Source organism: Pseudomonas sp. Leaf15 (assembly GCF_001421425.1).
Taxonomy (GTDB): domain Bacteria; phylum Pseudomonadota; class Gammaproteobacteria; order Pseudomonadales; family Pseudomonadaceae; genus Aquipseudomonas; species Aquipseudomonas salomonii.
This window is the reverse complement of sequence record NZ_LMKI01000036.1, coordinates 164236-215306: the sequence shown is the minus strand read 5'-3', so window position 1 is coordinate 215306 and position 51071 is coordinate 164236. Positions and strand designations below refer to the sequence as shown.

Annotated in this window: 43 protein-coding genes (1 of these 43 running past the window's edge); 20 read left to right on the top strand and 23 right to left on the bottom strand. The window is 61.9% G+C overall.

The window, feature by feature from the left end:
- Window positions 1–184: 184 nt before the first annotated feature.
- The 3 genes from ASE80_RS28665 to ASE80_RS28655 all read right to left on the bottom strand — a co-directional run bounded on the left by ASE80_RS28665 (window position 185) and on the right by ASE80_RS28655 (window position 2671).
- Window positions 185–1309: an alkene reductase gene (locus ASE80_RS28665; RefSeq protein ID WP_056861882.1), complete on the bottom strand. Its 1125-nt coding sequence runs from the start codon at window positions 1307–1309 to the stop codon at window positions 185–187.
- 79 nt (window positions 1310–1388) lie between these two features.
- On the bottom strand, window positions 1389–2066 hold the full coding sequence (locus ASE80_RS28660; protein ID WP_056861881.1) for a type 1 glutamine amidotransferase domain-containing protein: 678 nt from the start codon (window positions 2064–2066) through the stop codon (window positions 1389–1391).
- Window positions 2063–2671: a TetR/AcrR family transcriptional regulator gene (locus ASE80_RS28655; RefSeq protein ID WP_056861880.1), complete on the bottom strand. Its 609-nt coding sequence runs from the start codon at window positions 2669–2671 to the stop codon at window positions 2063–2065. The genes ASE80_RS28660 and ASE80_RS28655 overlap by 4 nt, the downstream gene beginning before the upstream one ends.
- 186 nt (window positions 2672–2857) lie before the next feature.
- Between ASE80_RS28655 and ASE80_RS28650 the strand changes: the two genes are divergently transcribed.
- The gene (locus ASE80_RS28650; RefSeq protein WP_056861879.1) at window positions 2858–3802 is read left to right on the top strand and encodes a GlxA family transcriptional regulator; all 945 of its coding nucleotides are present in this window, start codon (window positions 2858–2860) and stop codon (window positions 3800–3802) included.
- Here ASE80_RS28650 and ASE80_RS28645 read toward each other — a convergent pair.
- Window positions 3780–4286, bottom strand: a complete 507-nt coding sequence (locus tag ASE80_RS28645) for a GNAT family N-acetyltransferase (RefSeq protein WP_026013489.1) — start codon at window positions 4284–4286, stop codon at window positions 3780–3782. The genes ASE80_RS28650 and ASE80_RS28645 overlap by 23 nt on opposite strands.
- Window positions 4287–4465: 179 nt before the next feature.
- On the opposite strand from ASE80_RS28645, the gene ASE80_RS28640 reads away from it, so the two are divergent.
- Window positions 4466–5338 (top strand): undecaprenyl-diphosphate phosphatase, encoded by an 873-nt coding sequence (locus ASE80_RS28640; protein ID WP_056861878.1) that lies wholly within the window; start codon window positions 4466–4468, stop codon window positions 5336–5338.
- Here ASE80_RS28640 and ASE80_RS28635 read toward each other — a convergent pair.
- The 5 genes from ASE80_RS28635 to ASE80_RS28615 are packed head-to-tail and all read right to left on the bottom strand — an operon-like array spanning window position 5335 to window position 9815.
- Window positions 5335–6297 carry a Dyp-type peroxidase gene (locus ASE80_RS28635; protein WP_056861877.1) on the bottom strand — a complete coding sequence of 321 codons (963 nt, stop codon included), beginning with the start codon at window positions 6295–6297 and terminating at the stop codon, window positions 5335–5337. The two genes, ASE80_RS28640 and ASE80_RS28635, sit on opposite strands and share 4 nt — an antisense overlap.
- A 53-nt stretch (window positions 6298–6350) precedes the next feature.
- Window positions 6351–7166 carry a sugar phosphate isomerase/epimerase family protein gene (locus tag ASE80_RS28630; protein WP_056861876.1) on the bottom strand — a complete coding sequence of 272 codons (816 nt, stop codon included), beginning with the start codon at window positions 7164–7166 and terminating at the stop codon, window positions 6351–6353.
- Window position 7167: 1 nt separating this feature from the next.
- A complete protein-coding gene (locus tag ASE80_RS28625; protein WP_056861875.1) occupies window positions 7168–8367 on the bottom strand; it encodes an NAD(P)/FAD-dependent oxidoreductase in 1200 nt (399 codons plus the stop codon).
- A gap of 2 nt (window positions 8368–8369) precedes the next feature.
- A complete protein-coding gene (locus tag ASE80_RS28620; protein WP_017134582.1) occupies window positions 8370–8690 on the bottom strand; it encodes a MocE family 2Fe-2S type ferredoxin in 321 nt (106 codons plus the stop codon).
- Window positions 8691–8720: 30 nt separating this feature from the next.
- Entirely contained in the window at window positions 8721–9815 is a 1095-nt protein-coding gene (locus ASE80_RS28615; RefSeq protein WP_056861874.1) for a fatty acid desaturase family protein, read from the bottom strand.
- Between the two features lie 161 nt (window positions 9816–9976).
- Here ASE80_RS28615 and ASE80_RS28610 point away from each other — a divergent pair, with 161 nt between their 5' ends.
- Window positions 9977–11026 (top strand): LacI family DNA-binding transcriptional regulator, encoded by a 1050-nt coding sequence (locus ASE80_RS28610; RefSeq protein ID WP_056861873.1) that lies wholly within the window; start codon window positions 9977–9979, stop codon window positions 11024–11026.
- 30 nt (window positions 11027–11056) lie between these two features.
- On the opposite strand, the gene ASE80_RS28605 is transcribed toward ASE80_RS28610, so the two are convergent.
- Window positions 11057–13039 (bottom strand): sigma-54 interaction domain-containing protein, encoded by a 1983-nt coding sequence (locus ASE80_RS28605; RefSeq protein ID WP_056861872.1) that lies wholly within the window; start codon window positions 13037–13039, stop codon window positions 11057–11059.
- A gap of 184 nt (window positions 13040–13223) precedes the next feature.
- Here ASE80_RS28605 and ASE80_RS28600 point away from each other — a divergent pair, with 184 nt between their 5' ends.
- Genes ASE80_RS28600 through ASE80_RS28590 form a run of 3 tightly spaced genes read left to right on the top strand, consistent with a single transcriptional unit; the run spans window position 13224 to window position 15965 of the window.
- The gene (locus ASE80_RS28600) at window positions 13224–14243 is read left to right on the top strand and encodes a Gfo/Idh/MocA family oxidoreductase (RefSeq protein ID WP_056861871.1); all 1020 of its coding nucleotides are present in this window, start codon (window positions 13224–13226) and stop codon (window positions 14241–14243) included.
- Window positions 14240–15019, top strand: a complete 780-nt coding sequence (locus ASE80_RS28595) for a TIM barrel protein (protein WP_056861870.1) — start codon at window positions 14240–14242, stop codon at window positions 15017–15019. The genes ASE80_RS28600 and ASE80_RS28595 overlap by 4 nt, the downstream gene beginning before the upstream one ends.
- 19 nt (window positions 15020–15038) lie before the next feature.
- The gene (locus tag ASE80_RS28590) at window positions 15039–15965 is read left to right on the top strand and encodes a sugar ABC transporter substrate-binding protein (RefSeq protein ID WP_056861869.1); all 927 of its coding nucleotides are present in this window, start codon (window positions 15039–15041) and stop codon (window positions 15963–15965) included.
- Window positions 15966–16898: 933 nt separating this feature from the next.
- Here the strand turns inward: ASE80_RS28590 and yghU are convergent.
- Genes yghU through ASE80_RS28570 form a run of 4 tightly spaced genes read right to left on the bottom strand, consistent with a single transcriptional unit; the run spans window position 16899 to window position 23526 of the window.
- Entirely contained in the window at window positions 16899–17735 is an 837-nt protein-coding gene (gene yghU, locus ASE80_RS28585; protein ID WP_056861868.1) for a glutathione-dependent disulfide-bond oxidoreductase, read from the bottom strand.
- Window positions 17736–17737: 2 nt separating this feature from the next.
- Entirely contained in the window at window positions 17738–19183 is a 1446-nt protein-coding gene (locus ASE80_RS28580; RefSeq protein WP_056861867.1) for an efflux transporter outer membrane subunit, read from the bottom strand.
- Window positions 19176–20345, bottom strand: a complete 1170-nt coding sequence (locus tag ASE80_RS28575) for an efflux RND transporter periplasmic adaptor subunit (protein ID WP_056861866.1) — start codon at window positions 20343–20345, stop codon at window positions 19176–19178. The genes ASE80_RS28580 and ASE80_RS28575 overlap by 8 nt, the downstream gene beginning before the upstream one ends.
- 1 nt (window position 20346) lies before the next feature.
- Complete coding sequence (locus ASE80_RS28570) at window positions 20347–23526, bottom strand: efflux RND transporter permease subunit (protein WP_056861865.1); 3180 nt, start codon at window positions 23524–23526, stop codon at window positions 20347–20349.
- A 275-nt stretch (window positions 23527–23801) separates the two neighbouring features.
- Between ASE80_RS28570 and ASE80_RS28565 the strand changes: the two genes are divergently transcribed.
- The 3 genes from ASE80_RS28565 (at window position 23802) to ASE80_RS28555 (ending at window position 25535) form a co-directional block, all read left to right on the top strand.
- Window positions 23802–24272 (top strand): MarR family winged helix-turn-helix transcriptional regulator, encoded by a 471-nt coding sequence (locus ASE80_RS28565; RefSeq protein WP_235593120.1) that lies wholly within the window; start codon window positions 23802–23804, stop codon window positions 24270–24272.
- Between the two features lie 83 nt (window positions 24273–24355).
- Window positions 24356–24889, top strand: coding sequence for a G/U mismatch-specific DNA glycosylase (mug, locus tag ASE80_RS28560; RefSeq protein ID WP_056861864.1), 534 nt, complete (start codon window positions 24356–24358; stop codon window positions 24887–24889).
- 43 nt (window positions 24890–24932) lie between these two features.
- Window positions 24933–25535, top strand: coding sequence for a glutathione S-transferase family protein (locus ASE80_RS28555; protein ID WP_056861863.1), 603 nt, complete (start codon window positions 24933–24935; stop codon window positions 25533–25535).
- A gap of 5 nt (window positions 25536–25540) precedes the next feature.
- On the opposite strand, the gene ASE80_RS28550 is transcribed toward ASE80_RS28555, so the two are convergent.
- Window positions 25541–26308 carry an SDR family NAD(P)-dependent oxidoreductase gene (locus tag ASE80_RS28550; protein WP_056861862.1) on the bottom strand — a complete coding sequence of 256 codons (768 nt, stop codon included), beginning with the start codon at window positions 26306–26308 and terminating at the stop codon, window positions 25541–25543.
- A 138-nt stretch (window positions 26309–26446) separates the two neighbouring features.
- On the opposite strand from ASE80_RS28550, the gene ASE80_RS28545 reads away from it, so the two are divergent.
- Entirely contained in the window at window positions 26447–27595 is a 1149-nt protein-coding gene (locus ASE80_RS28545) for an aldose epimerase family protein (RefSeq protein WP_056861861.1), read from the top strand.
- Window positions 27596–27878: 283 nt separating this feature from the next.
- Here the strand turns inward: ASE80_RS28545 and ASE80_RS28540 are convergent, their stop codons facing one another.
- The 5 genes from ASE80_RS28540 to ASE80_RS28520 are packed head-to-tail and all read right to left on the bottom strand — an operon-like array spanning window position 27879 to window position 33717.
- Complete coding sequence (locus ASE80_RS28540) at window positions 27879–28883, bottom strand: substrate-binding domain-containing protein (RefSeq protein WP_017136516.1); 1005 nt, start codon at window positions 28881–28883, stop codon at window positions 27879–27881.
- Window positions 28884–28920: 37 nt separating this feature from the next.
- Entirely contained in the window at window positions 28921–29784 is an 864-nt protein-coding gene (locus ASE80_RS28535; RefSeq protein WP_056861860.1) for an SMP-30/gluconolactonase/LRE family protein, read from the bottom strand.
- A gap of 14 nt (window positions 29785–29798) precedes the next feature.
- Complete coding sequence (locus ASE80_RS28530; protein WP_056861859.1) at window positions 29799–31379, bottom strand: aldehyde dehydrogenase (NADP(+)); 1581 nt, start codon at window positions 31377–31379, stop codon at window positions 29799–29801.
- A 10-nt stretch (window positions 31380–31389) separates the two neighbouring features.
- Window positions 31390–32379 carry an AraD1 family protein gene (gene araD1, locus ASE80_RS28525; protein WP_056861858.1) on the bottom strand — a complete coding sequence of 330 codons (990 nt, stop codon included), beginning with the start codon at window positions 32377–32379 and terminating at the stop codon, window positions 31390–31392.
- Window positions 32380–32394: 15 nt separating this feature from the next.
- Window positions 32395–33717 carry an MFS transporter gene (locus tag ASE80_RS28520; RefSeq protein WP_056861857.1) on the bottom strand — a complete coding sequence of 441 codons (1323 nt, stop codon included), beginning with the start codon at window positions 33715–33717 and terminating at the stop codon, window positions 32395–32397.
- Window positions 33718–33909: 192 nt separating this feature from the next.
- Between ASE80_RS28520 and ASE80_RS28515 the strand changes: the two genes are divergently transcribed.
- The 3 genes from ASE80_RS28515 to ASE80_RS28505 are packed head-to-tail and all read left to right on the top strand — an operon-like array spanning window position 33910 to window position 37137.
- The gene (locus ASE80_RS28515; protein WP_056861856.1) at window positions 33910–35646 is read left to right on the top strand and encodes an IlvD/Edd family dehydratase; all 1737 of its coding nucleotides are present in this window, start codon (window positions 33910–33912) and stop codon (window positions 35644–35646) included.
- Between the two features lie 48 nt (window positions 35647–35694).
- Window positions 35695–36417, top strand: coding sequence for a FadR/GntR family transcriptional regulator (locus ASE80_RS28510; RefSeq protein ID WP_056861855.1), 723 nt, complete (start codon window positions 35695–35697; stop codon window positions 36415–36417).
- Window positions 36418–36459: 42 nt separating this feature from the next.
- Window positions 36460–37137 carry an SOS response-associated peptidase family protein gene (locus ASE80_RS28505; RefSeq protein ID WP_056861854.1) on the top strand — a complete coding sequence of 226 codons (678 nt, stop codon included), beginning with the start codon at window positions 36460–36462 and terminating at the stop codon, window positions 37135–37137.
- A 4-nt stretch (window positions 37138–37141) separates the two neighbouring features.
- On the opposite strand, the gene ASE80_RS28500 is transcribed toward ASE80_RS28505, so the two are convergent.
- The gene (locus tag ASE80_RS28500) at window positions 37142–38182 is read right to left on the bottom strand and encodes a GGDEF domain-containing protein (protein WP_056861853.1); all 1041 of its coding nucleotides are present in this window, start codon (window positions 38180–38182) and stop codon (window positions 37142–37144) included.
- Window positions 38172–39062 (bottom strand): hypothetical protein, encoded by an 891-nt coding sequence (locus ASE80_RS28495; RefSeq protein WP_056861852.1) that lies wholly within the window; start codon window positions 39060–39062, stop codon window positions 38172–38174. The genes ASE80_RS28500 and ASE80_RS28495 overlap by 11 nt, the downstream gene beginning before the upstream one ends.
- A 323-nt stretch (window positions 39063–39385) precedes the next feature.
- On the opposite strand from ASE80_RS28495, the gene ASE80_RS28490 reads away from it, so the two are divergent.
- From ASE80_RS28490 to ASE80_RS28475, 4 genes are all read left to right on the top strand, one after another.
- Entirely contained in the window at window positions 39386–40261 is an 876-nt protein-coding gene (locus ASE80_RS28490) for a bestrophin family protein (RefSeq protein WP_017136525.1), read from the top strand.
- A gap of 101 nt (window positions 40262–40362) precedes the next feature.
- Window positions 40363–41253, top strand: coding sequence for a proline iminopeptidase-family hydrolase (locus ASE80_RS28485; RefSeq protein WP_056861851.1), 891 nt, complete (start codon window positions 40363–40365; stop codon window positions 41251–41253).
- Window positions 41254–41803: 550 nt separating this feature from the next.
- Window positions 41804–44212, top strand: coding sequence for a glucose/quinate/shikimate family membrane-bound PQQ-dependent dehydrogenase (locus ASE80_RS28480; protein ID WP_056861850.1), 2409 nt, complete (start codon window positions 41804–41806; stop codon window positions 44210–44212).
- A 71-nt stretch (window positions 44213–44283) separates the two neighbouring features.
- A complete protein-coding gene (locus ASE80_RS28475; protein ID WP_056861849.1) occupies window positions 44284–45549 on the top strand; it encodes a carbohydrate porin in 1266 nt (421 codons plus the stop codon).
- A 145-nt stretch (window positions 45550–45694) separates the two neighbouring features.
- On the opposite strand, the gene ASE80_RS28470 is transcribed toward ASE80_RS28475, so the two are convergent.
- Window positions 45695–46876 carry a XylR family transcriptional regulator gene (locus tag ASE80_RS28470; protein WP_056861848.1) on the bottom strand — a complete coding sequence of 394 codons (1182 nt, stop codon included), beginning with the start codon at window positions 46874–46876 and terminating at the stop codon, window positions 45695–45697.
- A gap of 139 nt (window positions 46877–47015) precedes the next feature.
- Here ASE80_RS28470 and xylA point away from each other — a divergent pair, with 139 nt between their 5' ends.
- The 3 genes from xylA to xylG form a co-directional block, all read left to right on the top strand.
- Window positions 47016–48332: a xylose isomerase gene (gene xylA, locus ASE80_RS28465; RefSeq protein ID WP_056861847.1), complete on the top strand. Its 1317-nt coding sequence runs from the start codon at window positions 47016–47018 to the stop codon at window positions 48330–48332.
- 242 nt (window positions 48333–48574) lie between these two features.
- Window positions 48575–49576, top strand: coding sequence for a D-xylose ABC transporter substrate-binding protein (xylF, locus tag ASE80_RS28460; protein ID WP_056861846.1), 1002 nt, complete (start codon window positions 48575–48577; stop codon window positions 49574–49576).
- A 5-nt stretch (window positions 49577–49581) separates the two neighbouring features.
- Window positions 49582–51071, top strand: partial view of a D-xylose ABC transporter ATP-binding protein gene (xylG, locus tag ASE80_RS28455; protein ID WP_177336543.1) — the 5' portion only. It continues 55 nt past the right edge of the window; the window shows 1490 of its 1545 coding nt (coding positions 1–1490); it begins with the start codon at window positions 49582–49584; its stop codon lies off the right edge, out of view.

Here is a 51071-nt window from a genome sequence, read left to right as displayed (position 1 = left end):
CCTGGAACGCAAGGCGCGAAAGTTGGGGTTGCAGCTGATTGAAGCGGCTTGATTTTTAATAGCAAAAACAATGAGTTATTTTTTGTTTGATAAGAGCTGTCGAGCCCTGGCGAGGCTGCGAAGGCGACGGCACAGGCGAAAAATTAACCACCTGAACCACCGCCATCGCAGCGGCTTGGCGTGATTACCCGGCATACACCGGGTAGTCGGTATAGCCCTGCGCCGAGCCGCCGTACATCCCTTCTGCCCGCAGCGGGTTCAATGGCCAGCCGTTGAACAGTCGCTGTGGCAGGTCCGGGTTGGCAATGAACGGGCGACCGAAGGCGATCAAGTCCGCCAGCCCCGACTCCAGCAGCTTTGCACCGCGCTCAGCGGTGTAACGCCCGGCGTAGATGATGCGCCCGCTGAAGGTGCTGCGCACCGCCTGGCGGAAGGTTTCAGGCAGGTCTGGCGCGTTGTCCCAGTCGGCTTCGGCGATGGACACATAGGCAATGCCGGACGCCTCCAGCACCTTGATCGCCTCGATATAGGTGTGATGCGGGTCTTCCTCCACCAGGCCGATATACACGCGGTCCTGATCAGTGCCGCTGAACAACGGCGAAAAACGCACGCCAAGGCGCTCCGGCCCGACCACCGCCGTCACCGCTTCAACGATCTCGCGCAGAAAGCGCAAGCGATTGTGCAACGAGCCGCCGTATTCGTCGTCGCGCTGGTTGGCATGCGCCGAGATGAACTGGTTGACCAGGTAACCATTGGCAGCATGGATTTCCACGCCATCGAACCCGGCGTCCAAGGCATTGCGTGCCGCCTGGGCGTAGTGCCCCACCAGTTCCTCAATCTCCAGCACGCTCAATGCACGCGGCACCGGCGGCTGTTTCAATTCACCCACGCCGGGGCCGGTTTCGATAAAGGCTTTCGCCTGCTCCGCCCGCAACGCAGAAGGCGCGACCGGGGCCAACCCTTCTGGCTGCAACGCGTTATGGGACACACGGCCGACATGCCACAGCTGGGCGAAAATCACCCCGCCTTCGGCATGCACCGCCTCGGTGACTTGGCGCCAGCCGTCGATCTGCGCCGGGGTATAAATGCCCGGCGTCCACGCATAGCCCTGGCCACGCGGTTCGATCTGCGTGCCTTCACTGACCATGAACCCGGCGGTGGCGCGCTGGCGGTAATACTCGGCCATCAGTTCGGTGGCGATATCACCCGGTTGCGCACTGCGCTGACGGGTCAAGGGCGGCAGCAAAACCCGGTTATTCAGGGTGTGATGCCCCAGTTTTACCGGGGTATTTAAAACACGCATAGTCATGAGTCACTGTCCAAATTCAGGGCGAACAAAGGCATTGGCGGCTCTTGAGAGCCGCCAATGCCTGCAACGGTTAGTTAATTCAAGCGGTAAGTTTCAGCAGGGCCTTGGCCACGTCGCTGGAGCTGGCGGGGTTCTGGCCCGTCACCAGCAAGCCATCTTCAAGCACGAAGGACTGCCAGTCGGCGCCCTTCTCATACAGGCCACCGAGTGCCTTGAAATCATCTTCAATCAAAAACGGCACCACATCGGTCAGGCCCACGGCGGCTTCTTCGGAATTGGAAAAGCCCGTCACACGGCGGCCCTTCACCAACGCTTCACCGTTGACCGCCTTGACGTGACGCAGCGCACCCGGCGCATGGCAGACAAAACCAATCGGCTTGCCGGCGCGCTCAAAGGCTTCGATCAACGCGATCGACGCTTGCGATTCGGCCAGGTCCCACAATGGCCCGTGACCGCCTGGGTAAAACACCGTGTCGAAATCGGCGGCATTCACCGAGTCCAGCTTGACCGTGTTGGCCAGGGCCTGCTGCGCGGCCGAGTCGGCGGCAAAGCGGCGGGTATCGTCGGTTTGCGCATCCGGCTGGTCACTGACCGGGTCCAGCGGTGGCTGGCCACCGGACGGGGATGCCAGCACCAGTTCGGCACCGGCGTCCTTGAAGGTGTAATAGGGAGCGGCAAATTCTTCGAGCCAGAAGCCGGTTTTACGACCGGTATTGCCCAGCTGGTCGTGAGAGGTCAGTACCATTAATACTTTCATTTTCCAGTGCCTCGATCGATGGGTTGCAGTAGGTGTTGTGTGAGTAGCAGCGCCTCATCAAACGGCGCTGATGTTCGGGTGATCTTGCTCATGACGCTGGTCCCCAGCCACAACGCATACAGGCGCCGGGCCAGGCTTTCGGGGTGTGACTGTGCCGGCAGCGAGCCGTCTTCAACGCCGTGCTGCAAGGCTTCTGCCAGCAACGCAATGGTGCGTGCAGTGCCACGCTGCAGGGCCAGACGCATCGGCTCTGAAAGGTCTGACACCTCGGCACCGAGTTTGACGGCAAGGCATTTGCCCGTGTCGGTGCAGCCGGTCTGGTTGTCGACCCAGGAGTGCCAATAGCGCATCAACTTGGCAAAACCTGACAGTTCAGGCTGATCGAACAACTGCTGCATGCCGTTGACGTAGTGGTCGAAGTAGCTGTCGAGCAACACCACGCCGAAGGCATCCTTGGAGTTGAAGTAGTGATAAAACGAGCCTTTGGGCACCTCGGCGGCTTGCAGTATTTCGTTCAAGCCCACCGCAGAAAATCCTTTGCGGCCGACAATCACTTGCGCGGTGTCCAGAATCGCCCGCCGGGTACTTTTAGTTTCGTTGTTCATCACGCTTCCCGTCCGATTAGACCAGTCGTCTAGTTCGTTGAGGGGATGTTAGGCGCCACGTAAAACTTCAACAATGTCAGATGCGCAAGGATTCCGGACATGCCACAAAGCCGGTTGCCGTTTACCCGGCACGCGCCGACAATCACCCCTCCCGAGCCCTTGGCCCGCGTTTTTTGGAGAACAATGATGCACAGCGTTGCGCTGATGGTTTACCCGAACTTTCAATCCCTGAGCCTTAGCCTGGGCTCGGTATTTGAATGCGCGAACCTGCTGCGCGGCGAACCGGCCTATGAGTTTCACTTGGTGTCCGAAAGCGGCGGTGCCGTGATGACCTCCCAAGGCTTTTCGGTGAACACCACGCCGATCCGCGCGCAGGGTTATGACACGCTGATCGTCAGCGGCTATCTGGAATTTCGCTTGCCGGAAGCCAACCTGCTCGAACTGGTCAAGGCCGCCTCCGCCCAATCACGGCGCGTAGCCTCGTTGTGCATGGGCATCTTCGTGTTGGCCGAAGCCGGCTTGCTCGAGGGCAAGCGCACCACCACCCACTGGATCCACGCGCCCGCCTTTCGCAAGCGCTACCCGCACATCCAGCTTGAGGAAGACAAACTGTTCGTGGTCGACGGCCAGATCTGGACCGGTGCCGGCATGAGCGCCGGCGTCGACCTGGCACTGGCCATGGTCGAGGCCGACCTGGGCAGCGACCTGGCCCGGCGCATCGCCCGCAAACTGGTGATTGCGCAACGCCGCGGCAGTGAGCAGTCGCAATTGTCAGCCCTGCTGGAATTGGACCCCAAGTCCGACCGCGTGCAACTGGCCCTGGCCTATGCCCGCGAAAACCTGACCCACGACCTGTCGGTGGAAGCCCTGGCCGAGGTTGCCCGCCTGAGCCCGCGCCAGTTCAGTCGGGTGTTTCGCGAAGAAACCGGGCAAACCCCGGCCAAGGCCATCGAATCACTGCGCGTGGAAGCCGCCCGGGCGCTGATGGAAACCAGCCGTCACCCGGTCGAAGTGGTGGCCCGCGAAACCGGCTTTGGTGATCGCGAGCGCATGCGCCAGGCGTTTCTGCGTGCCTTCGGGCAGCCGCCGCAGGCCATGCAGCAGGCTTTTAATGCAGGACCGCTCGGGTAATCAGGTAACTCACCAACTGCGGGTCATCCTCCAGCTCCAGGGTCTGCACCGGGCGCGGCAAATCATCCAGCACGGCACGCCAGAACGCCTGGGACACTTCATCCTGGTCATAGAAACGCACCAGCCAATCGGCCTGGCCGCTGCTCAACACCTGGGTGGCGATGGCACGGCCTATGCCTTTGCGGCGGTAGCGCTTGAGAATGAACAGGTCGGCCAGTTCCAGGGCGTCGATGCCCGGCAGTTCGCTGCCCTCGATCAGCAGGAAGCCGGCGATATAACCGTCCACCAGCAGCAGGTTGGCGCTCCATTGCGGGTCGTGCCAGTAGCGGGTCAGGTGCTCATCGTGGATGTAGAAGCGGCCATCCGCCTCGACATCTTCCTGTTCCCAGTCCGAGGACTCATAGGCGTAATACTGGTAAAGATTGCGGATCAGCTCGGACTCTTCGGGGCCAGTCTGGATCAGTTCAACGGTGGTTTCGGGCATGGGGCTCTCGGTGACAAAACGCAGGGCGCCATTGTTCACAAAACACGCGCGCAGGCCAATACATTGCATAACCTTTCTGTTTGCTGAACCGATTGCGGATTTGCCCCGTCCAACCGAAATTCCTGAAACATTTAGAATAAACTTCGTCAGCTTCGACCTTTTTCTCAAGGACCTCTATTTTGACCAACGTCTGTTCCGCCGGCCTGGATGTGGGCTTTGCCTCCCTGGATTACCTGCAGATTTTTATCCTGGGGGTGATCCAGGGCATTACCGAGTTGCTGCCGGTGTCGTCCACCGCCCACATGCGTGTGGTGCCCGCCCTGCTCGGCTGGCAAGACCCCGGCTCGGCGTTTTCGGCGGCGATGCAGTTGGCGGCGCTGGCGGCGGTGGTCAGTTATTTCTGGCGCGATGTGCGCCAGGTCACCACGGGCAGCATCGGCGCGGTACGCCGGGGCGACTACAACGACCCGTGGTTCAAGCTGGCGGTGGCGATTGTGCTGGCGACCATCCCTATCTGTATTGCCGGCCTGGCCTTGTCCTCGACCCTCAACAGCTGCAACTCGCCGTTGCGCGGCCTGATGGTCATCGGCATTTCCTGTGTGGTGATGGCGGTATTGCTGGCGGTGGCCGAAGTGCGTGCACGCCACACCCGGGACATGGGCCAGATGCGCCTGCGCGATGCACTGATTGTCGGGGTTGCACAGATTGGCGCGTTGATTCCCGGCGTCTCGCGTTCAGGCTCGACACTGACCGCCGCGCTGTTCCTCAACTTCAAGCGTGAAGAAGCCGCGCGCTTTTCGTTCCTGCTGGGCCTGCCGGCGATCGCGCTGGCCGGTTTGAAAGAACTGTGGGTGTTGCTGCACGCCGACTTGCCCGCCCACGCCTGGCCACATTTGCTCTTCGGTCTGGTGGTGGCAAGTATCTCGGCGTTCTTCGCGATCTGGGGCCTGATGAAGTTCCTGGAGCGGTTCTCCACCTGGCCGTTTGTGATTTATCGCGCGCTGCTGGGGATCTTCCTGATTGTGGCGGTCAGCACCGGGTTGCTCAGTTAAGCCCGCGGTTGACGGTCGGCCAGCGCTTCAAGCAAATCAGCCGAAGGCACAAAAAACAGGCCGCCGGTCACGGCGGTACTGAAGTCCAGCAAGCGGTCGTAGTTGCCGACCGGGCGGCCGACGAACATGTTTTCCAGCATCAACTCCAGGGGCTGCGGCGAGCGCGCGTAGCCGATAAAGTAGGTGCCGAACTCGCCGGCGCCCGGGCGGCCAAAGGGCATGTTGTCGCGCAGGATTTTCACTTCTTCGCCATCGGCGTCGGTGATCACGGTCAGGGCGCTGTGGGAGTTGCTCGGCTTGGTCTCGTCATCCAGTTCGATATCGGCCAGTTTGGTACGCCCGATTACCTTCTCCTGCGCTTCCACCGTCAACGCGTTCCAGGCGCTCATGTTGTGCAGGTACTTCTGCACCAGCACGTAGCTGCCGCCTTCAAATTCCGCGTCTTCATCGCCGACGATGGTAAAGCCGACGGCCTTGCGCCCCACCGGGTTCTCGGTGCCGTCGACAAACCCGATGATGCTGCGCATATCGAAGTAGCGGAAACCCTGGACCTCATCCACCACCTTGACGCTGTCGCCCAGGGCCACCATCAACTGCGTGGCCAACTCAAAGCAAAGGTCCATCTGCTCGGCGCGGATATGCAGCAGGATATCGCCGGGCGTCGACGGCGCCATGCGCCCTGGCACGCCGAACTCGCGAAACGGGTGCAAGGCTGCCGGGCGTGGCCCGCCGAACAGCCGGCTCCAGGCATCCGAGCCGAACCCGCAGACACAGGTCAGGTTGCCCGCCGGCACGCGCTTGCCCACTGAACGCACCAGCCCGGCGATATCGCCGCACCAGGCGCGCACCTGGTCTTCACTGCCGGGAGCGACGGTTGCCACCATGAAGATCGCGCTGCTGGTGATGGGATGGCAGACGGACTGCGGCTCAAGAGGTGGCTGAACAGGGCAAGTCTTCATGATGAAAGTCCACAGGCTAAGGGCGGTTTTAACCCGCGCAGATTAGCAGATCATCACTGGCAGCTCTCCCACACCTGGCGAATCAATGTCTTCAGCTTCAGCGCCTCGGCCCAGCGGTCGCTGATTTCACCGCCGTTAGCATCGGTGATCGCATAGGGCGGCGGGCCCAGTTCACAGGTGAATGACAGGCTATTGGGCGTGTCAGGCCGGGCCAGCCAGTCTTCGATCCCGTAGCGCCACCAGCCGGTAAAGCGCTCGACCCAGGCCTGGTGCTGAGGGAAATCCACAGAGACCTGCACCTGTTCACTGCTGGCCACCCGGCCGTGAAAGCCCCAGCTGTGGCGCAATATCGTGCATATGTGTTCGTCGTCCTCAACCGCGCCAGGCTCCGGCAACTCCCGGCCGACGACGTAATGGGACAGGTCGGCCAGCAGTTTCAGGTCGGGCATTTGTGCGAGCAGGTCGAGGGTGAACAGCAGGTCGTTGGTCAGGCGGTAGCGATGGGTTTCCAGCAGGATCGGAAAGTCCACCTGTTCGGCCAGACGCTGCCAGCCTTCGACCAGCCGGGCCGCCTCGCCCAGCGTGCGCGGGCGCACATCGGCCTGCAGGGTGAGGTGGTGGCAGCCATAGCGGCTGATCACATCCAGCGCGGCGGCCAGGTCATCCACCGATTGCGGGAACAGTTGGCCTTCGATCTGCAAGCCCCTGGCGCTGGCGGCAGCGTGCAGGCGCGCGACCTCGGCGGGTTTCCAGTAATGGTCGGTGATGCCGTCAAAGCCGGCGCCGGCGATGCGATCGAGCTGGGCTTCCAGAGGCCCGGGCTCGGTTTGCATGGCCCAGAGGGATTGGAACACCAGAAATTCGCGCATATCAGCCTCGCAGCAGGTGTTTAAGGGAAACGTCCGGGTCGGCCAGGTCGGCCGCATTGAGTGCAATGCGCGCGCTGATCAAGCGTTCGCACAGCTTGATGTCCTTGGCCACGCCATTGCCGAGCGCCCAGCCGCAAGCGCCTTGCAAATGCCCGTCGGTATCCAGGTGGAACAACAGCAAACCGCCGCCCGGGAGTGCCCGGCTGACCGTCAGCGGGGTCATCACGCCGACGGTCTGCAAGCCCCAGTCGTACTGGTCGGACCAGAAGCCCGGCAGCGCCTCGAACGGCAACTCACGCCCGAGCATATTCAGCGCGGCGTGGCGGCCTTGGGCTTCGGCATTGCGCCAGGTTTCCTGGCGTTGATACAGGCCACCCAGGCGAAACTCACACACATCGCCCGCCGCATAAATGTTCGGCGCACTGGTGCGCAGCTGCGCATCGACGCGAATGCCCTGCCCTACTTCCAGCCCCGCGGCTGCGGCCAATTCCAGATTAGGTTGCATGCCAATGCCGACCACCACCCGATCGCACGGCAAGCGTTGCCCATCGACCAGTTGCACCGCGTCGGCGTCGATGGATTCGAGTGCCACATTCAGATGAACCGCCACGCCGTGCTGGCGATGCACATCCAGCAGCGCTTCGCTGATCACCGGCGGCAACACCCGGCCCGCCAAGCGTGGGCCTGCTTCAAGCACCGTGACCTGGCAGCCCAGGCCGCGCGCGGTCGCCGCCACTTCCAGGCCGATAAAACCACCGCCGACCACCACCAGCCGCGTGCCGGGGCGCAAGGCGTCGCGCAGGGCCAGGGCCTCATCATGGGTGCGCAGGTAAAGCACGTTCGCCTGCTCCACAGGCCAGCGTCGCGCCCGGCCGCCGGTGGCCAGCAGCACACCGGCAAAGTCCAGCCATTGGCCGTCAGCCAGTTGCAGCCGGAGTTGCTGCGGCTCCAGGCGCGTGACCGGGTTGCCGGCGATATGTTCGATGCCCAGCGCGGCCATGCGCTGGCCGTCACACAGGCTGCAACCCGCCAGGTCCGTACTGCCTTGCAGCAAGCCCTTGGATAACGGCGGGCGCTCGTAGGGCAAGTGCGGTTCATCGCCGATCAGGATCAGGCGCCCGGTGTAGCCTTCTTCGCGCAAGGTCAGCGCCGCACGGCCACCGGCATGGCCGGCGCCGACGATAATCAGGGGGGCGTTCATGCTCACGCCGTCACGGCGAGCAGAACCCGCCCCGCTTCGACCCGCACAGGGTAGGTTTTGAGGTTGACGCACACCGGCGCGCCGAGGGCCTTGCCGGAGCGGTAATCAAAGCGCCCGTTGTGCTTGGGACACTCGATCACGTGGTCCATCACCAGGCCGTCGGCCAAGTGGATTTTCTCGTGGGTGCACAGGCCGGCAGTGGCAAAAAATTCATTCTCGGCCGAGCGGTATACCGCGTAAGTGTGCGGCCCATGGTCGAAGCGCAGCACGTCTTCTTCGTCAATTTCGCCCACGGCGCAGACGTCGATCCATTGATCGTTCATGGCGTTTTCTCTTATTGGATGGGGTGAAACTCAGCCAGCAGTGGCTTCGGCATTGACCGGGGCATGGGCAGTGGGTTCTGTGCGATGGCGCACGGGGCGCTGCACGAAATAGCTCGGGTCGCTGCGCTGCTTCCAGATCGTCGGCAGGATTTCCTTGTACGCCTCAAGAATATTCGCGTACGGCGGCGGGCAGTCGCTGCGGATCTCTTCGTGCAGTTGCGCCAACGCGTGGTACGGCACCATCGGGTACATGTGGTGTTCGAGGTGGTAGTTCATGTCCATGTAGATAAAGCGCAGCACGCGATTCATGTAGATGGTGCGGCAGTTGCTGCGGTGGTCCAGCACATCTTCGGCCAGGCCCACATGCTGGGTGAGGCCGAACAGGTAGCCGAGCCAGGCGCCGTAAAGGCTCGACAGGCCGACCAGCATCAATGGCAGCCAGCTGTGCAGGTACAACGCGCTGCCGATCACCAGCGCATAAATACCGACCCAGATCCGCGCAGCACGGAACACCTTGGGCCATTCGGACTCGGGGATGAAGTCCTGCTCCTGGGCGCTCATCCTGCCGATCGCATGGCGCGCCACACCGCTGAAAGTTTTCCAGGCCAATGGCAGGTTGAACAGGCTCAGGCCCATCATCAACAGGCTTGGCGGGCGCGGCTCGACGATTTCCGGGTCACGCCCGACCACGATGGTGTCGGTGTGGTGCCGCGCATGGCTCCAGCGCCACACATGCGGCTCGAAAATGCACATAAAACTTGCCACCTGGTACAGCCCATCATTCATCCAGCGGGTCTTGAAGGCGGTGCCGTGGCCGGTCTCATGCCAACGCGGGTTGGACGCGGTGCCGTAGAGCACGCCGTAAGCCATAAAGAACGGCACGCACGCCCACGAGCCCCAGAACCAGTAGCCGCCAAACCCCGTAACCAGCAGCGCCGACAGCCACAGGGCCGTGTCGAGCAACGCCGGGCCGTCGCGGCGCTGCATCAGTTCTTTCATGCGTTTACGCGAGATCGGCGATTGATACCAACTGGCCGAGACCAGGCCCTTTTCTGCGGCGCGGGCAGCTTCAGGGCCGGTGAGGCTGTAGTCGCGCCGGGCGCGGTGAGGCGTGTGTTCAGGCATTGTTATTGTTCTCCGCAAGCGTTGGGTAACAGGTGCTTTGCGAACAAACCATAGAGCGTGGATAAATCCGCCTCAAGGCCTTGAATCCATTCCCTATCAAGCTATCATCCAGGCCCAGCGGAGCTTGATAGTTTTCTATCAAGACGCTTGAGAGGCCTGTCATGAACAATAATAAACGCCCGACCATCGCCACCGTTGCCGCCCAGGCGGGCTTGAGTGTGGCCACCGTCGACCGCGTACTCAACGCCCGAGCGCCGGTGAATCCGCAGACCGCCGAGCAGGTGTTCCAGGCCGCCGAAGCCGTGGGTTATTTTGCTGCACGGCTGATTGGCCAGCGTATTCGCGAACGGCGCCCCACTTATCGCTTCGGCATCCTGCTGCTGGGCACCGCCCAAGCGTTTTACGCCAACCTGGCGCAGTCGATCAGCGCGGCTGCGCAGCATCACGCTACAGCCAACCTGACCTGCCAGTTCGACTACATTCTCGACCGCACGCCCAGCGCCATCGCCGCACAGATCGAGCAATTGGCCGTGCAGTGCGACGCCCTTGCGGTGGTCAGCTTTGCCCATCCGTTGATCAACGCCACACTGGCGCAAGTGCGCGAAGCCGGCGTGCCGGTGGTTGCGCTGCTCTCGGATATCCACGAGCACGCCTTGGAGCCTTATGTGGGCCAGGACAACCATGTGGTCGGGCGCACCATGGGCTGGCTGCTGGCGCGCACCTGCGGCGCACGCAAAGGCAGCGTCGGCATTCTGTTGGGCGGCCATCGTTTTCTCGGCCACCAGGCACGGGTTGAAGGCTTGCACAGTTACCTGGCCGAGCATGCGCCGGGGCTCAAGCCGCTGGAACCGCTGATCAACCTGGACAACAGCGACATCACTGAAGAAGCCACCCTCGACCTGCTCACCCGCCACACCGACTTGCGCGGCCTGTGCGTGGTGGGCGGCGGCGGCGACGGCGTGATCAATGCCCTGGCGCAACTGCCCAAACGGCCGGCGCTGTGCTGTATTTTGCAGGAGTCCACCGCGTTGTCGCGTGAGGCGCTGAGCCGGGGTTTGATTGATGTGGTGATGGACTCACAGCCACGGCAAACGGCGACCGCGCTGATCGAATTACTGGTGGCGTTGCAGGCCGCCGAGGCCTTCGACCCGCTGCGGCACAGAGTGCATATTCCACCGCAGATCGTGACCTCGGAGAACCTGTCCAACTGATACACAATTTGACCGGGTTTTGCTTGAGGATTACTGCAAGCGAAAATCCCCGGCGCTCAACCCGAAGCGGCTCATCTTGTTGTACAGCCCGCCACGCGACACGTTCAACTGCCGTGCAGCCAAACGGATATTGCCGCCGGCAGCGGTAAGCGCGGCGACGATAGCGTGCCGCTCATGGCTGCTCAGGTCCTGCGCGGGCTGAGGTTCGTAAGGGCGCAAGGCTGCACGCTGCTGGGTTTCAAGGGGCAGATCGGCAGCCTGGATCAACTCACCCATCGCCAGGTTGGTTGCCCGCTCAATGCTGTTTTCCAGCTCACGCACGTTGCCGGGCCAGCCGTAGGCCGAGAGCAACTCCAATGCATCCGGCGAAAAACCCTGAACCGCTTTGCGCATCGAACGGGCGCACCGATTGAGGAAATGCCGCGCCAGCAGCGGGATATCGTCACGGCGCATGCGCAACGGCGGCACGGTCAGGTTCAAGACATTGAGGCGGTAGTAAAGGTCTTCACGAAACGCACCCTGCGCCACCGCCTGGCTGAGGTTGCGATGGGTGGCGGCGATAATGCGCACATTCACTGAGCGGGAGTTTTTTGCGCCGACACGGGTGACTTCACCTTCCTGCAATACCCGCAACAAACTGACCTGGGCGTCGAATGCCATGTCGCCAATTTCATCGAGAAAAATCGTGCCGCCATCGGCCAGTTCAAACTTGCCCGCCGAGCCGCCACGGGCGGAGCCGGTGAACGCGCCCTCGACATGCCCGAACAATTCGCTTTGCACCAGGTCCCGTGGAATCGCGCCGCAATTGACTGCCACAAACGGGCCTTTATGGCGCTCGCTACCGTTGTGAATCGCCTGGGCAAACAGCTCCTTGCCGGTGCCGCTTTCGCCGAGGATCAAGGTGGTGGAATCGCTGCGGCTGGCGATACGCCCCAAGTGCAACGCGTCCTGGATCGCCCGCGAATTACCCTGGATGGTTTCAAAGGTGTAGCTGGCCTGGGTGCCGATAATGCGCCGGGTGATTTCGCGGATACGCCGGCTTTCGCGCAGCGACACAATCACCCCACCCTGCTCCAGCGGGCATACCGACACCAGGCACGCCAGTTGGCTGCGGTCGTGCAAGTGGAAGGTGCAGTCAAGGTCACGCACGCCCTCGCTGGCCCGCAGCAACATGGCATCGCTCAGCTCACTGCGGCCCAGGCGCTGGAACGGGCTGCCGAGCAGTTCCAGGCCGACGCGGAATAATTGCCGGGCGTAGCGATTGAGCGCCTTGATGCAGCCGCGCTCATCAAGCACCACCAAGCCTTCGTTGAGCACCTCGAGCACCGTCTGCTGTTCCTCCAGCAGCGCTTGCAGCGCCATCTGCCGCGCCACCGCCTCGGCGGCCGCTTGCACGGTGCCCAGGGTGTGGAAGTGAAACCAGCCGGGCTCGGCAGTGAGCGTCAACATGGCCAGGGTCTGGCCCTGGGCATTCTTGATCGGCGCGGCGGCGCAATGCATGCGACGTTCACGCAGGCCGCTGCCAAAGTTTTCCTCGGCCAGCACGTACACCAGGCGGTCTTCGGCCAGGGCCAGGCCGGTGCAGTTGGTGCCCTGTACCGATTCCAGCAGGCGACTGCCAATGGGCGTGATATCCAGCCCGCAAAAATACAGGGTGGTGCCTTCAGCGTCGGTGAGGTTGATATGCCCGCGCGGGTTGTAGGCCAGCAAGCCGCGCATGACCTGCGCCGCCGCCGCGATCAGCACGCGGTGGGCCGCCAGGGTGGCCGCGAGCGCGTCGGCGGCGACAAAACGGTATTGGCTGTCATCCGGGCTGATACCCGCCTCGACACTGCGCCGCCAGGAATCCCAAATCACCTGCCGAACGTCGGCCGGGCGCTCGACCACGCCGGCCTGACACGCCTGCCATGCCTGTTCCAGCGCGGGAATCGGGCCGTCGTTCAGCGAAGCCGGCCCCAGGGCCGTGAGGTAGTCGAGGTCTTGCACGCTGAAAGCCATGGGAACGGGGGTCATTGCGGCAATCCATGTTCATGTTTTTGACATGTCAGTATAGGCATGTCATCAGAATGAACAATTTTTGTTTATAGAATTAAATAATCCTTTAAATATCAAAAGGTTAAATATTGGCACAGTGCTTGCTCTTACCCCATAGCCGCTGACCACTGTCCTGCGGCCAACAATAAAAAGGGGTCATTGCATGAGTACACAGAACATCCGCCTGGGTTTGATCGGTGCCGGTCGCATGGGCAGTTTCCACGGGCTGACGGCCGCCCGCCACATCCCCGGCGCCTGCCTCGCCGCCATCGCCGACCCCACGCCCGGCCAGGCCGCACGCCTGGCGACGGAGCTGGGGGTGAACAAGGTCTACACCGACCCACAGCAATTGCTCGACGACCCGGATATCGATGGCGTCCTTATCGCCGCCCCCGCCCGCTGCCACGCCGAACTGGTGATCAGCGCTGCCCGCGCCGGCAAGGGCATCTTCTGCGAAAAACCCATGGCCATCACCCTTGATGAAGCCGACCGCGCCATCGCCGCTGCTGCCGATGCCCGCGTGCCGCTGCAAGTGGGTTTCAACCGGCGATTTGCCAAGAGCTTTCGCACCGCCCACCTCGACGTGGCGGCCGGGCGCATTGGTACGCCACAATTGCTGCGCTCGCTGACCCGCGACCCGGCGCTCAACAATCCCGCGAACTCGCCGCAATGGGTGATCTTCCTCGAAACCCTGATCCACGACTTCGACACCCTGCGCTACCTCAACCCGGGCGCCGAGGCGGTGCAGGTCTACGTGATGGCCGATGCGCTGATTGCACCGCAATACAAAAGCAAAGGCTTCCTCGACACCGCCGTGGTCACGATCCGCTTCGACAATGGCGCCATCGCTACCGCCGAGGCCAACTTCCAGGCGGTCTACGGCTACGATGTGCGCGGCGAAGTGTTCGGCAGCGCAGGCATGCTGAGCATGGGCAGCCTCAACGAATCTGACCTGGTGCGCTACCTGGCCCAAGGGATCCAGGCCGACACCCAGCGCATGGACACCGACCTGCTGCGCGACGCCTACATTGCCGAGCTCAACCACTTCGTCGAGTGCCTGCGCACCGGCGCCAAACCTCTGGCCAGCGGCGAAGACGCACGTGCGGCCCTGGCGATTGCCCGCGCCTGCATCGAGTCGTTCGAAACCGGCAAGGCCGTGGCCGTGCCAGGAGCTGGCCGATGATGCCGTTTAAACTGGCGGTCAGCGCCGAGATGGTGTTTCTCGACCTGCCCTTTATCGAACGTGTAAAACGCATTCATGCCCTGGGGTTCAGCGCCGAAATCTGGAACTGGACCCACAAGGACATCGGCGCACTGGCCGCCACCGGCGCCGACTTCACCTCCATGACCGGCTACATCAGCGGTACCCTCACCGACCCCGACGGTATTCGTCAGTTGCTCGACAGCGCCCGCGAGTCCCTGGGTGTTGCCGCACGTCTGAACTGCCCCAGCCTGAACCTGCACGGCACCGGCCTGGGTGACGGTGGCCTGCCGGTGCAGCCGGTGGGCCAGACTACCGGGCGCATGTGGCTGAGCGCGTGCAAGACCCTGGAAAAAATCGCACGCCTGGGCGAAGACGCCGGCCGCGTGTTTCTGCTGGAAAACCTCAACACCGACGTCGACCACCCCGGCGTGCCGTTTGCCCGTGCCGACGACACCCTGGCGCTGATCGAAGCCGTCGGCAGCCCGCACCTGAAGATGAACCTGGACCTGTACCACGCGCAAATCGGCGAGGGCAACCTGATCGAGCTGATCCAGCGCGCAGGCAGCGCCATCGGCGAAATCCAGGTGGCCGACGTGCCAGGACGCAAGGAGCCGGGCACCGGCGAGATCCACTACCCGGCCATCGCCAGGGCGCTGCACGCCATCGGCTACAGCGGCGTGGTCGGCCTCGAAGGCTGGGCCAGCGGCGACAGTGAGCTGGCGCTGCAACGTTTCCGCCAAGCCTTCACCCTATAACAAAAAAAGGAACCGCCTCATGCCTCGCTACGCATTGATCGTTGCTGCTTTTTTACTGCTGTTCAGCCAATGGACCTTCGCCGCCTACCGCATCGGCGTGAGCATTGCCCGGGTTGACGATAACTTCATGACCTACGTGCGCACCGGCCTGGAAGCCGCCGCCAAACAGCAGGATGTACAGATCCAGTTCGAAGACGCCCAGGGCGACGTGGTGCGCCAGCTCAATCAGGTCGAAGGCTTTCTGAACCAGAAAGTCGACGCGGTGATCGTGCTGCCGGTGGACACCGCCGCCACCGCCAACATGACCCGCGCCGCCGTGGCCGCGAAGACGCCGCTGGTGTACGTCAACCGCCACCCGGACGAACGCACGCTGCCCAAAGGCGTGGTCACGGTGGCCTCCAACGACATCGAAGCCGGGCAATTGCAGATGCGCTACCTGGCGGAAAAACTCGGCGGCAAAGGCAATGTGGCGATCATCATGGGCGACCTCGCGCAGAACGCCACCCATGACCGCACCGAAGGCGCCAGGCAAGTGCTCAAGGACTTTCCCGGCATCAAGGTGGTCGAGCAGCAAAGCGCCGAATGGCAACGCAGCAAAGGCATGGACCTGACCAGCAATTGGCTGCTCGCGGGCACCCAGTTCGATGCCATCGTGGCCAACAACGATGAAATGGCGATTGGCGCGGCCATGGCGTTGCAACAGGCAGGCAAGGCCAAGGGTGAAATCGCGATTATCGGTATCGACGGCTTGCCCGATGGCCTCGCAGCGATCAAGCGCGGGATGCTCACCGCCTCGGTGTTCCAGGACCCCAAGGCGCAGGCCACACAGGCCGTGGAGTCGGCGATTCGGATGATCAAGGGCGAGCCGATTGAATCGGAAGTGTGGGTGCCGTTTGAATTGATCAAGCCGGAACAGGTGGCGGTGTTTGAGCAGCGCTACAAATAAAAGTCGGGTGCCCTCAACTGTGGGAGCGGGCTTGCCCGCGATAGCGGAGTGTCAGTCACCCATTTCATAGCTGACCCACCGCATTCGCAGGCAAGCCAGCTCCCACAGTTTGATCGGGTTTCAGTCCAAAATCGGTGTGTTTCAACCGCCTCGGCCAGCGCAATGTGTGGGTGCAGTTCGAGCAGCGCTACAAATAGTCTGGAAGAATATGGAGATCCAAATGTGGGAGCGGGCTTGCTCGCGAAAGCGCAGTGTCAGTCACCCATTTCATAGCTGACCCACCGCATTCGCAGGCAAGCCAGCTCCCACAGTTTGATCGGGTTTCAGTCCAAAATCGGTGTGTTTCAACCGCCTCGGCCAGCGCAATGTGTGGGTGCAGTTCGAGCAGCGCTACAAATAGTCTGGAAAAATATGGAGCTCCAAATGTGGGAGCGGGCTTGCTCGCGAAAGCGCAGTGTCAGTCACCCATTTCATAGCTGACCCACCGCATCCGCAGGCAAGCCAGCTCCCACAGTTTGATCGGGTTTCAGTCCAAAATCGGTGTGTTTCAACCGCCTCGCCAGCGCAATGTGTGGGTGCAGTTCGAGCAGCGCTACAAATAGTCTGGAAACCTATGGCGATCCAAATGTGGGAGCGGGCTTGCCCGCGAAAGCGGTGGGTCAGTCACCCATTTCATAACTGACCCAACGCAATCGCAGGCAAGCCAGCTCCCACATTTTTGACCGCGTTTCACCCCAAAATCGGTGTGTTTCAACCGCCTTGGCCAGCGCAATGTGTGGGTGCAGTTCGAGCAGCGCTACAAATAGTCTGGAAAAATATGGAGCTCCAAATGTGGGAGCGGGTTTGCCCGCGATTGCGCAGTGTCAGTCACCCATTTCATAACTGACCCAACGCAATCGCAGGCAAGCCAGCTCCCACATTTTCGACCGGATTTCAGTCCAGATCGGTGGCGTCGTGGCGCTCGGCTAACTGCTCCGCAGGCTCACCCGACACCCGGTTCACCCGCCGCCCACGCTGCACCGCCGGCCGGGCTTCAATTGCCTCGGCCCAGCGCAGCACGTGTTTGTATTCGTGCACCGACAAAAACTCCGCCGACGCGCCATACAACCGGCCTTTGACCAAGCCGCCATACCAGGGCCAGATCGCGATATCGGCAATGGTGTACTCATCGCCGGCAATGTACTCACTCACCGCCAGGCGCTGGTCGAGCACGTCCAGTTGACGCTTGGTTTCCATCGCAAAGCGATTGATCGGGTATTCCATCTTGCTCGGCGCATAGGCGTAAAAATGCCCGAAGCCGCCGCCCAGATACGGCGCGCTGCCCATCTGCCAGAACAGCCACGACAAACACTCGGCACGCGCAGCAGGCTCGGTGGGGAAGAACGCGCCGAACTTTTCGGCCAGGTACTGCAGGATCGCACCCGACTCGAATACGCGAATCGGCGTGTCACCACTGTGATCCATCAACGCCGGGATCTTGGAATTGGGGTTGACCGCCACAAAGCCGCTGCCGAACTGGTCGCCATCGCCAATCTTGATCAGCCACGCGTCATATTCCGCGCCGGTGTGCCCCAGGGCCAGCAGTTCTTCGAGCAGGATGGTGACCTTCTGCCCATTCGGTGTGGCCAGGGAATACAGCTGCAGCGGGTGCTTGCCGACCGGCAGAGCTTTCTCATGGGTCGCACCGGCAATAGGCCGGTTGATGCTGGCGAAAGTGCCGCCACTTTCGGTGTCCCAGGTCCAGACTTTCGGGGGTAGGTAGTCGGTCATGCTCACTTCTCCTTGATTTGAGTACTGTTCGATGCGGCCAGTTGGGCCACGTTCCATCCGCCGCCCAGCACCTTGATCAGGCCCACATTAGCGCTTAATTGCTGGGTTTGCAGTTGCAGCACACTGCGCTTGGCTTCCAGCGCCGCCACTTGGGCGGTCACCACATCCAGATAGGCCACGGCGCCCTGGCGATAACGCGAGGTCGACAGGTCTTCGGCGTATTGCGCGGCGGCGGCCGCGTCACGCTGGTCATCCAGGGCACTGCCCAGGCCGGCGATTTGCGACAGGTTGTCTTCGACTTGCTCGAAAGCGCCCAGCACCACGCCGCGGTATTTGGCGGCGGCTTCGTCGGTAGCGGCCTTGGCGATATCCACCTGGGCCTGACGCGCGCCGCCATCAAAGAGCGTGCCGACCAGCGACGGGCCGATGGCCCAGAACAGGTTCGGTGCGCTGAGCAAACGCGCAAACTCATCACTCTGATAACCGCCCTGGGCGCTCAAGGTGATCTGCGGGAACCACGCGGCCTTGGCTACGCCGATACGCGCATTGGCCGACGCGATGCGACGCTCGGCAGCGGCAATATCCGGGCGGCGTTGCAGCAGGCTCGACGGCACGCCGGTGGGCACGTTGGGCAAGGCAATCGGCGCCACATTGACGGCGACGGTATAGGTTGATGCCGACTCACCCAGCATCGCCGCAATTGAATGTTCCAACACCGCCCGTTGCACCAGGCTCTGTTTGAGTTGCGACTTGACCGTCGACAGCTGCGTGCGCGCCCGCGCCACGTCCAGCCCGGACACAATACCGCCGCCATGCAAACCTTCGGTCAGGCTCAGGGCTTTGGTGTAGGCATCTCGGGTCTGCTCCAGCAGTTGGTTCTGCCAGTCGATACCACGCAGGCGGATATAACTGTCAGCCAGTTGCGCTTGCAGGCTCAGGCGTACCGACGCCAGGTCGGCCCTGGCCGCCTCCGAGTCACTGGTGCCGGCCGCAACCGTGTCGCGCACGCGGCCCCACAGGTCGACTTCATAGTCCACCTCAAGTCCCAGCGTGGCGGAGTTGTAGACGTCCGGCGAGGTGGCCGAGCGCAGCGGTTTGGTGTCCGACTGGCGAATACGCTGGCCGCTGCCGATGGCCGAGAGTTTGGGAAACAACCCCGAACGGTCCTGGGCCAGGAACCCCTGGGCCTGCTGATAATGCGCGAGGGCCGCGCTCAGGTCCGGGTTGTTGTTGAGCAACTGCTGCTGCATCGCGTCCAGCTGCGGGTCGTTGTAGATGCGCCACCAGCCGTCACGGTTGGCCTGGTCGTCGGGCGCGCCGACCGTCCACGGGCCCTGGGTGTGAAACTGCGCGGCAATGGGTGTTTGCGGCACTTCAAGCGGCGGCGCCAACGAGCAGGCGCCCAGGCTCAAGGTGACGAGCAGGCCCGGCAGGGTGCGCTTAGCCATGGGGTTTGGCCTCGGCGGAGGCGACAGCCAACTGCACCGAATCATCATCGGCCAGGCCATCCGGCGGCGTATCGATCACGCGGTCGGCCGCTTGCAGGCCGCTGGCGATCTCCACACTGTCGCCAAAGTCACGGGCGATGGTGACGGTCTTGAAGTGCACATGGTCCTGGCTGTCGAGGGTGGCGACGCGCATGCCTTTATCATCGAACACCAGGGCACTGGACGGTACGCGCAGCACGTCGGCCTGCACCGGCAAATCAAACTGCACGCTGGTGTAGCCACCGGGCAGCAGGCGGCCGCCGGGGTTGTCCACCAGCAGTTGCACCAAGGTGCTGCCGGACGCGGCGTTGACCGCATCGGCGGTGGCGATCACCTTGCCGGTGAAGGTTTCGCCGCGATACTCCGGCACGCTCAGGCGCGCCGTGGTGCCTTCGCGAATCTGTGGCGAGAAGGTCTGCGGCACCTGCACATACACGCGCAGGCGGCTGACGTCGGCCACCGCAAACAGCTCTTTGCCGGCGGTGCCGCCGGCGCTGATCAACGCGCCCACGTCGGTGCTGCGCGCGGTGACCACACCGGCAAACGGCGCGACCAGATGCTGGAAGCCCTTGGTCGCCACCAACTGCTCGACATTGGCTTTGGCCGCCGTCACCTTGGCCTGCTTGGCGGTCAGGTCGCCGGTGCGTTCGTCGACGTCCTGGCGCGACACCGAGTCGGTCGCAAGCATCGCCTGCCAGCGCTTGGCGGTGGTTGCGGCCAGGTGCTCATCGGCTTGGGCCGAAGCCAAAGTGGCGCGGGCTTGCAGCAGTTGCTGGTCGAGTTCCGGGGTGTCGATTTCGGCCAATACCTGGCCGGCTTTGACGCGCGTGCCGATGTCGACATTCCAGGATTTCAGGTAGCCATTGACCCGGGCAAAGATCGACGCCCGCGAATAAGCCTCCATGCGCCCCGGCAAGTTGAGCACCGGGCCTTGCGCTTGCACCACCGGTTTCACCAGGTTGACGCTGGGCAGTGCCTGAGCGTCGGTCCAGGTCTTGAGATCACGGGATTCACTGGCGCGCACACTCAGGCCGACACCGACGATGACCACCACCGTCACCCCGCCCACGACCAGCCACAGCAGGCCACGGGACGGCTTTTTTGGAGCAATGGAAACAGACATGTCAAACCCCTTGGGAAACGGTAGTCGCCAGCGTGGCGTGTTGGCGACGCCCGTGGACCAGACTGAAAATCAACGGCACCAGAATCAACGTGGCGATGGTGGCAAACGCCAGCCCGCCGATCACCGCACGCCCGAGCGGCGCGTTCTGCTCACCGCCCTCGCCCAGGCCCAGCGCCATGGGCGCCATGCCGATGATCATCGAGATGGCGGTCATCAACACCGGCCGCAGCCGCGTAAAACCGGCCTCCAGCGCGGCCTGCACGGCATCGCCATGCACGGCCAGGCGCTCACGGCAGAAGCTCACCACCAGGATGGCGTTGGCGGTGGCCACGCCCATGCACATGATCGCCCCCGTCAAGGCGGGCACCGACAGCGGCGTATGGGTGACAAACAGCATCCACACAATGCCCGCCAATGCCGCCGGCAACGCGGTGATGATCACAAACGGGTCTGCCCAGGACTGGAAGTTGACCACGATCAGCAGGTAGATCAGCACCACCGCGCCCAACAGGCCGAACAGCAAGCCACTGAAGGCCGCGTTCATGGTCTGCACCTGGCCCTGCAAAATCACCTTGGAGCCGGTCGGCACTTCACCGGCGTGGGCCGCGATGATCTTCTGGATATCGGCGGCGACGCCACCCAAGTCACGGTCCTGAATCGCGGTGAGCACCTCAACCACCGGCTGGATATCCGACTGGCTGAACACCGAACTGCTGTGGCTGCGCTGGATATTCGCCAGGCCGCCCAGGGTCTGGTCGGTGGCCGCGCCATTGCTGCCGCTCAGCGGCAGGTTGTGCAGTGCGGCCAGGCTTTCCAGGTTGTATTGCGGGGTTTGCATCACGATCGGGTAGGAAATGCCGTTGGCCGGGTTCAACCAGAACGTCGGCGCCACCTGGCTGGAACCGGCAAGGTTGACCACCAGGCTGTTGGTCACATCCCGTTCGGTGAGGCCGACCAACTGCGCACGGGTGCGGTCCACGTCGATATTGAACGTCGGCAATTGCCGCGACTGCTGGATGCGCGCATCCACCACCCCCGGCACCCGGCGAATATCACGCAGCAGCGCGCTGGCATAGGTGAAGTTAGCCGCCAGGTTATTGCCGGTGATTTGCAGGTCGATCGGTGCCGAAGAACCGAAGTTGAGGATCTGCCCGACAATGTCCGAGGCCGGGAACGAGAACACCGCGCTCGGGAATTCCCGTGGCAGAGTTTCGCGCAATTGGCGCATGTACTCGGCGGTCGGGCGATGGCCTTCGTTAAGGCTGATCTGGATATCGGCGTCCTGGGAACCCACGGTGCCGGTGTTGTTGTACACCACGTTGATACCGCTGATGGACAGGCCGATGTTGTCGACCAAGGCTTTGAGCTCCTGGGCCGGGACGTTGCGGCGGATCGCGTTTTCGATGTCGGCGATCAGGTGCGCATTACTCTCCACCCGTGTGCCCACCGGAGCGCGGACGTGCAACAGGATCAGCCCGGAATCGACCTCGGGGAAGAAGTTGCGGCCCAGGAACGGCACCAGTGCAAACGACACGGCGACAAACGCCAGCAGGCTAATCACCACCGCGCGACGATGGTGCAAGGCGCCGTGCAACACGCTGTGGTAACGCTCGCGAAAGACCTCAAAACGCTTCTCGAAACCGCGCTGAAAAGTCACCAGCGGGTTGCGCGACGGTGCATGCCCGTCGTCGCCGTGTACATGCGGCTTGAGCAGGTAGTTGGCCAATGTCGGCACCAGCGTGCGCGACAGCAGGAACGAGGCGATCATGGCGAAGATCACCGCTTCGGCCATCGGCACGAACAGGAAGCGCGCCACACCATCAAGGAAGAACATCGGCACAAACACGATGCAGATACACAGCAGCGAGACAAACGCCGGCGTCACGATCTGCGCCGCACCGTCGAGGATCGCCGTCTGCACCGGCTTGCCCTGCTCCAGGTGCCAGTTGATGTTCTCGATGGTCACCGTGGCATCGTCCACCAGGATGCCCACGGCCAGCGCCAGGCCGCCGAGGGTCATGATATTCAGGGTTTCACCGAGGGCCGACAGCGTGGCAATCGAGGCCAGGATCGCCAGCGGAATCGAGGTGGCGATGATCACCGTCGAACGCCAACTGCCGAGAAAGAGCAGGATCATCAGGCTGGTCAGCGCCGCCGCGATCAAGCCTTCACGGGCCACGCCGCTGATGGCCGAGCGCACGAACAGCGACTGGTCGCCGATCAGGTCGATATTCAGATTGGGCGGTAAGGCAGCCTTGTTGTCGGCGAGCTTGTCCTTGATCCCGGCGATCACGCCCAAGGTCGATGCCGAACCGGTCTTGAGTACCGGCAGCAGCACCGAGCGGTTGCCGTTCACATGCACGATGTTGGTTTGCGGCGGGTTGCCGTCGCGCACGGTGGCCACGTCACGGATCAGCACGGTGGTGCCGTCGGCGGTCTTGATCGGCAGGTTTTCCAGGTCATGGAAGTCCGACGGTGAGTTGTTCAGTTGCAGGTTGAATTCGTAGCTGCCGATCTTCTGGGTGCCCACCGGCGTAATCAGGTTCTGCGTGGCCAGGGCGGTGGCGACGTCCTGCGCCGACAGGCCACGGGCTTGCATGCGCGCCGAATCGAGGTCGATCTGCACCTGCCGGCTCTTGCCGCCAAACGGGTATGGCAGGGCCGCGCCGGGCACGCTGGTGAGCATCAGGCGCACCTGGTTCAGGCCGATATCACCCAGGCGCTGTTCGCTCAGGCCCGGCCCGGATAAAGCCAGCTGCACGATCGGCACGGTGGAGGCGCTGTAGTTGAGCACCAGCGGCGGCACGGTGCTGGGCGGCAATTGCCGCAGGATCGCCTGGGACACCGACGTCACCTGGGCGTTGGCGGTACTGATGTTGACGCCGGGCTGGAAGAATATCTTCACAATCCCGTAGCCGTTCATCGACTGCGCTTCGATATGGCGAATGTCGTTCACGGTGGTGGTCAGCACCCGCTCGAACGGCGAGGTGATGCGCCCGGCCATCTGGTCGGGCGGCAAACCGGTGTACTGCCAGATCACCGCAATCACCGGAATGCGGATTTCCGGGAAGATGTCGGTCGGCGTACGCCAGGCCGCCAGCGGCCCGACGATCAGGATGAAAATAGCCAATACCACAAAGGTATAGGGGCGCAGCAAGGCGATGCGCACGAGGTTGAGCATAGGAAGTGATCCAGACAGGAGATTGGTCGGTCAAGCAGGCTTCGCCATGCCGTTTTCCCGCCTCGCCCCATGCACGTCCTGGGGTTTTTGTAACGACATCCAAGTCACAAAGAGGCATATGCCACGATATCGAATTTAGTGGCATACGCAACTAATTTGTTTCAAGCTGTCTCAGTTTTCATCTGGAACGTCAGTTCGGTCCGAAAGACCTTGTCCTGACAGGTCGCGCAGGCATAATCAGCCGCGTCGTGTTTTGTATCAGAGAGTATCTGCCCTTGAAATCTGCCCCGCCTTGCTCCGAGAGCCCCAGCACCTGCGTCAACGGTGCCGTGCGCCGCACCTCGCGCCGCCTGGGCCAGATCTATGACGAGGCGTTCGCGCCCTGCGGGCTCAAAGCCACGCAATACGCGCTGCTCAACCGCATCGCCAAGGCCGGCACGCCGAAGATGGGCGAGCTGGCACAAACCCTGGTGATGGATTTGTCCGCCTTGGGCCACACGCTCAAACCGCTGGTACGTGACGGCCTGGTGGAGCTGCGCGTGGACGAACTCGACCGACGTACCCGGCGCGTGCTGCTGACCGAACACGGCAAGCGCACCCACCTGGCGGCCAAGCGTATTTCGACGCAAATGGCCGAACGCTTCGATCAGGCATTCGGCCGTGAAGCGGCGGCGCAACTGCGCCAGACCCTGGACTTTATCGCCTCCGACGAATTTGCCCGCACCCTGTTGGCCAAGGACGCTTGAGCGACCCACCGTGACAGTCAAAATGCGCCATTGGCCCGCAGCTTTACCCAATGGTTGCTGTTGCGTTTGCAGGTAGACCCGACATGAGCGACAGCCTCGAAGACATCCTCACCGAGCACTTGAATGTGGTGTTCTGCGGCATCAACCCCGGCAAAGGTTCCGCCGTCCTCGGCCTGCACTTCGCCAACCGCAGCAACCGCTTCTGGCGTACGTTGCACCTGTCCGGCTTCACGCCCCATGAAATCCGCCCCGAAGCGGGGCGCAGCTTGCTCGACTACCACTGCGGCCTGACCACGCTGGTGGAGCGCCCGACGGCGAGCGCGGGGGAATTGGCGCGGCATGAATTCAACGACGCAGCCGTAACGTTCGAGCAGAAGATCCGCCGCTGGCAGCCACGCTTCGTGGCCTTTCTGGGCAAGGTCGGCTATAGCGCGGTGTCCGGCCAACGCGAGGTTGCCTGGGGACTGCAGCCGCCGTTATTGGGCGGCGCAGCGGTATGGGTGCTGCCCAACCCCAGCGGGCGCAATTTGGCGTTCAACCTGGAGCAGTTGGTGCAGGCCTATCGGCAACTGTGCGAAGCCATTGCACAGAACGATCCAGTGCCCTTAATCTCCTGATCGAATCACTTGAAAGCAATCACCTGAAAGCAACGGAGGCTTCATGAAACTGATAGGCATGCTGGACTCGCCTTACGTACGCCGCGTGGCAATTTCCCTGGACCTGTACGGCGTGGCGTTTGAACATCAGTCGGTGTCGGTGTTCAGCACCTTTGAGCAGTTCCACGCGATCAACCCGGTGGTCAAGGCGCCGACCCTGGTGCTGGACGACGGCACCGTGCTGATGGACTCCAGCCTGATCCTGGACTATTTCGAAGCCTTGGCCCCCATCGACAAGAAGCTGCTGGCGCAAGCGCCTGGCGCCCGCGCCCACGAACTGCACCTGCTCGGGCTGGCCCTGGCGGCCTGCGAGAAAACCGTGCAGATCGTCTATGAGGACAATCTGCGCCCGGCAGAAAAACGCCATGAGCCGTGGATAGACCGCGTGACCGGTCAACTGTTGGCCGCCTATTCACTGCTGGAAAAGCACCTTGCCCAATCCACCGACGCGCCACTGACCCAGGCGGCGCTGACCGCGGCAGTCGCGTGGTCGTTCACCCAACTCAAACTGCCGTCGGTGCTCGACCCCAAGGCATTCCCTAACCTGCAACGTCACGCCGACCGGCTGGAACAGCACCCGGCGTTCAAGCGCTACCCCATCGAGTAGCAGGCCTAGACCCAGCCGCCATCCACAATAAAGTTCTGCGCCGAACACATCGCCGAGGCATCGGAGGCGAGAAACAACGCCATATCGGCGATGTGTTCCGGCAGCACGCTGCCGGGCAGGCACTGGCTGCGGCTGATCAGCTCCTTGGCCGCATCATCGACCCACATCGCCAGTTGTTTGTCGGTCATGACCCAGCCGGGCACCAGGGTGTTCACGCGGATATGGCTGGGCCCCAACTCACGTGCCAGGGCGCGGGTCATGCCATGGGCCGCTGCCTTGCTGGCGGCGTACACCGGGTAGCCGGCAGACGCCATCATCCACCCCACCGAGCCCAGGTTGATGATCGCCCCGCCACCGGCGCGTTTCATCATCGGCACCACGGCCTTGGCGGCAAAGAACGCGTGCTTGAGGTTGACCGCGATCAGCCTGTCGAACATCGCTGAATCGACTTCTTCCAGGGTGTGACGCACGTCGTTGGCCGCGTTATTGACCAGTACGGTGATCGGCCCCAGCGAGTGCTCAAAGCGCTCGATCGCCGCCTTGTAGGCGATTTCATCGGTGATGTCGCACCACACGAACTCAACGTTGTAGCCCTGGGAATGCAGCAGCGCGGCCAGTCGCTCGCCCTGGCTTTGCGCCCGGTCCACAAAACCCACCTTGGCGCCCTGGGCGGCGAACGCGCGTACCAGGAATTCGCCGATGCCTGAGGCACCACCGGAAACCAGAACGGTCTTACCCTCAAGGTCGGGGTAAACAGCCTGTTGAGTGGTCATATAAAGGTTGCCTCACTTAATTAGTCTTATTTTATTTTGCAAACAGGCCGTAAAAGGCTATAAATCTGCTGCTGCAACGACAAAATATCGCACATTAGTAGAACTATTCCACTGAAAACAACAAAAGGAAGTTCGACCATGAAGCACCCTCGTCACCTGCTTTCCGGCCTCGCCTTGTCCCTGCTGATCGCCAGCGGCGGCGCTCAGGCTGCGGGCCTAACCAGCGAGCACAAACCCTTCGGTAAAACCAACGACGGCACCGCCGTCGAGCAGTACATCTTGCGCAACAGCCACGGCATGCAAGCCACGGTGATCACCTACGGCGGCGTGTTGCAGTCACTCAAAGTGCCGGATAAAAACGGCAAGATCGATGACGTGGTACTGGGTTTTGATGACGTGCAGGGCTATCAGAGCGGCACGGCGTTTTTTGGCGCGACCATCGGGCGCTTCGGCAACCGCCTGGCGGGCGGTGCGTTTGAACTTGATGGCAAACGCTATCAGGTACCGCTCAACGACGGCCCCAACTCGCTGCACGGCGGCGCCCAGGGGTTTGACAAGCACGTTTGGCAAGCCGAACCCGTCAAGGGCAAGGACTCGGTCGGCGTCAAGCTCAGCTACCTGTCCAAGGACGGTGAAATGGGCTTTCCCGGCAACCTGAAGACCGAGGTCACCTACAGCCTCAACGATAACAACGAACTGCATATCGACTACAAGGCCAGCACCGACAAGCCCACGGTGCTCAACCTCACCAACCACAGCTATTTCAACCTGGCGGGCGCGGGCAACGGCGACATTCTCAAGCAGGTCGCGACCTTGCATGCCAGCCATTACACCCCGGTGAATGCCACCCTGATTCCGACCGGCGAACTGGCGCCGGTCAAGGGCACGCCGATGGACTTTCTCAAGCCCACGCCAATCGGCCAGCACATCAAGGACGAACATCCGCAGCTTAAATTTGCCGAGCCGAAACAAGGTGGGTTTGACTTCAACTGGGCGCTCGACACCCAGGGCGATATCAAGCAACTCGCCGCCGAAGTACACGACCCTGCGTCTGGCCGGCGTTTGAAGCTCTACACCAGCGAGCCTGGGGTGCAGTTCTACACCAGCAACTTCCTCGACGGCACGGTGAAGGGCAAAGGCGGCAAGACGTATCAGCACTGGAGTGCTTTTACCCTCGAGACTCAGCATTTTCCTGATGCGCCCAACCAGCCCAAGTTTGCTTCGACTCGGTTGAATCCGGGGCAGACCTATAGCCAGAACACGGTGTTCAAGTTCTCTGCCGACTGACTGTTGGTGCGCCGAGGTGTAGGAGCCGGCCCTCGCTACTGGCACCTCGGTTTTTCCATGTGACGGGACGGAAGCCGGGGCAGCTTGGTCAGCGAAAAGGATATAAAGGGCCAGAGCAACAGCAGAGCCATACTCGGTCAACTGTGGGAGCTGGCTTGCCTGCGATGGCATCACCTCGGTACATCAGGCACACCGAGTTGAGGCCATCGCAGGCAAGCCAGCTCCCACAGAAAAGCAGATCCCAGGTGAATGCGAATCCGCTTTTCACTTTTGTTTTAACCACTCATTGCCACAACCCAATCTTCGTCAGCTCTTGCTTAAAATTCTCCCGCGTAATCAGCGTCACCTCGTCCATCGCCGTGTACTTGGGCGGTTCCGTCCCCTTGGTGACCCACTCATACATCATCAACGCAGTGTTGTAGCCCTCGATATGCGGGCTAGGCAGCATCGAACCAAAAAAACCACTGTCGGCCTTTTTCAGCTCGCCAATGGCATCCGTACCATTGATGCCAATACCAATCACATTGGCCGCAGCAAAACCGGCCGTTTCCGTAGCGCGCACGCCACCGAGCACCGTGTTGTCGTTCATGCCACCGATAATCAGGTTCTTGGCACCACTGGGCAGCTTGACCAGCGCCGAATTGGTGGCGTCCATACTGCCCGGTACGTCGAGCGTCTTGGCAGCAGTGAACAGGATATGGTCTTTAGGAAAACCAGCATCTTCCAGGGACTTGACCGAACCGTCAGTGCGCTTTTTACCCGTGTCCAGTTCGTTAAAGGTGTTGATCACCGCATAGGTGTCCTTCCAGTCCCAACCGCGTTTTTTCGCCTCGGCCGCCATCGCCGCGCCCTGCTTCTGGCCGACTTCAAACGCGGCCATGCCCAGGTACGGCACGTCCTCCATGAAGTTGCCCTTGGCATCAACGAAGCGGTCATCCACCGCAATCACTTTCAGGCCGTTGGCCTTGGCCTTGGCAACGATGGCCGGGCCCAGCGACACGTCCGGCGGGCAGATCACAAAGCCCTTGGCGCCGTTGGCCGCCAGGCTGTCGATGGCCGAGAGGGTTTTCTCGCCATCGGGCACGGCGATCTTGATCACGGTAAAGCCATGCTCCTTGCCGGCTTTTTCGGCAAACGCCCATTCGGTCTGAAACCACGGTTCTTCAGCCTGCTTGACCAAAAAACCAATCTTCACTGCTTCAGCGGCCTGCAACAGACCGCCCAAGCTCAGCGCAGACACCGCCACAGCGGCGCAGCACAGGGAACGCATACCTCGACGACGATTCATACGGGTGACTCCTTGTTATTGTTTTCAGGTCTTGGGTTTATCCGGCAAAGCGGTGACAGCGTGTGCCCGGCACATCAACCTCGATGGCCAGCACCGCGCCATCCAGCGGGTGATCGAGTGGGCTGGCGGCGCTGGTGATGTAGAGCGTGGTGAGGTGGGGGCCACCGAACACGCAACTGGTGGGGCGGCTGACGGGCAACTCAATAATGCGGTCGACTTCACCCAACGGCGTCAGGCGCAGCAGGCAACTGCCGTCCCAACGGGCGTTCCAGATATAGCCGTCTGCGTCCATCGCCGAGCCGTCCGGGCCACCACGCTCATGCGGGCCGAACCAGACCTGGGCAGGCTCGAGCTGACCCTCGGGTTGGATCGCATGCCGGTACAAAGTGCCGTCCAGGCTGTCGCCAAAATGCACGTGCGCGCCGTCATCGCTCCATAGCAAGGTGTTGGGAATGCCCAACCCTTGCAGCAGCGGCGTGACGTGTGCGTTGGCATCGATCCGAAACAGGCCGCCGGATCGTCGCGTAATCGGCAGGTCTTCACCCTGCTCACCAATGTTGTTCTGCATGGTGCCCAACCACAGGCGGCCCTGGGCATCGCAGCGCGCTTCATTGCCACGGTTACCCGGTTGCGGGTCGGCCACGCACAGCAGCGTGAGGGCTTCGGTTTCCAGGTTCAGCCGGTACACGCCGCTGCTCAGCGTCACCAGCGCATCGCCACTTTCACAGGGGATAAACGCCGAGACATGCTCGGGCAACTGCCAGATCTGCAGCTGCCCGCCCATCAGGCGCAGCGCCTGTTTGCCGGCGATATTCACCCAATACAGCGCCTGGGTCGGCACGTCCCAGAACGGGCCCTCCCCCAACTGCGCACGGTGCGCAGTGACTGCGGTACACGACATAAAACCTCCTGGTGTTACAGCGGGTCGCGCGATGGCGTGCCATCCACCAGCCGCTGGATGCGCAACGGGTTGGCGTTTTTCAACGCGTCCGGCAGCAGGCTATCAGGGTAATTCTGCAAGCACACCGGGCGCAGGAAACGGTCGATGGCCAGGGTGCCGACCGAGGTGCCACGGGCATCGGAAGTGGCCGGGTACGGGCCGCCGTGAACCATCGAATCACAGACCTCCACGCCGGTCGGGTAGCCGTTGAGCAGGATGCGCCCGACTTTCTGTTCCAGCAGCGGCGTCAGTTCAGTGAACTGCTGCAGGTCGGCCGGTTCAGCAATGAGCGTCGCAGTGAGCTGACCATGCAGACCGTGCAAGGCGTCGCTGAGCTGGGCCTGATCGGCCACCTCGACAAACACCGTGGCAGGGCCGAACACCTCTTCCTGCAACACCTCATCACCGTCGATCAGCAAGCGCACGTCGGCCTTGAACAGCTGCGGCTGCGCCTGACTGCCCACTTGAGCGCTACCCGCCAGGTGTTGGATGCCAGGGTGCGCCAAGAGCTTTTTCAAGCCTTTGCCATAACTGCCCAGCGTGCCGGTATTGAGCATGGTTTGCGCCGGCTGTTCACCGATCAGTTGCGCCACCTGTTGGGTAAACGCGGTGAACTGTGGCGAGGCAATACCGATCACCAGGCCAGGGTTGGTGCAGAACTGGCCACAGCCTTGCACCACCGAGGCAGTGAGGTCGCGGGCGATGGTCTCGGCCCTGGCGTGCAAGGCCTGGGGCAGCACGATCACCGGGTTGATGCTCGACATCTCGGCAAATACCGGGATCGGCTGCGGGCGTGCCGCCGCCATATCACACAGGGCACGGCCACCTTTGAGCGAGCCGGTAAAACCCACGGCCTGGATAGCCGGGTGCTTGACCAGCGCCTCACCGACGCCGCCACCGAAGATCATGTTGAACACCCCCGCCGGCATCTCGGTAGCCTCGGCCGCCCGAATGATTGCATCGGCCACCCGCTCGGCCGTCGCCATATGCCCGCTGTGGGCCTTGAACACCACGGGGCAGCCGGCCGCCAGCGCGGCGGCGGTGTCACCGCCGGCGGTGGAAAACGCCAGGGGGAAGTTGCTCGCGCCAAACACCGCCACCGGGCCGAGGCCGATGCGGTATTGGCGCAGGTCCGGGCGCGGCAGGGGTTGGCGGTCGGGCAAGGCTCGGTCGATGCGCGCGCCGTAAAAGTCACCGCGACGCAGCACCGTGGCGAACAGGCGCATCTGGCCGCTGGTGCGCCCACGCTCGCCTTTGATGCGCGCTGCAGGCAATGCGGTTTCGCGGCAAACCAACTGGATAAAATCTTCACCCAGCGCGTCCAGCTCATCGGCCACTGCCTCCAGAAACTGCGCGCGACGCGAGGCACTCAATGCCCGGTACGCGGGATACGCGGCAGCGCCGGCCTTGGCGGCGGCATCCACCTCGGCGGGCGTGGCCTGATAGAAATCCTGAGGCAAGGCCTCGCCGGTGCTGGCATCGACGCTTTTCAGGGTGACGCTGCCCTGGGCGCTGCGCTGGCCGCCGATGTAGTTGTGGCCGAGTAACGGATTCATGCTGATCTCCTTAAAGGCTGATGACAGTGCCAGGTTCGAACGCCGCTTCGGCGCTGCCGACCCGATTGACCAGCGGCGCGCCGAACTCGGCCTGGCTGATCTCGAATACATCCCCCGGCTGGGTACGTATACCGTCGGCGAATGACAAGGTGGCGGTGCCGAAGAAATGAATGTGCACGTCGCCCGGGGTCAGGAACTGGCTGTATTTGAAATGGTGATACTCGAGGTTCTCCAGGCTGTGGCACATGTTCGCCTCGCCACTGAGAAATTCGCTTGCCCATAACACCTGGCCGTCTCGAAGAATGCGGCTGGTGCCGGCCAGGTGCTGGGGCAACTCACCCACGCGCAACTCCGGGCCATAGCTGCAACTGCGCAACTTGGAATGGGCCAGGTACAGGTAATTCTTGCGTTCCATGATGTGGTCGGAGAACTCGTTGCCCACCGCATAACCCAGGCGATAGGGCTTGCTGTCTCGGCCGATCACGTACAGCCCGCCGATTTCCGGCTCTTCACCGGCGTCTTCGGCAAAGGCCGGCACCGGGAACGCCTGGCCTGGGCGCACCACAATACGGCCATCGCCCTTATAGAACCATTCCGGTTGCACGCCGGCTTGCCCGGCCGGTGGCTTGCCGCCCTCCACGCCCCATTTGAAGATGCGCATGGTGTCGGTCAAAGCGCTGTCGTCACCGGCCTGATGCATTTTATCGCGGGCCGAGGCGCTGCCCAGGTGCGTCAGGCCAGTGCCGCTGATCAGCATGTGCGCCGGGTCCGGATGGTCCAGCGGCGGCAGGACTTTGAGGTCCGCCAACAGCGCAGCGTAGTCATGACTGTCGCCCAGGCCCAGGCTGTCGACCTGTTGCGCCAGGCCTACACCGGCATCGATGGCGGCCAGCGCCAATTCGCGCACGCTGCGTGCGGTGTGCACTTCGCGCAGTGTGTTGCCTTGCACCACGCCGACACGACGCTCACCGTTACGCAATTCGAACTGAACTAAACGCATCAAACTTCTCCAGGATTAAGTACGTGTGGCGCCTCGGGCGCTGGCAGCAAACTGGTCGGCGGGCAGCACATGCTTGCGCTCCAGCACGCGGTACACCACAGCGGTCAAGACCAGGCCGAACACCATGACGCCAGACAAAAAATACAGGCCCGAAGCCAGGTTGCCGGTGTATTCCTTGAGCGCGCCGATCACGAACGGGCCGATATAACCGCCCAGGTTGCCCACCGAGTTAATCAAGGCAATGCCCGCCGCCGCACTGGCACCGGCAAAAAACCGCCCCGGCAAGGTCCAGAACACCGCCGTGCAGGAAAACAAGGCAAATGCCGCCAGGCTCAGCGCCGCCATTTGCAGCACCGGCACGCTCAGCCAGGCACTGCAAAACAAGCCGATGGCGCCGAGCACATAGAGCACGGCAAGGTGGCCATAACGATCGTTCAAGCGGTCGGAACTGCGCGGGATGATCAACAGCCCGATAATGCCGAAAATGTAGGGCACGGCCGAGATGAAGCCGGTCACCAGGTCAGTGCCGCCGAATTGTTTGATCAGGGTCGGCAACCACAGGCCCAAGCCATAGATGCTCAGGGTCACCGGCAAGTAGAACAGCGCCAGCAGCAACACGCGCTTGTCCTTGAGGGCATGCAGCGGGTTGCCGTGACGGGTCTGGCCGTAGGCTTGCAGGTCCTTGGCCAACTCACCCGTCAGCCAGGTTTTCTCGTCCTCGCTCATCCATGTGACCTGCTTGGGGCCGTCCGGCAGAAAGCGCAGCACCGGCCAGGTCAGCAACAACGCCGGTGTGCCGATCACGATAAACAGCCATTGCCAGCCGTGCAGCCCGAGGATGCCGTCCATGCCCAGCAGGCCGCCGGATACGGGCCCGGTGATCATCATGGCAATCGGCTGGGAGAGAATGAACAGCCCCAGGATCTTGCCGCGATGGCGCACCGGGAACCACTGGGTGATGTAGTACAGCACGCCCGGAAAGAACCCGGCTTCGGCCGCGCCGAGCAAAAAGCGCATCACATAAAAGCTGTGCGGCCCCTGCACAAAGGCCATGCCAATGGTGATGGCGCCCCAGGTGAGCATGATGCGTGCAAACCAGCGCCGCGCGCCGAAGCGGTCGAGCATCAGGTTGCTGGGGATTTCAAACAGGAAGTAGCCAATAAAGAACAACCCCGCCCCCAGGCCGTAGGCAGCGTCGCCGATGCCGACATCGGCGCCCATGTGCAGCTTGGCAAACCCTACTGCCGAACGGTCCACGTAGGCGATCAGGTACAGCAGGATCAGGAAGGGAATCAGTTTCAGCGTGATACGCCGAACAAGCCGCAATTCCTGGCTCATGGGGTCGATCTCCGATTGTTGTTTTTATAGAAGCTCGGGGGCTGCCTCTCGCGAAAATCCGCCAGGGTCACACCTCAATTAAGCAGGACTATATAGTATGACTATTTGCAAAACAACACTTCCAAAGCTGCGATTTTGCGCTTATGTTTAAGCGCATATAGAACATATAGTCATACAATAAGAGAGTCGATCATGCCTGATAAAAAGCCCGCCCTCCGCTCCGCCCAGTGGTTTGGTACCGCCGACAAGAACGGTTTCATGTACCGCAGCTGGATGAAGAACCAGGGCATTGCCGACCATCAGTTCCATGGCAAACCGATCATTGGCATCTGCAACACCTGGTCGGAACTGACCCCGTGCAACGCGCATTTCCGCCAGATCGCCGAGCACGTCAAACGCGGTGTGATCGAAGCCGGTGGTTTCCCGGTGGAATTCCCGGTGTTCTCCAATGGCGAATCCAACCTGCGCCCCACCGCCATGCTCACGCGCAACCTGGCGAGCATGGATGTCGAGGAAGCCATTCGCGGCAACCCCATCGACGGTGTGGTGCTGCTGACAGGCTGTGACAAAACCACCCCGGCGCTGCTGATGGGCGCGGCCAGTTGTGACGTGCCGGCCATCGTGGTCACTGGCGGGCCGATGCTCAACGGCAAGCACAAGGGCCAGGACATCGGCTCGGGCACGGTGGTGTGGCAACTGAGCGAACAGGTCAAGGCCGGCACCATCACCCTTGACGATTTCCTTGCGGCTGAAGGCGGCATGTCGCGCTCGGCGGGCACCTGCAACACCATGGGCACGGCGTCGACCATGGCCTGCATGGCCGAAGCACTCGGCACTTCCCTGCCCCACAACGCAGCGATTCCGGCGGTGGACGCGCGGCGCTATGTGCTGGCGCATATGTCCGGCATGCGCGCGGTCGAGATGGTGCGTGAAGATTTGAAGTTGTCGAAAATCCTCACCAAGGAGGCGTTTGAAAACGCGATCCGGGTGAATGCGGCCATCGGCGGTTCGACCAACGCCGTAATCCACCTTAAAGCCATCGCCGGGCGTATCGGTGTCGAGCTCGACCTCGACGATTGGACCCGCATGGGCCGTGGCGTGCCGACCATCGTCGACCTGCAGCCGTCAGGCCGTTTCCTGATGGAAGAGTTCTACTACGCCGGCGGCCTGCCGGCCGTGCTGCGGCGCCTGGGCGAAGCCAACCTGATCCCGCATCCGAATGCCCTGACGGTCAATGGCAAGTCGTTGGGCGAGAACACCCGGGACTCGCCGATCTACGGCCAGGACGAGGTGATCCGCACCCTCGATAACCCGATCCGCGCCGACGGCGGTATTTGCGTATTGCGCGGCAACCTGGCGCCGCTGGGCGCGGTGCTCAAGCCTTCCGCCGCCAGCCCCGAGTTGATGCAGCACCGTGGCCGCGCGGTGGTGTTCGAGAACTTCGACATGTACAAGGCACGCATCAATGACCCGGAGCTGGACGTGGATGCCAACTCGATTCTGGTCATGAAAAACTGTGGGCCCAAGGGTTACCCGGGCATGGCCGAAGTCGGCAACATGGGCTTGCCCGCCAAGCTGCTGGCCCAGGGCGTGACCGACATGGTGCGGATTTCCGATGCACGCATGAGCGGCACCGCCTACGGCACGGTGGTGCTGCACGTGGCGCCGGAAGCCGCCGCCGGTGGGCCGCTGGCCACGGTGCAGGAAGGTGACTGGATCGAGCTCGACTGCGCCAACGGCCGGTTGCACCTGGATATCCCCGACGCCGAACTGGCGGCGCGCATGGCTGACCTGGCGCCACCGCAAAACCTGATCGTCGGCGGCTACCGCCAGCTGTATATCGACCACGTGCTGCAGGCCGATCAAGGCTGCGACTTCGACTTCCTGGTGGGCTGCCGTGGCGCTGAAGTCCCCCGGCATTCCCACTAATTGGGATGCTATGATGCCGCGAACCTAAGCCAGAGCCTCCCCGTCGTTATGGATCACCAGCCGCCCAAGCCGCGCAAGAGCCAGCATGCCCAGATCGTTCAGGACTTGGGCATGCACATCGTTTCCGGGCGCTTCAAGCCCGAAGAACGCCTGCCCATGGAAGCCACGCTGTGCGAGGAATACCAGGTCAGCCGCTCGGTGTTGCGTGAGGCGACCCGCGTGCTCAGCGCCAAGGGCCTGGTGTATTCCAAGCCACGAGTGGGCGCGGTGGTGCGTCCACGGGTGAAATGGCATTTGCTTGACCCGGACGTGCTGTCCTGGCTGATGCAGTCCACGCCCCACAGCGAATTTTTCAACACCCTGGCCGGCGTGCGACGCATCCTCGAACCGGAAATCGCCGCCATGGCGGCGACCACGGCCACGGCTGAAGACATTGCCACCATCGAACACGCTTACCGGGGCATGGAAACCGCCAAGACTCACGACGACCTGCTGCAGGCCGACCTGGATTTCCACCGCGCCATCGCCGATGCGACCCGCAACGATTTGCTCGCCTACATGTGCAACATGCTGTCGTTGCCGCTGCGCGAGTCGATCAACATCACCAACCGCCGCCCCGACATCCAGGGCCTGAGCCTGCCCCGCCACAAAGCGATCCTCACCGCCATCCAGAATCGTGACGCCCTCGGCGCCCGGCACGCCTCGCTGGTGCAACTGGATGACACGCGGGTGGCGCTGGACACGGTGATGAACGTGCTCACGCCGCTGTAAATTGATCGTCTACGCTCAGAGGGTCAGTTCGAGGAACCGGCCATGTGCGGACGACTTTCGCAGTACCGCGGTATTCATGACTTTGTGGCGGCCTTGAGCATGCCCAATGCCCTGGCCAATAGCGTCGGCGACCAGCCGCTGGAACGGTACAACGTGGCGCCGACCACGCCTGTGGCAGTGCTGCATCTGGACGCTGAGCTGTTGCACGCAGACCGGGTGCGCTGGGGCTGGCGCCCGCACTGGAGCAAGGAGCGCCAGCTGGCGATCAACGCGCGTGTCGAGAAGGTTGCGCACGGCGCATTTTTTCGCGCGATCTGGCCGCATCGCGCAATTGCGCCGGTGGACAACTGGTTTGAATGGGTGGATGAAGGCGGCGCGAAAAAACAGCCTTACCTGATTCGTCGCCGCGACGGCGCGCCAGTATTCTGCGCCGCCATCGGCCAATTGCCCGACGCCGACGAAGGTGCAGGCACCCACGATGGCTTCGTAATCATCACCGCCGACAGCGCCGGCGGTATGCTCGACATCCATGACCGCAGGCCCGTGGTGTTCACCCCGGAACTGGCCCGTGAGTGGCTGGACCCGGCCACCTCCCCAAGCCGCGCCGAGCAGATGGTGCTGCTGCAGGGCGAGCCGACAGACGTGTTCGAATGGTTCAAGGTCGACAGCGCAGTGGGCAACACACGCAACCATGGGCCAGCGTTGATCCAGCCGCGCTGAGCACTCATTGGGCGACTGCACACCCGTGCGGATTAATCGGCCTGCCCTCCAGATAAGCCCGGTCCTTGCCATTTTGCTTGGCGCCATACAGGTTGCGATCAGCGTCCTTAAGCACCGCCGACATCTCGTCCCCCGCCGAAAACCGCGCCATTCCCGCGCTGCACGTGTAGTTGTGCGGCGCCGCCACACTGCGCCGGATAGCCTGCAACAAATCCCGTGCGAACTCACAGGCGACAGCCGGGTCGTCGCCCAACAACAGCACGCCGAACTCTTCGCCGCCGATCCTGCCGAAACTGTGGCTGCCCTTGGCGTTTTTCAGGCAGGCGGCCATGGCGCAAAGAATGCTGTCGCCCACATCGTGGCCATACCGGTCATTCTTGAGTTTGAAACTGTCGATATCCAACATCATGAAATAGCCGCTCTGGCCACTGGCGATCAGCGCGTCAAAGCCTTGCATGAAGGCGCGCCGGTTGAGAATGGAGGTCAGGTAGTCCGTCTCTGCCAGCTCGCGAAACTCGCTTTCTACCAGCAACACCGAGCGCAAGTTCTTCAAATAGGAAAAACTCAGAATAAAACCGATGGCCACCGACGCGACGCAAAAAATATACAGATAGACCTGGGCATCGCCGTAAATGTCCGCCTGGATGCACGGCCATAAAATCAACCAGACCAACGTGGCGCAGACCAGGTAATCCTGCACACTGATAAACAGGATGGCGCTGCTGATCACCAGGATAACCGCCAGCGGCAAGCCAAACAGGCGCAACTCCCCATGCGCGCTGAGGACATAGGCAAACCCCACGGACAGCAGCACGACATACACAACCCCGAGCGCACGCCACAGGTAAAAGTGGGGGGTCATGTGGTGCAGTCGACACACCGCCATCAGGCACAGGCTGATCGCCACCAGATATATATCCAGCTGCATGTCCGGATGAATCAACAACACCCCGAGCCAGGCAATAATCCCGATTAACTCGGCCTGGGTGACCGCTGGCGACAGTAACCGGCGCATCCGTGGCCTTAACTTCAAGTTAGCAGGCATCCCTTTTCCCTCTTTCAACCGCGTGCAGGCCAACCGCAAATGAAAACGCCATAAAGCGTCTTACCAGGCGAACAAAAGCCGGCAGCACTTCCAGCTGTTTTTTCGCATGCACTTTGAAATAGCCCTTCTCGACGCCCTCGCGGACCATTCGAATAATATGGGTTTTCGATACCGACAGCTGCTGGGCGAGCGCAAGATAAGATGACGACTTGAAGGTCATGCGCTCGTTTTCCGGTGAAAAGGCATCGTTATAAATCGCCAGCATCAACAAATGCCCTGCATCCTTTTTCACCAGCCAATAACAGTCGGGCAGCAACACATCAACGGTCATTTCGTCGGCCAGGATCTGAGCGAAGCCTTTGAAGTAAAGGGCCAGAAAACTACGGTCGTCCATCTCGCGCATTGTGCGAAAAAGGTCTTTTTCAGGACACATCAGCGCCAGCGAATCGGTAATCGACGTCAGCATCAGCCGCACTTCCCGACAGGCTTCGTCCGAGGGTGCATACACCCTGAAACGGCTGTCCTCCGGGTGCGCGTCGACCACCATGAAGCCCAGCGCGCGAAACAGCAGGAAGATCGACTCCAGGCTGTTTCTTGAGCAATACCCGCGCGCCACACAGAAGGCTTTCACCTCGCAAAGCAACGCTGTCGGTTTGGAAAAGTACTCGCTGAAAAGTGCAAAAGAGACCATCAAACGGCTGTATTTCATTGCACTTTTGTAGAAAAACGGGCGTTTCGAGTAAGGGCCTAGAAGCACCTGATAATGCGCCCGAATACAAGATTCAAAGTCCTCATGACGTTCAAGCGCTTGTGCAGTATTACCAATATCCAACTTTAACGAACTGACGTGCATGAAAGAGCCCTGATCAACCAACTTCATCCCACTGATCTAGACTACGAAGTTCACGTAGTCAGGTCCCAAAACAAATCACGTCGTAAAACGGTCCTTGATGGCGCTTTGCCTTTGAGGCCAATGTACAGTGATTGCCGTGCGGCACCGCATCATTACCAAAGTTGTTCCAACTGCACTTCCTGGGCTATTTGCTAACGCGCAAGCGTTGCACTTGCTTGAAATAGCAGTGCAAAGATTGCAGGTGAAGCAGCGCCAATAAATGGCGTCAGAAATATGACCGCGAACCTTCACCGCCTGCGGGCGTCCGAGCTAGGGTGTTTATTGCCCATCGCTCGTTGTGAGGTCCTCGTTTGAAAGCCGCCATCATCAAAAAGTACCGCCTGATTATCAAAACCATGGGCTATGTGGGTTGGGCCTTGTTCTGGCTGTTGTTGTGGGATGTGGCCGTCACGGTCGATTTCATGTTGTTCCTGACCACCAAGATCAACTTGCCGCTGATGCCGCTGACCCTGCTGGGTTCGGCGCTGGTGGTGTTGATCAGCTTTCGTAACAGCAGCGCCTATAACCGCTGGTGGGAAGCACGCACGTTGTGGGGCGCGATGGTGAATAACTCGCGCAGTTTCGCCCGCCAGGTGCTGACACTGCTGGATGACCCCGAGGGCGAGGTAAACCCGGTCAAGGCCACCCTGTTGCGCCGCCATGTGGCCTATGTGAATTGCCTGGCGGCGCACCTCAAGGGCCGGCCATGCCCGGATGAAGTGCGTGCGTTTATCCCCGCCGAAGAGTTCGCGCGCAATGGCGCCACCAACAACTTTGCCAATGACATCCTCACCGGTTCTGCGACGTTGTTGGCCCGCGAATACAAGGCCGGGCACCTGGACAGTATTCGCCTGGCGCGGCTGGAGTCGACACTGGTGGACCTGTCCAATGCCCAAGGCGGCATGGAGCGTATCGCCAATACGCCGCTGCCCTACCCTTACGTGTATTTCCCGCGGCTGTTTATCTCGCTGTTCTGCCTGATCGTGCCGGTGGGCCTGGTGGAATCCCTGGGCTGGTTCACCCCGCTGGCCTCGACCGTGGTGGGCTTTATGCTGCTGGCGATCGAACGCATCGGCACTGACCTGCAAAGCCCGTTTCATTCCAGCGAACACCAGATCCAGATGGAAACCATCTGCGAAACCATCGAGAAGAACCTGCAGTCGATGCAGCGGGATGCGCTGGCTTGAGCTCAAGGTGCTTTTAATTCAAGAACCTATCATTTTTACCAGTGCCCCTGACGCGCGGTTTTGACTAGCCTGTAGCGCATCTATCCAAGGAGGTACACCGCATGCAGGTTCACGAAGGTTATGCCGATTTCCGTGGCCACCGGACATGGTTCCGGGTCACCGGCGACTTGAAGTCCGGGCGCCTGCCCTTGATCGTCGCCCACGGCGGCCCCGGCTGCACCCATGACTACGTCGACAGTTTCAAGGACCTGGCCGATACGGGGCGCGCGGTGGTGCACTATGACCAACTCGGTAATGGCCGCTCCACGCATCTGCGCGACGCACCCGCTGACTTCTGGAACGTGGAGCTGTTCCTGGCCGAGCTGAACAACCTGATCGAGCATTTGCACATCAGCGATTACGCGCTGCTGGGCCAGTCCTGGGGCGGCATGCTGGGGGCTGAACACGCGGTGCGCCAGCCCGCCGGCTTAAAGGCATTGATCATCGCCAATTCGCCGGCCTCCATGGACCTGTGGCGCGCCGCCGCGAATGAGCTGCGCCAGGCACTGCCGGCCGAGGTGCAGGCCACCCTGCTGCGCCATGAGGCGGCTGGCACCACCGACAGCGCCGAGTATCACGCGGCCTCGCAGGTGTATTACGCCCGCCACGTCTGCCGCCTCCAGCCGGAACCCGCCGAAGTGCTGCGCACCAATGCCGCCATCGAAGACGACCCGACCGTCTATCACACCATGAATGGCCCCACCGAATTCCATGTGATCGGCAGCCTGCGCCACTGGAGCATCATCGAGCGCCTGCCACGCATCCAGGTGCCGACGCTGTTGATCTCCGGGCGTTTTGATGAAGCCACACCCGCCACGGTGCAGCCGTTTGCCGATGGCATCCGCGACGTGCGCTGGGAGATTTTTGAGCAGTCGAGCCATATGCCGCATGTTGAAGAGCGTGAGGCGTGCATGGCGTGTGTGGGGGCGTTTTTGGCGCACGTGGAGTCATAGTCAAATTGAGCTTTGTGGCTGACGCTCTACACTAAAGCCAATGTGGAATGGGGTTCATGTGGGAGCTGGCTTGCCTGCGATAGCATCAACTCGGTGTACCTGACACACCGAGGTGTCTGCATCGCAGCGGTGCGACGATTCGACAAGCCAGCTCCCACAGAAAAGCCGCTCTTCAGTGCATGCAAATCTGCAGTCGACCTCAAATTCAAAACTGTATGAGGTCAACTGTGGGAGCGGGCTTGCTCGCGAATACGGTGGGTCAGTCACTTCATCTGTAACTGATACACCGCCTTCGCGAGCAAGCCMGCTCCCACAGTTAAACCGCATTGCATCAGGTAGACAGGCTTTGGCTTTGCACTTGATCTGGCTTTTGCTTCAACCACTCGATTTTTGACGCTGGGACATCTGTGTTCGCATCGATGCCCCTGCGAACCGGACTTTGCTGTTGTGCCCGCATTTGTAAAAGACTATTACGCAGCACAATGTACTAACTGGTTACTTATATTGCTAAAATCGCGTCTTTGCCCTCTCACCTTCGAGTCCTGTCGACATGAAAAGAGCATCGCGCGCCGCTGGCGCCTCTAGATTTCTCCTGCTGGGCCTTGGCGTGGTTATCGCCCTGCTCGGCGTAGCGCTGGCTGTGGGCGGCGCCAAGCTGGTCAGCCTCGGCGGTTCCTGGTACTTCCTGGTCGGTGGCGTGGCCATGGCCGTTTCCGGCTTGTTGATCGCGCGGCGCAAGCCCGCGGGTGCCTGGCTGTTCGCCGCGTTCCTGGTTGGCACCGCCGTGTGGGCGATTGCGGACGTGGGCCTGGTGTACTGGCCGCTGTTCTCGCGGCTGTTCATGTTTGCCGTGATCGGCCTGGTGGTGGCGCTGGTGTATCCGCTGCTGGCCGGCCGACCGGCGCGCGGCGCCTATGGCGTTGCCGCCGTGCTGGCAGTGGGTGTGGCGGTAGCGGCGGGCAATATGTTCGTGGCGCACCCAAGCGTTGCGCCCACCGGCAAAGGCCCTGGCGTCACGCCAGTGGCCGCCGCCGATGCGCAGAAAGATTGGGCGCATTACGGCAACACCGAAGGTGGCAGCCGTTTTGCGGCGCTGGATCAGATCAACCGCGACACCGTCAATAAACTCAAAGTGGCGTGGACCTACCACACCGGCGACGTGGCCATCAGCGACGGCAACGGCGCCGAAGACCAACTGACGCCCCTGCAGATCGGCAACAAAGTGTTTATCTGCACGCCGCACAACAACCTGATCGCCCTGGACGCCGACACCGGCAAAGAGCTGTGGAAGAACGAAGTCAACGCCAAATCGGCGGTCTGGCAGCGTTGCCGTGGCATGGCGTATTTCGATGCGACTGCGCCGATTGCCCAGCCCACCCAGCCAAACAGTTCGCCGATCATTGCTGCCAGCGTACCAGCCGGCGCGCAATGCCAGCGCCGCTTGCTGACCAACACCATTGATGCGCGCCTGATCGCGGTGGACGCCGACACCGGCAAGTTCTGCGAAGACTTCGGCACACACGGCCAGGTGGACCTCAAGGCCGGCCTGGGCAATGTTCCCGACAGCTACTACCAACTTTCCTCTGCGCCCCTGATCGCCGGCACCACCGTGGTGGTTGGCGGCCGCGTGGCGGATAACGTGCAAACCGATATGCCCGGCGGTGTGATCCGCGGCTTCGACGTGATCAGCGGCCAGATGCGCTGGGCCTTCGACCCGGGTAACCCCGAAGACAAGCAAGCCCCGGCAGCGGGCAGCACCTACGTGCGCAGCACGCCGAACAGCTGGGCACCGATGTCTTATGACCCGCTGATGAACACGATTTTCCTGCCGATGGGCAGCTCGTCCACCGACATCTACGGCGTTGAACGGACCCAACTGAACCACAAATACGGCGCTTCGGTGCTGGCGCTGGACGCCTCCACCGGTGCAGAAAAGTGGGTGTACCAGACCGTCCACAATGACCTGTGGGACTTCGACCTGCCGATGCAGCCGAGCCTGATCGACTTCACCCCGCCGGGCAGCGACAAGGCCGTACCGGCGGTAGTGATCGGCACCAAGGCCGGGCAGATCTATGTGCTCGACCGCGCCACCGGCAAGCCGCTGACCGACGTGAAGGAAGTACCGGTCAAGGCCGCCAACATTCCCAACGAGCCTTACTCGCTGACCCAGCCTAAATCGGTGGGCATGCCACAGATCGGCGCGCAGACGCTGACCGAATCGGACATGTGGGGCGCCACGCCGTTCGACCAATTGCTGTGCCGCATCGACTTCAAGGGCATGCGCTACGAAGGCCTGTACACCGCGCCAGGCACCGACAAGTCGCTGAGCTTCCCGGGCTCTTTGGGCGGCATGAACTGGGGCAGTATCTCCACCGACCCGGTACACGGTTTCATCTTCGTCAATGACATGCGTCTGGGCCTGTGGATTCAGATGGTGCCGTCGCAGAACAAGGCCCAGGCCGCCTCCGGTGGTGAAGCGCTGAACACCGGCATGGGCGCCGTGCCGCTCAAGGGCACGCCGTATGCGGTGAACAAGAACCGCTTCCTGTCGGTGGCCGGCATTCCGTGCCAGGCGCCGCCGTTCGGCACCCTGACCGCCATCGACATGAAGACTCAGCAGATCGCCTGGCAAGTGCCGGTCGGCACTGTTGAGGACACCGGCCCGCTGGGCATCCGCATGCACCTGCCGATCAAGGTCGGCCTGCCGACGCTGGGCGGCACCTTGTCGACCCAGGGCGGGCTGATTTTTATCGCCGGCACCCAGGACTTCTACCTGCGCGCCTTCAACAGCGGCAACGGTGATGAAGTCTGGAAAGCCCGCCTGCCAGTAGGCAGCCAGGGCGGCCCGATGACCTATGTGTCGCCCAAAACCGGCAAGCAATACATCGTCATCACCGCCGGCGGTGCGCGTCAGTCCACTGACCGTGGCGACTACGTCATCGCCTACGCCCTGCCATAACGTCCCTCTGTTCGCGCGGTGCTCCCCGCACCGCGCGCGCCTTTCTATACATGCAGTTTGGAAGTCCGCGCATGACCCTTACTTCTCCTATGCCCTTGGGCCGCCTGGTGCTGGGCCTGGCCTTTGCTGCCGCCCTGCCCGTTCAAGCCGACGACACCACCCTCACCGGCGACTGGGGCGGCCTGCGCCGTGAACTCGACGAGCAAGGCATCCGCTTCACCGGCGACTACAGCGGCGAGACCGCCTACAACGCCGACGGCGGCCAACACCGCTCGGCGCGCTACTCGCAAAACATCAAGCTCGGTGTGCAGTTCGACCTCGGCAAGCTCTACGGCTTGACCAATGGCGAGCGCATTCAACTGACCATCAACGACCGGCGCGGCAACAGCGCCTCCGAAGACCTGGTGGGCAACCGCCTGCCGATCCAGGAAAACTACGGCGGCCTCTACACCCGTCTCACCGAGCTGAGCTATGAGCGCACGCTGTTCACGCCCGCGCTGAACATCAAGCTCGGTTACATGGCGATGGGCAACGACCTCGGCGGCCTCGACAGCGGCATCCTGTGCAATTTCATGAATGCCGGTTTCTGCGGGCACCCGCTGAACATGTCCGGCGGCAGCGGTTGGACCAACTACCCGAATGCACGCCTGGGTGCGCGGGTGAAATACGACTTTTCGCCGAACTGGCAACTGCGCGTGGCGGCATTCAATGTCGACCCTGACAGCAACGGCAACTCCAGCCGTGCCTGGCGCCTGGACCCCAAACACACCACCGGCACCGTGGTGCCGATAGAACTGGTGTACAAACATGCGGGCACGCTGCCGGGTGAGTACAAGCTGGGCTATTACTACGACAGCTCCAATGTGAAGCGCATCGGCAGCAACAAAGATGTCAACGGTCGTGGCGGTCACTACCTGCTGATCGACCAGGCCGTCTGGGCATCCAGCACATCCGCAGGCCGTGTGCTGCACGCCTTCGGCCAATACTCGGCGGCCAGCGAAGCCGCCTCGCCGTTCAGCAAGTGGTACGGCGCAGGCGTGGTGTTGTACAAGCCGTTTGAAGGCCGCCCACGCGACACCGTCGCCCTGGGTTATGGCCGTGCGGTGCCGAACCCACGCAGCCGTGACGTGCAAGAGTTGGCGGCGTTCAATGCCGGTACGGACTACCCCAACCTGAACAATGCCGAGCAATTGATCGAACTCAGTTATGGCTACCAGGCCACGCCGTGGCTGACGCTGCGCCCGGATGTGCAATACATCATCGAGCCGGGGGCGTTCTCCGGTGAGAGCATCGATAACGCGCTGGTGCTGGGTTTGCAGGTCAAAGCCGTCTTCTAAAGGCCTGAAATGAGGATCGTTCCCACGCTCCGCGTGGGAATGCATCATGGGACGCTCCGCGTCCCGCCACCTGCGCCTGTGTGACGCGGAGCGTCACGGGATGCATTCCCACGTGGAACGTGGGAACGATCTCAACGATCTCACTTCAAGGAACACTTGCGCCGTGCTGGTACTCGCGCGGCGTACAGCCAAACTCTCGCCGAAACACCGTGTGCAGGTACTGCGCCGATTTGAAGCCGCACTCCTGGGCAATGTCGGCAATCGCCAGCGTGTGGTTTTCCAGGCCCTTGGCCGCTGCCGCAAGTTTGAAGCGCAGAATCTCGTCATGCACGCTGCACCCGCGCACCTTGCGAAAGTGCGACTCCAGGGATGAGCGCGACACACCCACATACGCCGCCACTTGCGCGGTCTTGATGCCCTGGCAGGCGTACTGGCGAATAAACAGCAACGCCTGCATCACATACGGGTTGCCCAAGGGTTGATGCAAACTGGAGGCCTGCACATTGATCGCATCCGGCGGCACCAGGATCTGCGTGCCCGCGCAGGGTTTGCCGTGCAGCATCTGGTGCAGCAGCGCGGCGGCCGTGCGGCCCATGGTTTCGGTGCCCTGGATCACCGAGCTGAGCGGCACGCGCGTGAGGGTACGGGTCAGCGGGTCGTTGTCGATGCCGATCAACGCCACTTCTTCCGGCACCGCGATGCCGGCGGTGAGGCAGGCTTGCAGCAATTGCCGGGCGCGGGCGTCGGTGACGGCGATGATGCCGATGGGCTTGGGCAAGGCTTGCAGCCAGGCAATCTGCTGCTCCACCGCGCTGTCCCACAGCGGCGCGCTGGTGCCCAGCCCACGGTAAATCTCAACCTGCAAACCATCGCGTTGCATCAGGCGGCGAAAGGCTTTCTCGCGCTCCTGCGCCCAGCGGTTGGCCTGGGCTTCGGGCAGGCTGAAACAGGCAAAGCGGGTCAGCCCTGCTTCGATCAAGTGTTCGTACGCCAACTTGATCAGCGCATGGTTATCGGTGGCCACATAGGGAATGCCCTTGGGGTAGGCGCGTGCATCCTGATAGGAGCCGCCCACCGCCACCACCGGCAAATGAATATCGGCGAGCGCCTCGCCGATCAGCGGGTCGTCGAAGTCGGCAATGATGCCGTCGCCCTGCCAGCGCTCGATGCCTCTCAAGCGGCACAAGAAATCTTCCTCCAGGAACAAGTCCCAGGACACACGCGTGCTGCTCAGGTAATTGCCGATGCCAGTAATGATGCCGCGGTCGTAAATTTTGCTGCCGTTGAACAACAGGGCGATGCGGTGCACGGGCGGTAGGGTTTGCATTGTTTTTATCCTGGGGCCGGTCGCTACAGACTAGCCCTGGCTGGTCAAAATCGCACTACGTCTTGGTGATTTTCATAATCGGCAGTCCCGATGCCGTTGCTAGTATCGGGGCACCGCCAAGAACAATAAGGAAAACGCCATGCCGTACTTCCCAGGTGTCGAGAAGGTTCGCTTCGAAGGCCCCAGCAGCGACGCCCCTCTCGCCTTTCGCCATTACGATGCCAACAAACTGATCCTCGGCAAGCCCATGCGTGAACACCTGCGCATGGCTGCCTGCTACTGGCACACCTTTGTGTGGCCGGGGGCGGACATGTTCGGCATGGGCACCTTCAAGCGCCCGTGGCAGCGCAGCGGCGAGCCGATGGACGTGGCCATCGGCAAGGCTGAAGCGGCGTTCGAGTTTTTCTCCAAACTGGGCATTGATTACTACAGCTTTCACGACACCGATGTGGCGCCCGAGGGCAGCTCACTCAAGGAATACCGCAACCACTTCGCCCAGATGGTCGACCACCTTGAGCGTCATCAGGAACAGACCGGCATCCAGTTGCTGTGGGGCACCGCCAACTGCTTCAGCCACCCGCGTTTTGCCGCCGGCGCCGCCAGCAACCCGGACCCGGAGGTGTTCGCCTACGCGGCCGCTCAAGTGTTCAGCGCGATGAATGCCACCCAACGCCTCAAGGGTGCCAACTACGTGTTGTGGGGCGGCCGTGAAGGCTATGAAACCCTGCTCAACACCGACCTCAAGCGCGAGCGCGAACAGCTCGGGCGCTTTATGCGCATGGTGGTGGAGCACAAGTACAAGATCGGCTTTAAGGGTGATCTGCTGATCGAACCCAAGCCCCAGGAGCCGACCAAGCACCAGTACGATTACGACAGCGCCACGGTGTTCGGCTTCCTGCATGAGTTCGGCCTGGAACACGAGATCAAAGTGAATATCGAGGCCAACCACGCGACCCTGGCCGGGCACAGTTTTCACCATGAAATTGCCACCGCCGTGTCCCTGGGGATTTTCGGCAGCATCGACGCCAACCGTGGCGACCCGCAGAACGGCTGGGACACCGACCAGTTCCCCAACAGTGTCGAGGAAATGACCCTGGCCACCTATGAAATCCTCAAGGCCGGGGGCTTCAAGAACGGCGGCTACAATTTTGATTCCAAGGTGCGCCGCCAGAGCCTGGATGAGGTTGACCTGTTCCACGGGCATGTCGCTGCCATGGATGTACTGGCCCTGTCCCTGGAACGCGCAGCGGCGATGGTGCAGAACGACCGCTTGCAGCAGTTCAAGGACCAGCGTTATGCCGGGTGGCAGCAGCCCTTGGGCCAAGCGGTGTTGACCGGTGAATTCAGCCTGGAATCTTTGGCTGAGCACGCGTTTGCCCATGAGCTGAACCCGCAGGCCGTGAGTGGCCGTCAGGAGATGCTTGAAGGCGTGGTCAACCGGTTTATCTACACCTGACCGCCCGCTGCTTTTGTGGCGAGCGGACCTCTGTGGCGAGCGGGCTTGCCCCGCGTTGGGGCGCGAAGCGGCCCCTGTTACTGGCAACTCGGTTTTAACTGATACACCGCATTGTCTGGTTTTGGGGCCGCTTCGCAGCCCAACGCGGGGCAAGCCCGCTCGCCACACAAGCCCGCTCGCCACAGGTACGGTACATTCATCAAATCAGTGTCTTTCCAACAACAATAAAAGGACGCACCACCATGAAAGCATTCAAACGTACCCTGCTCGCCTCTGCCCTGGCCCTGCTCGCCCTGCCGGTGATGGCCGACTCCGCCCACCCGAAAATCGGATTTTCCATTGACGACCTGCGCCTGGAGCGCTGGTCCCGCGACCGCGACTACTTCGTCGCCGCCGCCGAAAAACTCGATGCCAAGGTGTTCGTGCAGTCGGCCGATGCCAACGAGCAGAAGCAAATCTCCCAGATCGAAAACCTCATCTCTCGCGGCGTTGACGTGATCGTTATCGTGCCGTTCAACGCCACCGTGCTGACCAACGCCGTCGCCGAAGCCAAGAAGGCCGGGATCAAGGTGGTGTCCTATGACCGCCTGATCCTCAACGCCGACATTGACGCCTATATCTCTTTCGATAACGAAAAAGTCGGTGAGATGCAGGCCAACGGCGTGCTGCAAGCGGCGCCCAAGGGCAACTACTTTTTGCTCGGCGGCGCACCCACCGACAACAACGCCAAGGTACTGCGCGAAGGCCAGATGAAGGTGCTGCAGCCGGCCATCGACAAGGGCGACATCAAGATTGTCGGCCAGCAGTGGGTCAAGGAATGGAACCCCACCGAGGCCCTGAGCATCGTCGAAAACGCCCTGACCCGAAACGACAACAAGATTGACGCCATTGTGGCCTCCAACGATGCTACCGCCGGCGGCGCGATCCAGGCCCTGGCCGCGCAGAAGCTGGCGGGCAAGGTGCCAATCTCCGGCCAGGACGCCGACCTTGCCGCCGTCAAGCGCGTGATCGACGGCACCCAGACCATGACCGTGTACAAGCCGCTCAAGCTGATCGCCACCGAAGCCGCCAAACTCTCGGTGCAACTGGCACGCAACGAAAAACCCACCTACAGCTCGCAATACGACAATGGCAGCAAAAAAGTCGACACCATCCTGCTCACGCCGACCCCACTGACCAAGGCCAATATCGACCTGTTGGAGAAGGACGGTTTCTATACCAAAGAGCAGATTGCCGGGCAGTGACCGCCATGGCCGACTACTTGCTGCAAATGAACGGCATCGTCAAAACGTTTGGCGGTGTCAACGCCCTGAACGGCATCGATATCAAGGTACGGCCGGGGGAATGCGTCGGCCTGTGCGGTGAAAACGGTGCCGGTAAATCCACCTTGATGAAGGTGCTGTCGGCGGTCTACCCGTATGGCACCTGGGAAGGCGAAATCCTCTGGGACGGGCAGCCGCTCAAAGCCCATTCCATCAGCGAAACCGAGGCCGCCGGCATCGTCATCATTCACCAGGAGCTGACCCTGGTGCCGGACTTGTCGGTGGCCGAAAACATCTTCATGGGCCACGAACTGACCTTGCCCGGCGGGCGCATGAACTACCCAGCCATGCTGCAGCGTGCCGAAGCGCTGATGCGCGAACTCAAGGTGCCGGACATGAACGTGGCGCTGCCGGTGTCGCAGTATGGCGGCGGTTACCAGCAACTGGTGGAAATCGCCAAGGCCCTGAACAAACAGGCGCGCCTGTTGATCCTCGACGAGCCCTCCTCGGCCCTGACCCGTTCGGAAATCGAAGTGCTGCTCGACATTATCCGGGGCCTCAAGGCCAAGGGCGTGGCCTGCGTGTACATCTCCCACAAGCTCGATGAGGTGGCGGCCGTGTGCGACACCATCGCCGTGATTCGCGATGGCAAGCACATCGCGACCACGGCCATGGCCGACATGGATATCGCGCAGATCATCACGCAGATGGTCGGCCGCGAAATGAGCAACCTTTACCCCACCGAGCCCCATGCAGTCGGCGAGGTGATTTTCGAGGCACGCAACGTCACCTGCTATGACGTCGACAACCCCAAGCGCAAACGCGTGGACGATGTTTCTTTCGTGCTCAAGCGCGGGGAAATCCTCGGCATTGCCGGGCTGGTGGGTGCCGGGCGCACGGAACTGGTGTCGGCCTTGTTCGGCGCCTACCCCGGCCGCTACAGCGCCGAAGTATGGCTGGACGGGCAACTGATCGACACGCGCACGCCGCTCAAATCGATCCGCGCCGGCCTGTGCATGGTGCCCGAAGACCGCAAGCGCCAAGGCATCATCCCCGACTTCGGCGTGGGCCAGAACATCACCCTGGCGGTGCTCGACCGCTACGCCCATATGACCCGCATCGACGCCGAAGCTGAGCTTGGCAGCATCGACCAGCAAATCGCGCGCCTGCACCTCAAAACCGCCAGCCCGTTTTTGCCGATCACCAGCCTGTCCGGCGGCAACCAGCAAAAGGCCGTGCTGGCGAAAATGCTCATGGCCAAGCCCCGGGTGCTGATCCTCGACGAGCCCACGCGCGGCGTGGATGTGGGCGCCAAATACGAGATCTACAAACTGATGGGCGCGCTGGCCGCCGAAGGCGTGTCGATCATCATGGTCTCTTCGGAACTGGCCGAAGTGCTGGGGGTTTCCAACCGCGTACTGGTGATTGGCGACGGCCAGTTGCGCGGCGATTTCATCAATGAAGGGCTCACCCAGGA

Coding starts and splice junctions, on each gene's coding strand:
- ASE80_RS28665 (WP_056861882.1), bottom strand. CDS start 1,309: ATGACTATGCGTGTTTTAAATACCCCGGTAAAACTGGGGCATCACACC.
- ASE80_RS28660 (WP_056861881.1), bottom strand. CDS start 2,066: ATGAAAGTATTAATGGTACTGACCTCTCACGACCAGCTGGGCAATACC.
- ASE80_RS28655 (WP_056861880.1), bottom strand. CDS start 2,671: ATGAACAACGAAACTAAAAGTACCCGGCGGGCGATTCTGGACACCGCG.
- ASE80_RS28650 (WP_056861879.1), top strand. CDS start 2,858: ATGCACAGCGTTGCGCTGATGGTTTACCCGAACTTTCAATCCCTGAGC.
- ASE80_RS28645 (WP_026013489.1), bottom strand. CDS start 4,286: ATGCCCGAAACCACCGTTGAACTGATCCAGACTGGCCCCGAAGAGTCC.
- ASE80_RS28635 (WP_056861877.1), bottom strand. CDS start 6,297: ATGAAGACTTGCCCTGTTCAGCCACCTCTTGAGCCGCAGTCCGTCTGC.
- ASE80_RS28630 (WP_056861876.1), bottom strand. CDS start 7,166: ATGCGCGAATTTCTGGTGTTCCAATCCCTCTGGGCCATGCAAACCGAG.
- ASE80_RS28625 (WP_056861875.1), bottom strand. CDS start 8,367: ATGAACGCCCCCCTGATTATCGTCGGCGCCGGCCATGCCGGTGGCCGT.
- ASE80_RS28620 (WP_017134582.1), bottom strand. CDS start 8,690: ATGAACGATCAATGGATCGACGTCTGCGCCGTGGGCGAAATTGACGAA.
- ASE80_RS28615 (WP_056861874.1), bottom strand. CDS start 9,815: ATGCCTGAACACACGCCTCACCGCGCCCGGCGCGACTACAGCCTCACC.
- ASE80_RS28610 (WP_056861873.1), top strand. CDS start 9,977: ATGAACAATAATAAACGCCCGACCATCGCCACCGTTGCCGCCCAGGCG.
- ASE80_RS28605 (WP_056861872.1), bottom strand. CDS start 13,039: ATGACCCCCGTTCCCATGGCTTTCAGCGTGCAAGACCTCGACTACCTC.
- ASE80_RS28600 (WP_056861871.1), top strand. CDS start 13,224: ATGAGTACACAGAACATCCGCCTGGGTTTGATCGGTGCCGGTCGCATG.
- ASE80_RS28595 (WP_056861870.1), top strand. CDS start 14,240: ATGATGCCGTTTAAACTGGCGGTCAGCGCCGAGATGGTGTTTCTCGAC.
- ASE80_RS28590 (WP_056861869.1), top strand. CDS start 15,039: ATGCCTCGCTACGCATTGATCGTTGCTGCTTTTTTACTGCTGTTCAGC.
- yghU (WP_056861868.1), bottom strand. CDS start 17,735: ATGACCGACTACCTACCCCCGAAAGTCTGGACCTGGGACACCGAAAGT.
- ASE80_RS28580 (WP_056861867.1), bottom strand. CDS start 19,183: ATGGCTAAGCGCACCCTGCCGGGCCTGCTCGTCACCTTGAGCCTGGGC.
- ASE80_RS28575 (WP_056861866.1), bottom strand. CDS start 20,345: ATGTCTGTTTCCATTGCTCCAAAAAAGCCGTCCCGTGGCCTGCTGTGG.
- ASE80_RS28570 (WP_056861865.1), bottom strand. CDS start 23,526: ATGCTCAACCTCGTGCGCATCGCCTTGCTGCGCCCCTATACCTTTGTG.
- mug (WP_056861864.1), top strand. CDS start 24,356: ATGAGCGACAGCCTCGAAGACATCCTCACCGAGCACTTGAATGTGGTG.
- ASE80_RS28555 (WP_056861863.1), top strand. CDS start 24,933: ATGAAACTGATAGGCATGCTGGACTCGCCTTACGTACGCCGCGTGGCA.
- ASE80_RS28550 (WP_056861862.1), bottom strand. CDS start 26,308: ATGACCACTCAACAGGCTGTTTACCCCGACCTTGAGGGTAAGACCGTT.
- ASE80_RS28545 (WP_056861861.1), top strand. CDS start 26,447: ATGAAGCACCCTCGTCACCTGCTTTCCGGCCTCGCCTTGTCCCTGCTG.
- ASE80_RS28540 (WP_017136516.1), bottom strand. CDS start 28,883: ATGAATCGTCGTCGAGGTATGCGTTCCCTGTGCTGCGCCGCTGTGGCG.
- ASE80_RS28535 (WP_056861860.1), bottom strand. CDS start 29,784: ATGTCGTGTACCGCAGTCACTGCGCACCGTGCGCAGTTGGGGGAGGGC.
- ASE80_RS28530 (WP_056861859.1), bottom strand. CDS start 31,379: ATGAATCCGTTACTCGGCCACAACTACATCGGCGGCCAGCGCAGCGCC.
- araD1 (WP_056861858.1), bottom strand. CDS start 32,379: ATGCGTTTAGTTCAGTTCGAATTGCGTAACGGTGAGCGTCGTGTCGGC.
- ASE80_RS28520 (WP_056861857.1), bottom strand. CDS start 33,717: ATGAGCCAGGAATTGCGGCTTGTTCGGCGTATCACGCTGAAACTGATT.
- ASE80_RS28515 (WP_056861856.1), top strand. CDS start 33,910: ATGCCTGATAAAAAGCCCGCCCTCCGCTCCGCCCAGTGGTTTGGTACC.
- ASE80_RS28510 (WP_056861855.1), top strand. CDS start 35,695: ATGGATCACCAGCCGCCCAAGCCGCGCAAGAGCCAGCATGCCCAGATC.
- ASE80_RS28505 (WP_056861854.1), top strand. CDS start 36,460: ATGTGCGGACGACTTTCGCAGTACCGCGGTATTCATGACTTTGTGGCG.
- ASE80_RS28500 (WP_056861853.1), bottom strand. CDS start 38,182: ATGCCTGCTAACTTGAAGTTAAGGCCACGGATGCGCCGGTTACTGTCG.
- ASE80_RS28495 (WP_056861852.1), bottom strand. CDS start 39,062: ATGAAGTTGGTTGATCAGGGCTCTTTCATGCACGTCAGTTCGTTAAAG.
- ASE80_RS28485 (WP_056861851.1), top strand. CDS start 40,363: ATGCAGGTTCACGAAGGTTATGCCGATTTCCGTGGCCACCGGACATGG.
- ASE80_RS28480 (WP_056861850.1), top strand. CDS start 41,804: ATGAAAAGAGCATCGCGCGCCGCTGGCGCCTCTAGATTTCTCCTGCTG.
- ASE80_RS28475 (WP_056861849.1), top strand. CDS start 44,284: ATGACCCTTACTTCTCCTATGCCCTTGGGCCGCCTGGTGCTGGGCCTG.
- ASE80_RS28470 (WP_056861848.1), bottom strand. CDS start 46,876: ATGCAAACCCTACCGCCCGTGCACCGCATCGCCCTGTTGTTCAACGGC.
- xylA (WP_056861847.1), top strand. CDS start 47,016: ATGCCGTACTTCCCAGGTGTCGAGAAGGTTCGCTTCGAAGGCCCCAGC.
- xylF (WP_056861846.1), top strand. CDS start 48,575: ATGAAAGCATTCAAACGTACCCTGCTCGCCTCTGCCCTGGCCCTGCTC.